Below are 57,671 nucleotides of genomic sequence, written 5' to 3'. Positions count from 1 at the left end.
AGGTCCTCGCTTACCCCGACACCCGCACCACCACAGCCGCGGTCGCAGGCGGCACCATAACTTTGAGCGCCTCGGCTCAGGCCAACGCCGTGGTCGTGTCCATGACGAATGTGCCGCCACCCCCGCAGGGGCACGTGTATCAGATGTGGTTCATCCCCGCGTCCGGGCCATCGAGATCGGCAGGCACCATGAGCGCCGACACCATGCCGCCCCCAGGCGGTGAGGTCATCCCGGCACTGAATTCGGCGGCCGCGGTTGCGGTCACGGTCGAACCCGGCGCCGGATCGACCCAGCCGACAGGCAGCCCGGTCGTCACCATCCCCTTGACCTGATTTCGCGCCGGATGACCCATCCGGGTAGGTGCGCGCGCCGAATCACTGTCGATGACCACCTCTGCTGTAGTTGACGAACTGCTCGACCGGACGATCGCCCTTGGCTATTCACGGGTGGGCATCGGGTTTCGACAGCGGTTCTGGCCAACGCCCGATTCCGATGGCGAGAACCTGGCCGGCGCCACGGTCCTGGTCACGGGTGCCAACTCCGGTATCGGACGGGCGATTGCCGCGGGCCTCGCCGCGCGCGGCGCCACCGTGCTCATGACTGTTCGCGACCGTTCCCGCGGCGAGGCCGCCCGGCGCGACCTCTCGGCAGCCGATCCCGACGCCGACCTGGTCGTCGAACGCTGCGATGTGTCCGCGTTTGCCGATATACGGGCGTTCGCCGCCGACCTGAGCGGCCGCCACAGCCGCATCGACGCGGTGATCCACAACGCGGGTGTGCTGCCCGCGCAGCGGACCGACAGTGCCGACGGGCATGAACTGTGCCTGGCCACCCACGTACTGGGACCGCTGCTGCTGACCGAACTTCTGCTACCTCTGCTGGCCGCCGCACCAGATCCGAGGGTGGTGTTGGTCTCCTCGGGAGGGATGTACACCCAGTCTCTGGATGCCGACGACATCGAGTATCAAACCGGCACCTACCACGGCGCCACCGCATACGCCCGCAGCAAGCGCATCCAGGTCGCCCTGTTGCCGCTGCTGGCCCAACGCTGGGCCGGGCGATCAGTGACGGTCGCCGCAATGCATCCGGGCTGGGCCGACACCCCAGGTCTCACGCAGGCGTTGCCCGGGTTTCGCCGCCTGTTCCGACCGATCCTGCGCACGCCGGAGCAGGCCGCCGACACCGCGGTTTGGCTCACCGCGACGACGCCGACGCCACCCTCGGGACAGTTCTGGCATGACCGCCGCATGCGGCCCATCCACTATCTGCCGACGACCCGCTACACCGAAACCACACTCGAACAGGTGTGGCGGTATTGCGCCGGGGCGATCGGACTCTCGTGAAACAGCGGCATCGGAAGGACTCGCCATGTTGACCCAGATACAGACGGCTGCGACCCGCGTGCTGGAGGTAGCCGGGTCGGCGGTAGGCATCCGGCTCGGTGTCGAGGAGCCGCCGCATACCGCGCGCCCGTTGGTGCCAGGCGTGGAAATCCGGCAGTACGGCCCTCGTATCGCGGCCCAGACACACGTACTCGCGAACGAGGAAGCGGCCCGCAGCGCGGGGTTCCGGCGCCTGGCGCGCTACATATTCGGCGCCAACCAGCAGCGGGAACCGATCGCGATGACCATGCCCGTCGAGCAGCAGGGCAGTGAGCAGCAGAGCTGGGTGATCCGGTTCTACCTTCCGGCCGGGTCCACACTGCAATCGTTGCCCGCCCCTGATGATGAGCGCGTCTCGCTGGTCGAGCTGGCCCCGGAAACCGTTGCGGTGCTGCGCTTCAGCGGTGATCGCGGACCATCGAGAACGGCCGAGAAAACCCGTCAGCTTCGAGAAACCTTGCGAGACTACGGGTTCGCGCCAGTCAGTGAGCCCAGTGCCTGGTTCTACGATCCGCCGTGGACACTGGCGTGCCTGCGACGCAACGAGATCGCGATATCCGTTGAGACGTGAGCGCGGCGGCATCCTCGTTGATGAGGGGATCAGTCGGTGGCGATGCGATGCAGGGTGCGTCGACCCATTTCACTGATCGACGGATTGCTGCGCTCGTAGTACCACACCAGACCCATCGCCTGCTGAAATGCCCACGCTTTTCCGCGTTCCCACTCCAGGTCATCGCAGTTCAGGGTGCCGCGTAGGACGCGTCGTGCCGGCTCGTCGAACAAGTGCCAGGCACACACCAGGTCGAGAGCGGGGTCGGCCGGCCCCAGTCCGCCGACGTCGATGATCCCGACGAGCCGTCGCCTGTGGTCGACCACAACGTTGCCGGGAATGAGGTCGCCGTGTGTCATCGCGTCGGGCGACTCGCGCGGCAAAGACCGCAGTTCAGCCCAGATCCGACGAAACGGTGCGACGTCGAAGAGTCGTTCACTCTCATGAAGGCACCGGTTGATCCACTCGTCGTGCGAGGTCAGGTCACCACCGCGGCCCACTCCGTCGAAGGTCTTGCCGTCGGTGCCGATGGTGCGCACACCGGCGATGAACTCGGCCAGGTCCCGCGCCAGCAGCTGTGAGCGGCCCGGCTCGTCACCGCGGACGACCGAACCGGGCACCCAGGTCTGCACCGACCACGGAAGCGGATAGCCCGCACCGGGCTGCCCGAGTGCGATCGGCTCCGGCGTGCTGAACCGAGTTCGGCCAACGAGCAGCCGAGCCGCCTCGGCTTCGGAGCACCAACGCTGCCGGACCACGGTGGCGTCTTCTGATTCCAGCGGAAATCGAGCGGAGAGCCGCTCACCGATTCGGAACAACGCATTGACGGTGCCCGAGGAAGCGATCTGTTCAATCGGGAGACCGCGCCATTGGGGAAACTGCTCGCCCACCAGAATGCGCACCATGTCCGTGGTGATCGTCAGCTGGTTGGGATGCATGTCCACACCATCAGAATCCGCATTCCAGGCGCCGACCGGCAACTCGTTTTGCGGCCATCGGACAGCAGACCGCCGAGCGCTCACCCCGTGCCGAGCGAATGCAACCGCGCCAGTTCACGATCGAGGCCTCGCGCACCCTTGTCGAGCAGGTCGGCGACTGCGAATCGCAACAGTGGTTCCACCCAGCGCAGCCACCCAGCGAAGGCGAATGCCACCTGGTATGTCACCAAGCATCCGTTCGGCCGGCCAGCGACGGTGATCGTGTCATGGGCGACGACGGAGGCGTTTTCGCCGCGCAGTTCGATGGACTCACCCGGCGTGAGAGCAGTCACCTCGTACACGAGATCGCTCGTGCGCCCCGCGAAGCGGGAAGTGTTGGCGTAGCGAGTTCCTCTGCCGCCGTCACCGGAGAGTCGTTCAGTGCGGACCGTCCCGGGATCCCACTGTTCTGTCGTGGTGAAATCGGCAAGGTAGGCAAAGGCCACCTCCGGCGGGCAGCCGGCGGTCACCTGGCGCTGCATCCTGATCACGTGTGTTCCTCAGCGATGTTCCCGAGTTGATAGCGCAGACACTGCTCGAGAGACGGCCTGCGGAAGCGGTGTCCGGCCTCGAGCAACCGGATCGGCACCACCCGCTGACTTGCCGCGGCCAGCTCACGTGCGCCCTGCTCGCCGAGCAGCAGGGCCGGCCCCAGATCGGGCACCGGCAACACCGCCGGTCGATGCAGAGCGTGCGCCAGGGTGGCGGTGTACTCGGCATTGCGAACCGGTTGCGGCGCAACCGCATTCACCGGACCCGACAGCGCAGGATCGACCAGCGCACGGTGATAGACGTCGACGAGGTCATCGACGTCGATCCACGACAACCACTGCCTGCCACTCCCCAACCGGCCACCCAGACCCGCCGCGAACAACGGACGCATCAACCGCAGCGTTCCGCCGCGCGGGGTCTGCACGATGCCGGTACGCACGTTGACCACCCGCAACCCGGCCGCCGTTGCCGGTGCCGTGGCGGCTTCCCAGTCGGCGACCACATCGGCGAGAAACCCGCCGCCCGGTGTCGCGGCTTCGTCCAGCTCGGCATCACCGCGGTCGTATCCGTAGAAGCCGATCGCCGATGCGCACACGAACGTCGAGGGACCGTTGATCGCGGCCGCCGCGCACTGCGCAAGCCGCCGGGTCGGGTCGATCCGGCTCTCCCGGACTGACCGCTTGTGAGCATCGGTGAACCGGCCGGCGATGGAGCTCCCCGCCAGGTGCACAACGGCATCGACGTCATCGAGCAGATGGGAGTCGGGCGCGTCCGGCTGCCAACGGCGTTCGAAGTCACTGCGGGGTTGGCCGCGGACCAGCCGGATCACCCGGTAACCACCGGTCGACAGAAACGCCGACAGTGCGGTCCCCACCAAGCCGCTCGAACCGGTCACCGCGACAGTGCCCGGCCGCCGGCCGTGTTCATGGGACCACCGGTGGCCGGCCAGGTCTTCGGCAAGCTGGCTGTGCCGGTACAGAAACGTCGGTCGCAGCAAGCTTCCCGGAACAGCGGTGTCGACATGGTCGATCACGCGGGTGCGCCCGGCGTCGACGGCCTCGAAGAGGTGCTCGTGCCGCCACGAGCCGATCAGACTCGCCGGAAGCGACCGCCACCCGTCCCGGGCCAGTGCGTCGACGAACCGCGCCGGCCGGTCATAGGACCCCGGTTGATGCTGCGCAATCCACCGCAGGCCGCCGGGCAAGCCGAGCACTGCCCGGCCGTCGACCAGCGACGTGGCCTCCGACACGACGTTCAACGGCTGCCACGGCGGCATCAGTCGGTGTATCGCGCCGGGGCGCTCATGCCACGCGAACACCTCTTCGCGAGGCGAGTCCACCACGCTGCTGTGCACGATTCCCACGACACCTCCCCAGAGACGGTTGCCTCAGTGGTTCGGAGCCACCCGGCCTGCGGATGGCCGCAACCTCAAAACAGCGTCACGAGTGACCTCTAACCACTCTCCGCATCACCTGCGGCACGGCGATCGGCGAAGATGGCCCGCGCGGCCTCGGCCACGGCACGTGCACGAGCGGTGCTGCGAACCGACTGCAGCCGGGCGAGGACGATGGGCAGCCCAGGGAGGTCGTCGCGGATGGCGACAGTACTCACCGCGCCGCCATCGTAGGTTCCGCGGTGCGCCGGGATCTGGTTGAGGATCGAAAACCCGTGTCCGCGTGCGACCAAACCGCGGACCGCCTCGTAGCTGGCCGAGCGGTACCGAATACGTGGTGTCACACCGGCTTTGGCGAGAAGCGACTCGAAATAGTCACGGCTGTCCGGGAGATCGAGCAAGACCATCGGCTCGTCGGTCAGCTCTGTCAGCCGGATCGATTTCCGTTTGGCCAGCCGGTGTTCGGCCGGCAGCGCCACGTACGGCGCTGCCACACCAAGAGATTCGACGTCCACGCCGGTTCCGAGTGCCAGATCGTAGGTCAGCGCAAGCTCCGCGGTGCCGTTGCGCAGCACGGTGCGGATCGCATCCGCCGACGTCTCGACGACCTCGACCTCCAGCTCGGGATGGCGGGCACCGAGGTCGGACAACAGCCGGGGCAATACGAACGGCGTCAAGGTCACGAAGCACGCCAGCCGGACCGTTCCGTGCACCTGGTCGACCCGGCCGCTGGCGTTGTCGAGCACCTCGTCGAGATGTGCCAGCAGTGCGCGGGTGTCACGCAGCATCTCTTCCCCGGCGGCGGTCAGGGCCAGGCCGCGGGCGCGGTGCCGGATGAACAACTGCGTCCCGATCTGCTGCTCAAGCTGGCTGATCGCGGCCGACACCGCCGACTGCGCGATGTGCAGTTCGTCGGCGGCCTTGGTCATCGACGAATACGTGGCGGCCTTGACGAAGTACCGCAGCTGGGTCAGCGTGACGTCGGGACGTCGGCGCATCCGGGACTCCCTACAGCGTCGTGGGGTTGTCTGACGAGTTTATTCGCGGCGCGCCCGGACCGCGGCGAGACGCCGGGCAAGGTCAGCACGACGAGCGCCGCCGCGATCAGCGCGACACCGACCCAGCCGACGGCGCCGACGGTTTCGTGCAGGATCACCACCGAAAGCACGGTCGCCGCGGCCGGTTCGACGAGAGTGACGGTGGTCGCCGAGGTGGCGCCGACACGCGCCAGCCCATAACTGAAGAGGACGTATCCCAAGAACATCGGCAACACCGCCAGATACGCGATCACAACGATGCCCGGATACGTCACGACGGCGCTGCCCGCGGTCGCCACGAACACCGGCATCAGAAGAATGCCGCCGAGGCCCAAAACCGCTGCGGCCGAAGCCCCGCGGCTTGTCCCGTCGTCCATGAGCCGACGCATGGCCCAGGAGTAGCCGGCGTACGAGCCGCCCGCCGCCAGCCCGAGCACAACGCCCAGCGTCGCCGAGTGCGCGCCGCCCGAGTCGGAATGCCGCGACAGGCTGAGCAACACGCTGCCGCCGATGCCGAACCCGCACGCGAGTGCCCACTGCCTCGTGAGAGCACGCCCGTCACAGAGCCGCTCTATCACCGCTGATGCCAACGGCGCCGACGCCAGCGACACGACACACCCCAACGCGACGCCACCGATGCGCATCGAGCTGTAGAACGCCAACGGATACACGGCGACACACGCGCCCCCGAACGTCACCAGCCGGTACCGCGTCGAAAGCGCTGCGCGGTCCCGATATAGCGCGCGCCGGCTGAAGACGATCTGCAGCAGACCGCCGACGCCCATCGCCGCCGCCCCGACTGTCACGGCGCCGACCGACGGCGCCAGGGCCGACGCCGTACCGGTGGTTCCCCACAGCAACGACGCGACGACGATGGCCACCATCCCGACGGTCCGCGGTGTCACAGGGCTGCCATCAATGCGGCGGCCAAGGCGCGGGCGTGCGCGATCCGGTCCGATCGGCCTTCCAGTCCGGCGCGTGCGATCGATCCCTCCAACAGGAACGACATGTGCTCGGCGACGCCATCTGCGGCATGTTCACCGCAGATGGCGACGAGCTCGCTGCGCAGGATCTGTTCCACTTCCTCCTTGTGGCGGCGCACTGCATCGCGGCCGGGGTCGCCGACGGGCAATTCGGCGGCGGCGTTGAGCAGGCCGCATCCCCGGAAGCCGTGCTCATAGCCCATTTCGGCGTGGTCGGCGTAGGCGTCGAACACGGCCAGCACCTTGTCTTCGGCAGTCACGGCGTGCGCGCGGCGCCGCGCGTACAGGCCGAGCCATTCTGCGTGTCGCTCTTCGAGATAGCTCGCCACCAACTCCGCCTTGGACGCAAAGTTGTTGTAGAGGCTCATTTTTGCCACGCCCGCGTCGGCCGTGACCACGTCGATACCCGTCGCCGCGATGCCGTCGGCGTAGAACCGACGCGCCGCCGCGTCCAGCAGCCGACGCCGCGCTTGCCCACCCGGGCGGCCCCGCTTCGTCATGGCGGACATGCTCTCATTTACTAGGTCGATCTGTCTAGTAAATAAGCGGCGGGCACGCGCGGTCCGTCTCGGCTCAGGTCAAGATGTCGTCCGGCGCTTCGAGTGGCGTCGTGTCCGGGCGTTCGGCGCGCACCGCCCGGGCCCGCAGGTAACCCACCGCGCCGAGGATGCCCAGCACCACCAGAGTGCCCAGCGTGAACTCCTCGAAGGTCAGCTGGCTGACGCCCCACGTCTTCTCGAAGTCGTAATCGATACCGAACAGGCTCTCCAGAGTGCCGGGGAAGACGGCCACCCACGACCCCAGCGCGACCCACAGGAAGCACAACCCGCCCAGGATGCGGAAGCCCGTGTTGCCGGTCGGCACCCGGAACGGCCGTGCCACGTCGGGAAACCGGGTGCGCAGCCGCACCGCGGCCGGAATCGAGATGACGTAGCTGAGCAGGAAGGTCGAGATCGAGATGCTCAGCACCACACCGAAGATCGACGCCGAGGACCCGGTGACCTGCATCGCGACCAGGCAAAACACGGTCGCCACGACACCAGAGAGCAGGTTGACGCGCACGGGCGTGCCCAGCTGCGGGTGGAACCGGCCGAAGAACCCGCCGAAGAACGCGCCGTCGGCCGCGGCCATGGCCTGCATGCGGTCGCTGATGATCATCCAGGCCGAACCCTGGGTCATCAGGATCATCGCGAAGATGACGCCGGTGACCGTGAGCATCGCCGGCGCGGCCGAGCCGTACACACTGAACACCTTCGCGACCGCTTCCATCAACCCACCGATGCCGGTGATGTCGTCTTTCGGCAGCACGACGAGGATGGCGAAGATCGGCAGCAGGTAGGCGGCCGCGGCGATGCCTGCCGACCGGGCGATCGAGATCGGTACGTCCCGGGCGGGGTTCTTCATCTCGCCTGCCGCACTGTTGCCCGATTCGAAACCCAGGTAGGAGAACAGCAGCAGCGGTGTCACGCCGAGCATGCCGGCCACGGTCGGGCTGAAGTCACTGACGGACAGGCCCGCGACGCCGTTCCGCGAGGCGTAGATCGCGGTGGTCACCAAGAAGATGACCAGGAAGGCGATCTTGAGGATGGCGCCGACGTTCGGAATCCACTTGCCGTGTTTGAGACTGATGATCGCGGCGAGCACGGTGAGCCAGATGAACACCAGCTTGAACACGTAGTCGGTGACCGTGCCGTGCTCGAACGGCGTGATATAGGTACTCCAGGTCTCCGAGGCGATGAACGCCATCGAGCCACCGACCCAGACGGGCTGGGTGACCCAGGTCAGCAGCGAGGCGATGGCCGCCACCGGGCGACCGAAAGCCTTGCGGCACCAGACATATACACCGCCCTCACCGGTGAACGCGCCGCCGGTCTCGGCGAACACGAGGCCGTATGGCACCAGGAAGAACACCGCGAGCACCAGGGCCCAGGTGAAGGTTTCCGCGCCGAATCCGGATACCTGTCCGAGCGTCTCGATCGACACCACCGCGGCGACGATCAAGAACACGATGTCGAGCCGGCCCAGCGTCTTCTTGAGGTGCTTGACCTCACGATCAGCCTGGGCGGTCTCCCGATCGCCCGTGGCTGCCAGTCTTGGTTCGGTTTCCACGATCATCCTTCTCTCGATGTGATGGCCCCCACACTGACCCGCGTCCGCGCAGCTGTAAAACATCCTTTTCAGTGAATTTGAATCGGAAATTCCGATGCGATCGTTGGTGGCCTCCCCGGGGCGTCACCGCCCAACGGCGACCGAGTGGCCAGTTATTCGCGTTTTTTCGCTCATTTGCGTGCATAACTGGCCACTCGCGAACCGGGCTCCCCGAACCCCGCTTACGTAACGCCGCGGTGATGTTCGGGCGGATTTCCCGCCACTGCGTTACGCCCGCGGGTCGCGGTCATTGCCAGGTCGTCACCTGGCTTGGAGGGGGCGGGCACACAGCGGACTTCATCGGAAAATCAGATGCAAAACCGCTGAAACCACTAGTTGACCTCGGTTATGCGCGGCACAACGATGGCTAGTACCGGCGTGACCCAGCTCACGGCTCAGCTCCCGTCGCCATCGCGCCGCCTACACGAACTCTAGGAGTAGCTCCATGCGAGACCCCCGGTACGACATCCTGTTCGAGCCCGTACAGATCGGCCCGGTCACCGCGCGCAACCGCTTCTACCAGGTACCTCACTGCAATGGCATGGGCTACCGCGATCCGTCGGGTGAGGCGTACATGCGGCGGATCAAGGCCGAGGGCGGTTGGGCCGTGGTGTGCACCGAGCAGGTCGAGATCCACCCGACCTCCGACATCGGCCCGTTCATCGAACTGCGCCTGTGGGACGACCAGGACCTGCCCGCCGTGGCCCGGATCGCGGAGAAGATTCACGAGGGTGGTGCTCTGGCCGGAATCGAGCTGGCCCACAACGGTCTGAACTCGCCGAACCTGATCAGCCGGGAAGCCCCGCTGGGCCCGCAGAACCTGCCCGTGGTGTCGTGGAATTACGACCCGGTGCAGGCCCGCGAGATGACCAAGTCCGACATCGCCGATATGCGGTACTGGCACCGCGAAGCCGTCCGCCGGTCCCTGCAGGCCGAATACGACATCATCTACGTCTACGCCGGCCACGCCATCGGCGGCCTGCACCACTTCCTGTCCCGGCGCTACAACAACCGCACCGACGAATACGGCGGCAGCATCGAGAACCGGGCCCGCCTGCTGCGCGAGATCCTCGAGGACACCCGCGAGATGTGCGACGGCAAAGCCGCCGTCGCCTGCCGCATCTCGGTCGACGAGCTGCTCGGCGACGAGGGCATCACGCGCGCCGAGATCGAAGATGTCATCGGCATGCTCGGCGAGCACCCCGATCTGTGGGACTTCGTGTTGGGCAGCTGGGAGGACGATTCGGTGACGTCGCGCTTCGGCCCCGAGGCCGAACAGGAGCCCTACGTTCGCGGGCTCAAGGCGTTGACCACCAAACCTGTTGTGGGCATTGGTCGTTTCACCTCACCGGACATGATGGTGCACCAGGTGAAGAGCGGCGTGCTCGACCTGATCGGCGCGGCCCGGCCGTCCATCGCCGACCCGTTCCTGCCCAGCAAGATCGAGTCGGGCAACCTCGAGGACATCCGAGAGTGCATCGGCTGCAACATCTGTGTGTCCGGTGACTTCACCATGTCTCCCATCCGCTGCACCCAGAACCCCACCATGGGTGAGGAATTCCGCCGCGGCTGGCACCCCGAGAAGATCCGGGCCAAGGCCAGCGACGCCACGGTGCTCGTGGTCGGCGCCGGGCCGGCCGGGCTGGAAGCCGCCCGCTCGCTGGGCAACCGCGGCTACACCGTGAGCCTCGCCGAGGCCACCCGAACCCTGGGTGGACGCGTGGCCCGCGAATCCAAGTTGCCGAGCCTGTCCGCCTGGATCCGGGTCGTCGACTACCGCGAAACCCAGATCGCCAAGCTCGACAACGTCGAGGTCTTCATGCAGAGCGAGATGACCGCCGACGACATCATCGACAACGACTTCAACCACGTCGTCGTAGCCACCGGCGCGGGCTGGCGCAGCGACGGGGTCGGCCGCTGGCACACCACCCCGCTCGATATCGCCCAAGGCGCAGATGTTTTGAGCCCAGACGACATCATGGCGGGCACCCGCCCGCGTGGTCGCCGCGTCGTGGTGTTCGACGATGACCACTACTACATGGGCGGCGTGATCGCGGAGCTGCTCGCCAAGGAGGGCCTCGAGGTCATCCTGATCACGCCCGCAGCGCACGTATCGCAGTGGACCACCAATACTTTGGAGGTCGCGCGGATCCGCAAGCGCGTGATCCGGGCCGGCATCGACGTGCGCACCAACACCGCGGTCACCGCCGTAACCGCCGACGGGGTGCGCACCGCGTGTGTCTACACCGGCGACGAGGGCAGCGTGAGTGCCGACTCGGTGGTCATGGTGACCGCGCGGCTCCCCCACGACGGCCTCTACCAGGAGCTGTTGAGCCGCGAAAGCGAATGGGCCGCAGCAGATCTGCGCAGCGTGCGCGCCATCGGCGACGTGTGGGCGCCCGCCACCATCGCCGCTGCCGTCTGGTCGGGACATCGCTATGCCGAAGAACTCGACGAACCGCAATCTCTCGGCCCCGTGCCGTACCTCCGCGAAACGTCCGAACTCGCCACCGAACCTGTCATGTATCTACCGATCACGCCGGTCGTCCCGGCCAACGCATAAGGAGCAAGATGCCTGCCCTGATCCCCTCCGGCCCGGAAGCCGTCGCCACCATGACGCCCAGCAGCTACGTCACCGCCGAAACCCTCCGCGAGGGCAACCCTGCCGAAACCGAGGCCGTGCATCTCGCCAGCTCCGACGAGAAGTTCACCGTCGGGTCCTGGCGCGCCGAGCCGTACGCCGAGTTCATCGAGAGCTACCCGGGCGACGAGTACACCCGGGTTCTGGAAGGCTCGATCACCCTGACCGGTGACGACGGCGTCGCCCACACCTTCGGCCCCGGCGACTCCTTCACGCTGACCAAGGGCTGGCGCGGCGAGTATCGCGTGACCGAGCCGCTGGTCAAGCAGTTCGCCATCTACGTCCCCTGAGAGGTATGCACATGACCACGCTCGACGACTGGACCCGCCTCGCCGGTGAGATCACGCCTCGCACCGAGGTTTTCATCGACGGCAAATACCGGCCCGCGGTCTCCGGCGAGACGTTCGACTCGATCAACCCCGCCACCGGAGAACTGATCGCACCGGTGGCGTCGGGCGACACCGAGGACGTCGACGCGGCCGTCGCCTCGGGACGCGCCGCGTTCGATTCGGGTGTCTGGTCGCGCGCCTCGGCCTCACACCGCAAGCGGGTGCTTCGGCAGCTCTCCGAGTTGATCGGAGAACACGCCGAAGAGCTCGCACTGCTGGATTCGATGGACATGGGCAAGCTGGTCTCCGAGGCCCACACCGTCGACGTACCCTCAGCTGCAGAGCTTTTCGCGTTCTACGGCGAGTCGCTCGACAAGCAGGGTGGTGAGATCGCGCCTACCGAGCCCGGCAACCTCGCGCTGGTCACCCGTGAGCCGCTGGGCGTCATCGGCGCCGTCACACCGTGGAACTTCCCGTTGGACCTGGCGGTGTGGAAGGTGGCTCCCGCCCTGGCAGCGGGGAACTCGGTGGTGCTCAAGCCCGCCGAGCAAGCGCCGCTCTCGTCGGTGCGGCTTGCCGAACTCGCTGTGGCAGCCGGTGTGCCCGAAGGCGTGTTCAACGTCGTTCCGGGCCTCGGCCCCACCGCCGGGGAAGCCCTCGGCCGGCACCCCGACGTCGATGTCATCGCATTCACCGGATCCACCGAAACCGGCAAGCGGTTCCTGCGCTACGCCGCGGATTCCAATGCCAAGCAGGTCTGGCTGGAGTGCGGCGGCAAGAGTCCCAATGTAGTGTTCGCCGATGCCGACCTGGACGCCGCGGTGGAGAAGGCGATCTTCGGCGCGTTCTACAACCAGGGCGCGGTGTGCTCGTCGAATTCCCGCCTGCTGCTGCACGAATCGATCGCCGACGAGTTCCTCGCCGAGCTCGTGAAGCGCACGGCCGAGGTACGGCCGGGCAATCCGCTGGATCCGGCGTCCACCCTGGGTGCCCTCGTCGACGAGCAGCACACCCAGCGCGTCGTGGGATTCATCGACAGGGCCCGCGCTGACGGCGAGATCGTCACCGGAGGGACCCGCGAAACCGTCGATGGCCGTGGTTGTTTCGTTGCTCCGACCATCGTCGCGAAGCTCGCGCCGACGGCCGAGCTGGTCACCGAGGAGGTCTTCGGCCCCGTGCTGGCAGTACAGACCTTCTCCGACGAGGCAGAGGCGATCGCGATGGCCAACAACACCATCTACGGCTTGGCCGCCTCGGTGTGGACCCGTGACCTGTCCCGCGCCCACCGCGTCGCCGCGGCGCTGCGCGCAGGCACCGTCTCAGTGAACACGGTCGACGCGCTGAGCCCCCAGACCCCCTTCGGGGGATTCAAGCAGTCCGGATTCGGTCGCGATCTGTCCCTGCACGCGCTCGACAAGTACACCGGCCTGAAAACCACCTGGATCGCGCTGTAGATAGGGAGTCCCATGAACGACAAAGCGCCGGTGTCCGCACCCGTGGAACAGCGGACCATCGAACACGTCCCGGTCGACGAACGCCACGGCCGCGCCCGTGACCTGTTCACCGTTTGGTTCGGTTCCAACATCATGTTGCTGACCATCATCACCGGCGCGCTGGCCACCACGGTGTTCGGCCTGCCGTTGTGGGCCGGCGCGTGCGCGATCATCCTGGGCAATGTCATCGGCGGTGTGGTGATGGCACTGCACGCCGCCCAGGGACCGCAGATGGGCGTGCCCCAGATGCTGCAGACCCGAGCCCAGTTCGGCTCGTACGGAAGCCTTCTCGTGGTGGTGCTGGTGGTCTTCATGTACCTGGGCTTCTTCGCGTCCAACGCGGTGCTCGGCGGCCAGGCGCTGGCCAAGGTCACCGGGCTGCCCACCAACTGGTCCATCACGATCATCGGGCTGATCAGCGTGGTGGCCACCATCGTGGGTTATCGGCTCATCCACCGAGTCACCGCGTTCCTGTCCGTGGTTGCCGGCGGGGCGCTGGTCGTGGCGTTCATCTGGATGGTCGGCGTCAACGGCGTGCCCGGTGGCACCTGGCACACCAGCGGATACAGCTGGGCCGGTTTCATGGCGACGCTGTCGGTGGCCGCACTGTGGCAGATCGCCTATGCGCCCTACGTTTCCGACTACACCCGGTACATGCCCAAGGACACCGGGCAGCGTGCCGCGTTCTGGGGAACCTACGCCGGTTGCGTGCTGGGCTCGGTGCTGCCCATGTTGCTCGGCGTGCTCGTCGGCGCTGCGTTGCCCTCCGACGAGACCCTCGAAGGACTCTCGACGCTGACGCGCGGCGTGAGCACAGGCGTGTTCGCGATCTTCGCCATCGGCATCACCGCGACGAACGCCATGAACCTCTACTGCGGCGCACTCTCGACGATCACGGTGGGGCAGAACCTGTTCCCGCGGTGGCGCCCCGGTGCAGGCAGCCGCGCCGTGACCGCGATCGTGTTGTTCGTCATCGCGATCATCCCCGCTCTGGTAAGCGCCGACGACTTCCTGGCCAACTACGCGAACTTCCTGGCGTTGCTGTTGTGCGTGCTGATCCCGTGGACCGCCGTCAATCTCGTCGACTACTACCTGCTGCGCCACGGCGTCTACGACATCGACTCGCTGTTCGAACGCGACGGCGGCCGGTACGGCAAGTTCAACTGGATCGCGATCGCGTGCTACTTCATCGGCATCGCGGTGCAGATCCCGTTCTTGTCGACGACGTTGTTCACCGGATTCACGGCCAAAGCTCTCGGTAGCGTGGATATCTCGTGGATCGTCGGGCTGGCCGTCATCTGCCCGCTCTACTACGTTTTGATGCGGCCGAAGGTGGCCGCCCTGGCCGCGCAGCCGGCGGTGGCCTGAGCATGAGCATGAGCATGGCCGATTACCTGATCGTCGGCGGCGGCACTGCCGGATGCATTGTGGCGTCGCGACTTTCGGAAGACCCTGACGTCACGGTCACAGTGCTCGAAGCGGGCCCCTCTGACAAGGACGAGCCCCGCGCCCGCGACATCCGGCGGTGGGCGCAGATGCTGGAAAGCGAATACGACCTCGACTACCGCAGTGTGGCCCAGGAGCGCGGTAACTCGGGCATCCGGCAGGCCAGGATGCAGATCCTCGGCGGCTGCTCGACGGCGAACACGATGATCACCTGGCGGCCACTGGCCGCCGATCTCGACGAATGGGCCGCGATGGGCGTCACAGGGTGGGATACCGCCTCGGTGCACGACGCGTTCGACCGGATCCTGGCGCCGGTCGAACCGGTCGCCGACAAGGACCGCAACCCGTACGTCAGCGATGTGGTGGACTCCGCCCGGCGGGCGCTCGGCCTGCCCGCCCGCCGGGCCTGGAACTCCGATCCCGAGTTCGCCACCACCGGTGTCGGAGCCGGATTCTTCGAGATCGGCTACACCCCGGCCAGTCACCTGCGCTCTTCCACCTCGGTGCACTACCTGCACGACGCCATCGCCGACCGCGCCAACCTCGTTGTCGAGCACGGCCGGCACGCCGAACGTCTGATCATCGAAGGCGGCAGGGCCGTCGGGGTCCTCACCCGTGACGCTGACGGCAACCGTCGTGAGTTCCGGGCCGACCGCGAAGTCATCGTGTGCTGCGGTGCCATCGATTCACCAAAGTTGCTGCAGCTGTCGGGAATCGGCCCCGCGGACGTACTCGCCGCTGCCGGTGTGACCACCGTGGTGGAGTCCCCGGGCGTCGGCGAGAACCTGATGGACCATGCCGAGGGCCTCATCGTCTGGGAGGCCGGCGCCGATGTCCCCGATACCTGCGCCACCGGGTGGGACGCCGGAGCCGCGGTGCGATTGTCGGAGGACAGCCCCGCGCGGCCCGAGGTGCTGATGCACTTCCCCGTCGAGGCTGTCGCCGACCATGCCGTCACGTACGGCGTCGAGATGCCCGAGCGCATCGTCTCGATCGCACCCAACGTCGCGAAACCCAGCAGCCGCGGGCGGGTGTGGATCACGTCATCCGATCCCGCAGAAAGCCCGTCGATCGACTACCGCTACTTCACCGATCCCAACGGTCACGACGAGGCAGTCCTGATCGCCGGGATCCGATTGGCCCGTCGCATCGCAGCGACCGAGCCGATGGCCAACTGGCTTGTCCGCGAGGTCTTTCCCGGCCCGGACGCCCAGTCGGACGAAGAGCTGTCCGAAGCGCTGCGCGCGACGCACCAGACGGTGTACCACGTGTCAGGCACCTGCCGCATGGGCGCCGACGACGATCCGATGGCGGTGTGTGATTCCCGGCTGCGGGTGCGCGGCGTGGACGGACTGCGTGTCGTCGACGCATCAGTGTTCCCCACCATCCCGTCGGTCAACCCGGTGGGCACCATCATGGCGGTGGCCGAGCACGCCAGCGCCATGGTGCTCGCCGACCGGCAGCCGCTCACCGTAGAGCGGGCGTGACATGTTCGCCGACCGCATCTTCACGAACGCCGCCGTGTTCCAGCCTGCCGGCGCGGAACCGGCCGACACCGTGGCGATCCAGGGCGACACCATCGTCGCCGTGGGCCGCGGCGTCGACCGTGATCTGATCGGAACCCACACGGACATCACCGACCTGGGCGGAACAAGTCTTCTGCCGGGGTTCGTCGACGCTCATGCGCATCCGGTCGCCGCCGGCATGGCGGCGCTGCGGTGTGACCTGTCCGGTCTGGCACACGACCGTCAGGCCTACCTGACCGCGATCGCCGAGTACGCCGCACGCCATCCCGGCGAATCCGTGATCGCCGGGGCCGGCTGGTACGGCGACGCCTTTCCCGACGGGTTTCCCACCCGCCACGACATCGACGCCGTGGTCTCTGATCGGCCCGTCATCCTGACCAGCCACGACTATCACGGCGCGTGGGTCAATACGCGTGCGCTGGAGTTGGCCGGGATCACCTCGGCCACAGCGGATCCCACCGGAGGACGGATCATCAGGGACCACACGGGCGAACCGACCGGGGTGCTGTTGGACCGCGGCGGTGACGCCGTCAACGCGCTGATCCCCGAAGTGACGCCGCAGTTCATGCGTCAGGCACTGCTGGAGGCGCAACGCCGCCTGCACTCCGTAGGGGTGACGGGTTGGCAGGACGCTGCCGTGGGCGCCGAGTTCTTCGGCTTGAAGGACAATTTCGCGACCTATGTCGACGCCGACGAAGCAGGCGAGCTGACAGCCCGGGTGGTCGGCGCACTGTGGTGGGAGGCCGAGCAGGGTGCCGAACAGCTCGATGGCCTGTGTGCCAGGCGCAGTCTGTCGGGCCATTCCCGTTTCACCGCAAGCATGGTCAAAGTCATGCAGGACGGCATCTGCGAGAACTGCACGGCCGCCATGCTGGCGCCGTACCGTGCCGTGGCGGGTCACGACATCCCCAGCGGTCAGTCGTTCATCGATCCTGAGGACCTGCATAAGGTGACGGCGTTGCTGGCCGGCGAACGGTTCGGCATCCACATGCACGCTGTCGGCGACCGGGCCGTGCGGGAATGCCTCGACGCCCTCGAGCACGCCATCGCCAGTCACCCGCAGTTCAACGCCCGCCATCAGATCGCTCATCTGGATGTGGTTGACCCCCAGGATATTCCGCGGTTCGGCCAACTCGGCGTCATCGCCAACATCCAGGCCCTGTGGGCCCGCCGCGACAAGGAGATCGTCGAACGCAAGCTGCCGCTACTTGGCCCCGAGCGTGAACCGTGGCACTTCCCGTTCGCGTCAATCCAACGCCACGGCGGCACCCTGGCGATGGGCAGCGACTGGCCGGTGACGGACCCGAATCCGTTGTGGGCCATCCATACCGCGGTGCACCGCACCGGCACGCATGCCGATCCACACGCGATCGGCGACGGTGTCTTCGATACCCCTCTGCAAGCGCAGGAAGGCATCTCACTGCGGTCGGCGATCGATGCCTACACCGCGGGCTCCGCTTACGCCAACAGTCAGGATCGGGCCGGCCGCATCTCGGAAGGCATGCGGGCCGATCTCGTGATCCTCGACCAGGACATCTTCACCGCCGAGGACGTCGGGACTCTGCGCGCAGTCGAGACCATCGTTGGCGGAAAGACCGTCTACCGAGGTTAATTGGGCGATGGTGGTGGTTGGGGTTGGAAGGGGGTGTACCACCACCAGTCGGCGCGTTCGCCGGTCGGCCCGCGATAGGGCGGCACCTGGGGTGGGGGTGTGGTCGGTGGCCGGGCCAGCGAACCCCGGTGCAGTGCGCGGCCGGTGGCGTCGGTGACCCTGAGCTGGTGGGCGGGGCCGGTGATGGTGATGCCGCCCTTGTGGTGCAACCGGTGGTGGTAGGGACACAGCAAGACCATGTTGTCCAGCTCGGTGGGGCCGCCGTCCTCCCAATGCCGCACGTGGTGCGCATGTAGGCCGCGGGTGGCTCCGCAGCCGGGGACGGCGCAGCACCGGTCGCGGTGCTCCAACGCGCGGCGCAGCCGGCGGTTGACGGTGCGGGCGGCACGTCCCGCGCCGATGGGTTGCCCGTGGCGTTCGAACCACATTTCGCAGGTGGCGTCACAGGTCAGGTAACGCCGTTCGTCGTCGGTGAGCACGGGGCCCAGATGCAGGGCGGCGACGGGTTTCTCGCCATCTTTGTCGAGATCGACGTGGACGACGACGGTGGTGTGCTGCCCGTGCGGGCGGCGCTCCACGTCCGCGTCCCAGCCGGCCTCCACGAGGCTCATGAACGCATCGACAGCATTCGGGAAGGGTGGTGCCTGTTCCGATACCTGGTCCCCTTCGTCGTCGTCGCGTTTCCACGCCGCGATCAGCGCCTCCTGATGCGACCGCATCCCGGCATCGAGTTTCGCTGCCTCCAGCCGGGGCAGGGTGATCTGGTAGGTCGTGTAGTCGTCGTGCTCGATTTTGGTGAACGAGCGTTTCGGCTCCGGCGCCACCGGCTCCGGCTCAGTGGGCGCGTCGGGATCGGGTTGGGGTTCGGGCTTGGGTTCGAGTTTGATCGCGGTGCGTAATTGGGCCACGGTGGCCACCGCCGCCAGCTCGGCAAAGTGCGCATCGGAGCCGTCGGCGGCGCGGTCGGCGATCACCCCGACCTGATCGAGTGACAACCGGCCCTCCCGCAGGGCTTGGGTGCAGAGGGGGAATTGCTCGGCGCGGCGTGCCACCGCCACGATCGTGTCGGCGTTGTTCGGGGTGACACCGGTTTTCCAGGCCACCAACGCCGTGATGGAGCGGGCCCCGGTGGCGCCACACAATTCGTCGCGCTCCAGTTCGGCGACGATGTCGACGATGCGTCCGTCGATGGCGTTGCGTTGCCCGCACAACTCCGACAATTCGTCGATCAACACCTCCAACCGCTGCGCGGGACTGACCGCGTCAGCGTCGAAAGATATTGCGCCCGATGGCATGACACCCATTATTGCACTCAGGTCCGACAAGTTTCCTCGGCCCGAAACCATTCGTGCGCAACCTGATCGAGTGACACGTCTCACCGTTGACCCTGCGGTGAGGGCGTTGGTTTCTCGCGATTTGCGCCGTGGACGCAGAGTCAGTGTGCTAACTAGCCTGGATCGGCGGGTGCGCTATTGAGTCCTCTTTTCAGCTGCGGACGCGAAGCCCTCGTGAATTGGCTTGGGGCCGAATGGCCAGGTTTTCTCGGTGCGTGCGTAGACCAGAAAACCAATGGCCCCCAGGATCATCCAGCCGATCGACAAACCGATCGACTGCCACGTCGACGATACGTAGATGTAAACCCAGCCGACGAGGGCGACCAGAGTCGGCACCGGGTAGAGCCACTGCCGGTAGGGACGCTTCAGGTGGGGCTGCCTGCGCCGCAGTACGACGATGGCGGCTACCTGGGCCAGGGACTGGACGATGACCAGCGTCGCGACAGCGGCGTTGATGACCACGGTGAGCGAGAACAGCGTCCCCACAAGGGTTATGGCCGTCATGGTCACAACGCCGGCGGTCGGCAGCCGCAGCTTCGGATGCACCCGCCCGAAGACCGGCAGGAATACGTGGTCGCGCGCCGCTTCGAAAGGCACCCGGGATCCGCCGAGGAGCCCGGCATACACCGATCCGACGGCCGCGATGACGATCAGTGCCGTCACCACCTGCGCCGCGGTCGCACCCCAGGAGTTCTCCAGCACAGTCGATGCCACAGACGTCGCGCTCTTCAATTCCTCGAGCGGAATCGCTCCGAGCACACCGATCTGCATCAGCAGGTACAGACCCGCGATGCCCAGGATCGAGATGATGATCGATCGCGGAATCGTCCGGCCGGGGTCGACGACCTCACCGCCGAGATATGCACTCGTGTTGTATCCGAGGTAGTCGTAGATCGCGATGATCAGCCCCGCACCGAGTCCGGCCCAGAACGCGCCGCCGGACTGAAATGCCCCCGGCGTGAACGCGAATGCCTGCGTGTGGTCGAAATGACTGAATGCCGCGACGATCGTGGCGAGCACCGCCAGGAGCATGACGACGAACAGTCCTGTGGTGAGCTTCCCGATCTCTCCGATCCGTCGGAACAGCGCAGCACCGACGAGCAGCGTGATGACCGCACCGATGACGTGGCCGAGCACGGTGAGGCCGCCGTCGGCGACAACTCCAGGAAGCAGGTAGCCGAGGTATTGGACAAGCCCGATCACCCCGGTCGACATGATCAACGGGATGAACAGCACAGCGCTCCAGACGAACAGGAACGGCATGAGCCGGCCCGTCCGGTATTGAAAGGCCTCGCGCAGATAGATGTACGTTCCGCCGGCTCCCGGCATCGCTGCGCCCAACTCGGCCCAGATCAATCCGTCTGCCACGGCGAGCACGGCGCCGATCAGCCATCCGAACATCGCTTGCGGGCCGCCCATGGTCGCCACCATCGCCGGGATGGTGACAAACGGCCCGATGCCGCACATCTGGGTCATGTTGATCGCGGTCGCCTGCAGCGGGCCGATCTTGCGTTCCAGATCGGGCGAGGGCGTGGCCGGAGCGTTCACGTGATAACCGGGATTCGAAGTCATTGTCAACCTCCGCGCTAAGTGTTAGTAAAGTTTCTTAACACATAGAATCTGTCGGGGGAAGATCCCAGATTGGGCCGTCGCCACACGAGATGGAGAATCTGCACGTGACGAGCAACAGCGGACGTGAGATAGGCACACCCGCACACATGCGGGCACTGAATCAGCGTCTGATTCTCAGCCGCCTCAGTGAGCACGGCGAGGCGAGCCGGCCGCAGTTGGCCGCCGCCACCGGACTGTCGAAGCCGACCGTGGGACAGGCATTGGCGGACCTTGAGGCGCAGGGCCTCGTGCGGCCGGCCGGGATGGGCCCGTCGAAACCCGGACGTGCGCCCGTGGTGTACGAAATCGTCTCGGATGCAGGACATGTCGTCGGTATCGATATCGGCAGACAGCAGATTCGGGTCGCTGTCGCAGATCTGGCGGGACGCATCGTGGCGCGCATCGACGAACCCAACAGGTGCCGTTCGGGCTCAGCGCTGCTGCGCACAGTGCTCACCTGCGCCGAGCGTTGTGTCGCGAAAGCCGGCCTTGCCGCCGAGGATGTCGTCGTCACCGTCGTCGGCACCCCAGGCGTACCGGACCTGGAAGACGGAACGGTGCGTCGCGCTCCGAATCTCCCGGGCTGGGAGCGACGGGGCCTGCTGCACGAGCTCATCGCCGGCCTGGATCAGAGCGGTTCGATCGTGATGGTCGAGAACGACGCCAATCTCTGCGCGGCAGGCGAGCATGCGGCAGGTGCTGCCGTCGGGGTGGACACGTTCGCCTGCCTGACCGTCGGCACCGGCCTGGGCATGGGGTTCGTGCTGGACGGGCAGATCTACCGCGGCACCCGCGGTGCGGCCGGTGAGATCTCGGATCTGGCGTTCAAGGTGAGCGGTACGCCGGGACCGGCATCGGCGGAGGCCGCCGTGGCGGGGCAGGCCGTGGTGGCGGCCGCCCACGACGCCGGTCTGACCGACGTCCGAAGTGCCAAGGCCGTCTTCGAGCTGGCTCGCTCAGGCGACCCGGTGGCCCTCGAAGTGGTTGCGCAAGAGACGATTCGGCTGGCTTTCGTGGTGTCGGCGATCATCGCGATCCTGGATCCGTCGCTGATCATCCTGGCCGGCGGCATCGGCAGCAACGCGGACCTGCTCGCGGCACCCATCCGCACGGCGCTGGCCGCCACCACTCCGGTGATCCCCGAGATCGTCGCCGGTCAGCTGGGCGAGGATGCGGTGTTGACGGGAGCGATCGCCACCGGCCTCGCCACCGCGCAGGAGTTGGTCTTCGACACGCGCACGACCAACGCGACCAATCAGTAGCCGATCTCGTCGCAGATCGGCGGGATGATGATCAACGAGCCGCGCGGGGTGCAGAACGGGTGCGGAGGCTGCGGAGGCGGAGGCGGCGGTGGGGTGAGCATCGGCGCCGGCCCGTCGGCGGAGATGAAGCTGTCCAGGGGGTTGCCTTTCAGGTCGACCATCCGCACGTTGCCCTGGCCGAACGGGACGATGTACCACGTGTGGCAGACACCCATATCCCACTGAAGGTTGTTGAACGGCAACGCCTGGCCCGGGCACCAACTGTGCGGCTCAGCGGGAAACGGGTCGGCCTGGGCGGCAACCGCATTCAGCGCCAGGCCGGCCGCCACGGCGCCCGTCATGACCGCGGTCGCCGCGAGCCGTGCAACTCGATTCATCGTCAGATCCTTTCGTCGGGCGCCGCGCCGCGGCTTTGCCTGCACATCCAGTACAGGGCGTCACCGCAGCTACCGATCCCAACAATGTTCCGGGCGTTCTTCGCCGGCCGGGCGGGATTCGCCGATGTGGGTCACAGTTCCGCGCGAATCAGCCCCGCCCGCACTCGAATCGGATCTGACCGACATATAACAGTAGTGATGATGAATTGCGGATCCGATGAACTGCCCGTTCTGCGGTGCTGAAGTCGACCGCAGCGGCACGTGCGATCGCTGCGGTCGAGTGCAGGAGTCCACGTCGCCGACAGGATGGCGGCCGGATCCCACGGCGCGCCACGAAGGCCGGTACTACGCCGCAGGTCACCCAACGAACCGCGTCCGCGACGGCCGGGCCCAATCGTCGGACCCCGATGGCGGCCGGATGCTGCCGGACTACGTCGAGTTGCCCGCCTCCCGGTCGAGCATCCGCTCGACGTGGCTGGGAACAGGGGCGGCGACCGTCATCCTCGTCATGGTCGCGGTGGTCGCCTGGGTGCTGTTGATGGCCGCCCGCCGCCCACCTCCCCCGCCGGAAACCGGGTACCTCTCGGCGCTGAAGGAAGCGGGTTTGACCAACCAGTTCAACTCCGATGCCAACGCCGTCGCGCACGGGCATCAAGTCTGCCGTCAGCTCGAAGACGGCGGACCGCAGCAAGGCGTGCCTGCCGACAAGATCGCCGTCGACTCGTTCTGCCCACAGTTCACCCAGGGCTTCCACACGCTTGACAGCGCAACGGTCTCAGGCATTTTCGTCGTGACCGACAGCGCGGGCGTAGATGCAATCGCGTCTGACGGCGCAACCTGTCAAGGCGCCAACGGGTACTCCGACGTCGGCCGAGACACGCAAGTAATCGTTAAGAACGGCAAGGGCGAGATCCTTGCCACGACCGCGCTGGGCCAGGGTAAGGGCAACAGCGCCAACTGCACCTTCTCGTTCAGTTTTCCCGTCACCGAAGGCCAAGACCGCTACGTCGTCTCGGTCGGGCACCGCGGCGAGTTCAGCTACAGCTTCGGCCAGTTGCGGACCCAAGGCGTCCAGATCCATCTGGGGCACTGACCTATTGCCGAAGAGTACGGTCCTGGACCGTACTGTCCCGGTGGATCTATGGTGGGCGCTGTGTCCCGGACCGTCGACGTCGCCGCGGAATCCTCGCCATGGTCGCCGCGCGAAGCAGAGCTGCTCGCCATCACGCTGCGGCTGCTGCAGGAGCACGGCTACGACCGACTGACCGTGGACGCCGTGGCCGCGACTGCCCGCGCGAGCAAGGCCACGGTGTACCGACGCTGGCCCTCGAAGGGCGAATTGGTACTGGCCGCCTTCATCGAGGGCATCCGCCAGGTCGCCGTCCCGCCCGAAACCGGCTCGCTGCACGGAGATCTGCTGCGCGTGGGTCAGGTGATCTGCGAACAGGCCCACCAGCACGGCACCACCATCCGCGCGGTCCTCACCGAGGTGTCGCGCGACCCCGCCCTCAGCGACGCGATGCAGCACCAGTTCCTCGATCAGCGCAAAGCCATGCTTGAGCTGATCCTGCGAGAGGCCGTCGCGCGCGGCGAGATCAGCGAATCCGCGATCAGCGACGAACTGTGGGATCTGATGCCGGGCTACCTGATCTACCGGTCGATCATCCCGAACCGGCCGCCCACCGCGGAGACGGTGCAAGCACTGGTCGACAATGTCATGATCCCGAGCCTCACCCGTCCGGTCGAGTAAGACCGCGCTCGCTCGAAATCGCCGCTGACAACCCCTTGCCCACGGCAGTCCTGTACCGTACCGTACCGTTCAGAGCGGTTGTTTCCCACCGCGCGGAAAGGACCACTCCAACCCCAGCCATCGCGTCCCGGTTATCGAAAGGCGAACGGGTGCGGACACTTTCGATTGGCAGCTCGGTCAAGCGGGGTTGGATGCTGGTGGTCGCACTCGGGGTCATCGCCATCGCTGCATTCTCCGTATACCGATTGCACGGCGCTTTCGGTGGTGCGCACACGGGAACCCCCAGCGACCTCTCGAGCGAGATCGTTCCGTTCAACCCCAAGCATGTGGTACTTGAGGTCTTCGGTCCGCCGGGAACCGTGGCGTCGATCAACTACCTGGACGTCCACGCCCAACCGCAGCTCGTCGTCGATGCCCCGCTGCCGTGGTCCTACGACACCACCACCACCGATCCCGCGGTGTTCGTCAACGTCCAGGCCCAGGGCGACAGCGATTCCATCGGCTGCCGGATCACCATCGACGACGCGGTCAAAGACGAGAGATCGGTCAACACCCTGAACGCCTACACCTACTGCCTGGACAAATCCGGATGAGCGGCCAGAGGGTGGCCAAGACGATCCGCCGGCTTTCGGTGCCGATCGTGTTGTTCTGGCTTGCCGTCGCGGCGATAACCAACGTGCTGGTGCCGCAGCTGGAAGTGGTCGGCGAGGCCCACAACGTCGCATTGAGTTCGCCCGACGCGCCGTCGCTGCAGGCATTCAAACGCATCGGCGAAGTCTTCGGCGAGTTCGATTCCGACAGCGCGGCCATGATCGTGCTGGAGGGCGACCAGCCGCTCGGTGCCGATGCGCACGCCTACTACGACACCCTGGTTCAGCGAATATCGCAGGACCACAAGCATGTCCAGCACATCCAGGACTTCTGGGGTGATCCGCTGACAGCGGCGGGCTCACAGAGCCCCGACGGCAAGGCCGCCTACGTTCAGGTGTTCCTGGCAGGCAATCAAGGCGAGGCGCTGTCCCTTGAGTCGGTCAACGCGGTTCGCGCCATCGTCGACCACACACCGGCCCCACCGGGTGTCAAGGCGTACGTCACCGGTGCGGCACCACAGGTCGCCGACCAATTCGAAGTCGGCAACGAAGGCACAACCAAGGTCACGCTGCTGACCATCCTGGTCATCGCGATCATGCTGCTGCTGGTCTACCGCTCGGTGGTCACCATGATCCTGGTGCTGATCACCGTGCTCATCGAGATGGCCGCCGCCCGCGGCATCGTGGCTTTCCTGGCGGATACCGGGATCATCGGTCTGTCAACATATTCCACCAATCTGCTGACGCTGCTGGTGATCGCCGCGGGCACCGACTACGCGATATTCCTCCTCGGCCGCTACCACGAGGGCCGCAGCGCCGGGGAGGACCGCCAGACCGCGTACTTCAGCATGTACAGCGGGACGGCCCACGTGGTCCTCGGCTCGGGCCTTACGGTCGCGGGCGCGGTCTTCTGCCTGAGCTTCACGCGCCTGCCCTACTTTCAAAGCCTCGGCATTCCGGCTGCGATCGGTGTCCTGGTAGCCCTCGTCGCGGCCCTCACGCTGGCACCGGCAGTGCTGACGCTCAGTAGCCAGGTCGGGTTGCTCGAGCCGAAACGCAGCACCCGCACGCGCGGATGGCGCCGGATCGGCACAGCCATCGTGCGTTGGCCCGGCCCCATTCTGGTGGTGACGATCGGGGTGGCCCTGATCGGTCTCGTGGCCCTGCCGGGTTACAAGACCAGCTACGACGTCGGCTCCTACATGCCCGCGAGTGCGCCGTCCAACGTCGGATACACGGCGGCCGAACGCCACTTCTCGAAAGCCCGGCTCAATCCGGAGCTGCTGATGATCGAGTCCGACCACGACCTGCGGGACCCGGCCAACATGATCCTGCTGGAGCGCGTCGCCAAGGCCGTGTTCCACACCCCCGGCGTCGCGCAGGTGCAGTCCATCACCCGCCCGCTGGGCACGCCGCTGGACCACAGCTCGATCCCGTTCCAGATCAGTGCCCAGAGCGCCGGGCAGATCCAGAATCTCAAGTATCAGCAGGACCGCGCCCAAGACCTGCTCAAGCAGGTCGGCGAGATCGACAAGACCATCGGCATCCTGCGCCAGCAGTACGCCCTGCAGCAGCAGAGCGCCGCGGCCACCCACGACCAGGTCGAAGCGTTCCACCAAACCGTCGCCGTGACACAGGATCTGCGCGACAAGATCGCCAACTTCGACGACTTCTTCAGGCCCCTGCGTAACTACTTCTATTGGGAGCCACACTGTTTCGACATCCCGATGTGCGCTGCGCTGCGGTCGCTGTTCGACGCGCTCGACGGGATCGACGCGCTCACCGACCAGCTGGGAAATGTCACGGCCAGCCTGGACAAATTGGACCAGCTGCAACCGAAACTGCTGGCGCTGATCCCGCCACAAATCGCCAGCCAGCAGACCAACCGCGACCTGACGATGACCAACTACGCCACGCAATCGGGAATCTATGACCAGACCGCGGCGGCGCTTCAGAACGCCACCGCGCTGGGCCAGGCTTTCGACGCCGCGAAGACCGACGATTCCTTCTATCTGCCGCCCGAAGCCTTCACCAACCCCGAATTCCAGCGTGGCCTGAAACTGTTCCTGTCCCCGGACGGCAAGGCCGCCCGCATGATCATCACCCATGATGTCGACCCCGCGACGCCCCAAGGTATCTCGCACATCGCCGCGATCCGGCACGCCGCCGCGGAAGCCGTGAAGGGCACGCCCCTGGCCGGGTCGCACATCTACATCGGCGGAACGGCCGCGACCTACAAAGACATTCAGGACATGGCCAAGTACGACCTGATGATCGCCGGTATCTCGGCGCTGAGCCTGATCCTGCTCATCATGATGCTCATCACGCGGAGCCTGGTCGCCGCGCTGGTCATCGTCGGCACCGTGGCGCTGTCGCTTGGCGCGTCGTTCGGGCTCTCGGTGCTGGTGTGGCAGGACATCCTCGGCATCCCGCTGTACTGGGTTGTGTTGGCACTGGCCGTGATTCTGCTGCTGGCCGTCGGATCCGACTACAACCTGCTGCTGATATCCCGATTCAGAGAAGAGGTCGCGGCAGGCCTCAACACCGGCATCATCCGGGCCATGGCCGGCACCGGCGGGGTGGTCACCGCTGCCGGCCTGGTGTTCGCCTTCACCATGGCGTCGTTCGCGTTCAGCGACCTACGGGTGCTCGGTCAGATCGGCACCACGATCGCGCTGGGCCTGCTGTTCGACACGCTGATCGTGCGCTCGTTCATGACGCCGTCCATCGCCGCACTGCTCGGGCGCTGGTTCTGGTGGCCGCAACGGGTGCGCCCGCGTCCGGCCAGTCGGATGCTGCAGCCCTACGGGTCCCGACCGGCCGTGCGTCAATTGCTGTTGTGGGAGGACGATTGACGCCGCGGCGCCCTCACGGGCAATACGCATGCGTGGCGTACGCCAGCGCGGACTGATAGACCGGGTCGAGCTCCCGGGAGGTGGTGACGGCGCTCAGTGCGGCGTCGCGGTCCGCGGCGCAAGACGGTGAGTGCAGGTCATCCCACTGTGCGGCCATCTCCCGCACCATGGTCTGGTTGAGCCGGTCGATCGTCGCACGCGTCTCGGACAGGTCCGGCGCCGCGGCCGGCACCGCAGCAGGATCGATCTTCCATTGCGCGAACCGCGAGTACTCGACGGAACTCGTCGCGTCGATCTGGTTGCGAAAGACGTTGCCGACGTAGCCCGGATCGATGTGGGCGGCCGTGGCTGCCGCCGTCACAGCATCGATCACCTGCTGCTCACGCTTCGGGTCGTCCACCGCGCCACCGGCGCGGTACTTGTACGCGGCCACGGCGTCGGCCGTCTGAAGGCGCTGCGCTGCGGCGTCGATCAGTGGGAGCAGCGGACTTTCCGGATCGGCGTGCACCGCGGGTACGCCGAGGGCTCCGCCGACGCCGACGAGGACCGCCGTGCAGGCAATCCACGCGGCGGTTCCGGGTTTACGCAATGCCGACGCCCGTGAGCACCTGCCAGATCCCCACCAGACCGAACAGGACGATCAGGATCTGTGTGCGGTGCACCAACGCCCACCCGTGCACCAATTCCAGCACCGCATGTGTCTTGGCCGGGACGATCGCATAACTGAGCAGGGCGATCTCGAAAACCACGAGCATCACCGCGACGAACACCAGGACCGCGACCAGCTGCGTGACGATCGGGGTCGCCGACGCGACGATCACCGTGCTGATCACAAGGATGAACGGGGGTGGCAGCACATAAATCAGCGACAGCGCCATCGATACCCACAGCGCTCCGCTGTCCCACTCGTCGCGCGCCCGCGTCATCAACCGGACGACCGGAGACGCCACCGCATGTAGCGCGGACCTGACGGGGCCCGGGCGGCGTGCGTCGGTGTCCCGCTCATCCGATTCCAAGACCAGGACCGTGGATTCACCGCGGCCGGACGTGGAGGCCGCGACCCGTGGCCGCACCCGGCTGCGCACCGCCATGAACACGGCGATACCCAGCGCGAGCACTCCCGTGCACAGCGCCAGGGGCTGGATCCCCGATTCCGGGTCGCGGGTGGACAGTCCCTGCGCGAACGCGGCGAAGGACGGCACGCTGTGCAGCGCTATCACCGCACCCGTCAACGTCACCACGTTCACGACCACACAGGCCACCCAGAACGCGAACAGGTTCTGTTCGGGACGGGGCCGTGAGATCACCAGCACGATGCCGCCCAGCAGCATCGGGTTCAATGCCACCAACAGTGCCCAGCCGAGAATTTGGCTCCACATCGGTCAGAGCAATCCGAGCCGCTGCAGGTCGGTGACGTACTTGACGATCACCGGCGCCGAGACGTGCGGAATGTCGTTGGCCTTGCCGATATTCGCCGCTCGCACCGCTTCGTGGAAGCGGTCCGCGGGCGCGTACGAGCCGCGGGTCGGTGCCGGCGGCTGCAGATCGTCGGTGTGCTGCCGCAGCACCGTCAGCATCTGCAGCACCGAGTTCTGCCGCTGCTGTTCCGGCAACGCACGCAGTCCGTCTTCGAACCGCTGCAACCATTCCCCGAAGTCGGCGACCCGTTCGATCGGATACCCGGCCTCAACGAGCCAGTCGACGTAGGTATCGATCCCGATGCCGTCGTCGTGGGGGTTCATCACGTGGTACGTCTCGAACTGCGCCGATGCCGACCGGGCCACCTGCCAGCCCAGCGTGATGATCGCCTCCGCGACGAAATCGACCGGCAGACCGTCGAAGTGGGCTCGCTGACGGGTGCCACCGTCGCCGAGCTCGTAGAACGACTCGGGCGCCAAACCGGTGGCCACGATGCTCAGCACCATCCGAGTCACCGTGTCGGACACATTCAGCTGACCCGCGTAGGCCGGCTCGGCCATGATCATGCCCGAGCGGAACACCGCGACGGGAAGTCCACACAGGTCGTGGGCTTCGCGCAGCAGCACCTCGCCGGCCCACTTGCTGTTGCCGTAGCCGTTGGCATAACCGGCGTCGACGGTACGGGTGGCGCTGATCTGCCGGATGTCGGCGTCTTCGGTGAACTTCGAAGGTTCGATCTGGCGTCCGACATCCGACGTGGACACGAAGGTGTACGGCTTGAGCTTGGTGGTGAGCGCGAACCTGATCAGTTCGGCGGTGCCGATGACGTTGGGCCCGAACAACTCCCAGTAGGGCAGCACGCTGTTGACGAACGCCGCGGAGTCGACGATGAGGTCGACACGTTCGGCCAGCTCGTGCCATCGCTGCTCGTCCAACCCGAGATTCGGTTCACCCTTGTCACCGGCGATGACCTGCAGGCGCTCGGCCGCCAGTTCCTTGAAGTGCTTGCGCAGGACGGGGTCGGTGTCGAAGGTCGCCTCGAGACGACGGCGCGCATCCTCGTCGGACTTGCCCCGGACCAGGCAGATCACGGTGTCGTCGACACGTCGCAACCGCTTGAGCCAATCCAGCAGCAGGTAGCGTCCGAGGAATCCGGTGGCCCCGGTCAGCAGCACCGTCTGGACGTGCCCGTCCGGGCGCGGCAGCGTCGGAGCTGTCCTCAACGTGGTGCTGTCGATGAACTTGTTCAGCGTCAGATCCCGCGCGTGGACCTCACCGGTATCGGTGCTGCCGTGCACGGACGCGAAGCTGACGCCGCCGACCCCCGGCGACGCATCCGATTCGGCGGCGTTGTCGAGCTGGTGGCTCAGCGCCCGCACCGTGGGTGCCTCGAACAGGGTTCGGACCGCGAGTTGCGCGTCGAGGGCCGTGTTGATCGCCGCGATCACCCGCATCGCGGAGATGGAATCGCCACCGAGGTCGAAGAACGAGTCTTCGACGCCGACCCGGTCCATACCCAACACGTGGGCGTAGATGCCTGCGATGGTTTCCTCGACCGGGTTCGCCGGTGCCCGGTAGGTGCCTGCGCTGCGGTATTCAGGGGCGGGCAAGGCACGGCGATCGAGCTTGCCGTTGACCGTCAAGGGCAGCGCAGGCACCACCACGATGGCCGCCGGGATCATGTACGCGGGCAGGCGCTGAGCCAACGCACCACGCAGCTCGGCCGGGTCCGCGGATCCGGTGACATAACCGACCAGGCGCTTGTCGCCCGGACGGTCCTCCCGCGCGATCACCGCCGCCTGTTCGACACCGTCCAGATCGGCGAGCGCGGCCTGGATCTCGCCGAGTTCGATGCGGTACCCGCGAATCTTGACCTGCTCGTCGGCGCGGCCCAGGTACTGCAGCTGACCGTCGGGACCCCATTGCACGAGATCGCCGGTGCGATACATCCGGTCTCCGGGCTGGCCGAACGGGCATGCCACGAACCGCGACGCCGACAATCCGGCCCGGTTCACATACCCGAGGCCCAAGCCCCGCCCCGCCAGATACAGTTCGCCGACCACCCCGGCCGGTACCGGCCGCAACCACTCGTCGAGCACGAACGTGGCACCCGTCGGCACCGGTGAACCGATCGGCACGACCGGTCCGGACGACTTCTTGAGCGGGGCGCTGATCGCCGCGTAGATGGTCGCCTCGGTCGGGCCGTACGCGTTGAGCATCACCCGCCCGGTCGCCCACCGGTCCACGACCTCGGTCGGGCAGGCTTCACCAGCCACGACCAGCGCCGTGTTCTCCAGGCCTTCCGGTGACAACATGCCGACCGCGGAAGGAGTCTGGTACAGCACGGTGACCTGTTCGGCGATCAACAGCTTGTGCAGATCATCGGGCGCGCCCGCGACGTGCTCGGGCACGATCACCAACCGCGCGCCGTGCAGCAGCGCGCCCCAGATCTCCCACACCGAGACGTCGAAGACCAGCGAATGCCATTGCGACCACACCTGTCCCGGGCCTGCGGGCATGTCGGGGTGCAACTTCTCCAGCACCTGGGTGACGTTGCTGTGCGTGATGGCAACACCTTTGGGCACGCCCGTCGTCCCCGACGTGTAGATCGTGTAGGCGATGTCGTCGGACGCAGGCGGCAGCAGCGTGGTGCTCGGGTAGATCGCGGTCGCGGGATCGTCAGGATCGTCCACCTCGACGACCAACACATCGGAATTCTCCAGGCGCGGACGCAGATCCGCGGTCGTGACCGCGGCGATCGGCTTGGCGTCGGCGAGCATGAACTCCAACCGCGACGTCGGTACCGACGGGTCGATCGGCAGGTACGCCGCGCCCGTCTTGAGCACCGCCAGGATCGCGACGATCGCTTCGTCGGACCGCGGCACCAACAGGGCCACCGATTCCCCCGGGCCGGCGCCGTAGACCGCCAACAGGTTCGCCAACCGGTTGGCGTCCTCGTCGAGTTCGGCATAGGTCAGCGAGCGACCGTCGAACGTCACCGCGATGGCCTCTGGATCGCGGGCCACCTGCTCGGAGAACCGCTCAGGAATCGACTTCGACACAGCCACCGGCTGCGACAACAGCGCGCGGTTGCCCCACGTGTCGATGACGTCGCGTTCGCCCGGTTCGACGACGTCCATCGACGACAGCCGTCTGGTGGGATCGGCCGTCATGGTCTCCAGCACCCGCTGGAACCGTTCCACGAGCGCTTCGATGGCGGCCACGTCGAACGCCTCGGCATCGAACTCGACGCGCAGGCCCAGTTCATGACCCGGCAGGGCCATCACCGACAGCGGGTAGTGGTTGTACTCGCGGTTGTTGAACTCGGTGACCGCCAGCTCGTGGACACCGGCGAACGCGCTGGTGTCGATCGGATAGCTCTCGTAGAGGAACAGCGTGTCGAACAGTTGCTCGTGGCCTGCGACGTGATGAATCTCGTTGAGCGCCAAGTGCTCATGCTCGATGGTGTCGTTGTGGTGCTGCTGCAACTGCTCGAGCAGATCGGCGACGGTGGTGGTCGCGGTGGTGTGCGCCCGCACCGGCACGGTGTTGATCAACAGGCCCACGATGGATTCGGAGCCGGGCAATTCGGCGGGACGGCCGGAGACGGCGGTGCCGAATGCCACGTCACGCTGCCCCGTCAAGGCCATGAGCAGCTGAGCCCACGCCGCCTGCAGCACCGTGTTCACGGTCGTGTGGCATGAACGAGCCAGTTCGCCAAGCGCTTTCGTGGTCTCGGCGGACAACCGGTAGGACTCGACACCCCGTGGCCCGCCATGGCCCGGCGGTGCGACCAGGGTGGGCGTGGTGAACCCGTCCAACACCTCGCGCCACGCCGCTCGCGCGGCTTCGCGATCCTGACGGCTCAGCCAGCTGACGAAGCTGCGGTACGACGGCGCAGCGGGCAACCGATGGCCGAAGTAGCCGGCGAAGATCTCCTGCAGCAGGATCGGCAGTGACCAGCCGTCGATGACGATGTGGTGGAAGGTCAGTACGAAACGATGCTGATTGCCCGAGGTCCGGATCAACGTGGCGCGGAACGTCGGCCGTTCCACCAGATCGCACACCGCGGCGCGTTCCGCGGTGCACAGCCGCTCGATCTCGTCGTCGGGGGTCAGGTCGTCACCCCGCAGATCCAGGTACCGCCAGGCGATCACCGGGTCGGCTGGGATGATCTGCACGGCCTCGTCGGCCAGTTCGCAGAAACGGGCCGCGAGGTTCGGGTGGCGGGCGACGACCGCGTGCACGGCGTCGCGCAGCCGATGCTGGTCAAGGACACCGGTCACGGTGATGTCCAGCTGCACTGCGTAGACATCGTTCTCGGTGCCCCGCGCGATGGTCGAGTGGAACAGCAGGCCTTCCTGCACCGGGGTCAACGGCAGCACGTCGGCGATGGTGTGCCGTTGTGCCAGATCGTCGATCTGCTCCTGGCTCACCCGCGCTGGGAGGAGATCGGACGGCGTGAACCCGCCTCCGCCGTTACGCACATGCGCGCAGATGCCGGCCAGCGCTTCGAACCACAGTCGACTCAGTCGGTCGGCCTGGGCCTGGTCCATCGCCGAGGGCGCCCAGGTCCAACCGGCCTGCAGCCGGGGCCCGGAGTCGGAATCCACCGTGCCCGCGTTGAGTTCGACGGTGTGCATCAACGGCATCGCCACCGCCGAGGCCGCACCGGTGAGCGTCAGCGCGTCCTGGTCGATGCGCCACAGTTCGTCGGACAGCTCGCCGGCCCCGGCACCGAGGCGTCCCAGGTAGTTGAACCCGATGGTCGGATCCAGCCCATCGATGTCCACATCGGGGTTCAGGTACCGCAGCAGGCCGTAGGTGACGCCGTCGGGCAGCGCACGCAGTTGTTCCTTGGCGGACTTGATGATCGGGCCCAGCGCGGCCTCCCCGGCGGTCACCTGGTCCCAGGACAACTCGCCGACGGCGAGCGCGACGGGGTACTTGCTGGTGAACCAGCCGACGGTGCGGGACAGGTCGACATCGGAAGCGAGGTCTTCGACCCGGCCGTGGCCCTCGACGTCGATACCGATCGGCGCGGCGCCCGTCCCGAGGTATTCCGCCCAGGCCAGGCCGAACGCGATCAGCAGGATGTCTTGCACGCCCGCGTGGAATGCCGCGGGCACCTCGGCGAGCAGTTGCTTCGTGGTGTCGGCGTCGAGCGATACCGACAGTTGGCCGGCATTGGCGTAGGTATCGATGTCCGGTTGGACAGCAGGCAACGCGGCAGGCGTCTGTGCCACCCGGCGCCACGTGTCGGCGAGTTCTACCACGGCAGTGTCCCGTGCATGGTCGGCCAGCAGCGCCGTCCACCGGGCGAACGACGTACCGCCCGAAGGCAATTCGACCTGCTGGCCGCTGTGATGCTGCGCCCACGCGATATTCAGGTCTTCCAACAGGATTCGCCACGACACACCGTCGACGGCGAGGTGATGGATCATCAGCACCAGCTGGCGGGGTTCCGCGGCCCACACCGCGCTGAGCATCGCCCCGGTCGCCGGGTTCAGCCTGGACCGCGCCTCGATCAATGCGTCGTCGGACAGCGCCTCCACGGTGCGCAGGCACGAGCGTGCGGCGACCGCACCCTGGTCCGGAACCAGCAGTGACCAGTCGCCGTCCACGATCGGCGCCTGCAGGCGCAACGTCGCGTGTCGGTCCAGCAGGGCCTGCAGCACGACGAGCACGTCGGCTTCGGTGACCCCGTCCGGGGCTTGCAGCACCAAGGTCTGGTTGAACTGGTCGACCGGGCCCTGCACCGTCTGCAGCCACCGCATGATCGGGGTCGCAACCACCGGGCCGATACCGTCGTCGACCACCGTCGACTCAGCGTCGGTGAACCTCGAGACCTGGGCCAACCTGCTCACGGTCTGCTCGACGAAGATGTCACGTGGCCGGCACGACACACCCGCTGCACGGGCGCGCGCCACCACCTGCATCGACAGGATGCTGTCGCCGCCCAGATCGAAGAACGAATCGTCGACGCCGACGCGCTGCTGTCCGAGCACCTGGGCGTAGATCTCGGCGAGAATCTCCTCGACCGGGGTCGACGGGGCCCGGTAGTCGCTGCCGTTGCTGCGGTATTCCGGGGCGGGCAGCGCGCGCTTGTCGAGTTTTCCGTTGACGGTCAACGGAATCGACTCGATGGTCACGACCGCGGCAGGCACCATGTAGGTGGGCAGGCGCTGGGCCAGTTCGGCGCGCAGCGCGGTGGGGTCGGCGGTGCCGGTGATGTACCCGACGAGCCGCTTGTCACCGGGCCGGTCCTCCCGAGCGATCACGACCGCCTGATCCACGCCGTCGAGCCGGGCCAGGGCCGCCTGGACCTCGCCGAGTTCGATGCGGTACCCGCGGATCTTGACCTGCTCATCGGAGCGGCCCAGGTACTGCAGCTGCCCGTCATCGCCCCAGCGCACCAGGTCACCGGTGCGGTACATCCGGTCGCCCGGCTTGCCGAACGGGCAGGCCATGAATCGGGATGCCGTCAGCCCGGGACGACGCGAATATCCGGTCGCCACACCGGTTCCGGCCACGTACAGCTCGCCGACCACACCTTCGGGTGCGGGCCGCAGCCACTGGTCGAGCACGAACAGCGCCGCGCCGGGAACCGGCGATCCGATCGGGGCCACTCCCGATCCCGCCTTGAGCGGTTTGCTCATCGCCGCGTAGATCGTCGCCTCGGTCGGGCCGTAGGCGTTGATCATCACCCGCCCGGGCGTCGCCCACCGGTCGACCAGCTCAGTCGGGCACGCCTCACCGGCCACCACCAGCGTCGTCGAATCGAGGTGCTCCGACGACAACATCCCGGCCGCCGAAGGGGTTTGGCAGAGCACGGTCACCTTTTCGGCGACCAGCAGCTTGTGCAGATCCTCGGGTGAGCTCGCGATCGATTCGGGTACCACCACCAGGCGGCCACCGCGCAGCAGCGCGCCCCAGATCTCCCAGACCGATACGTCGAATACCAGCGAATGCCATTGGGACCACACCTGACCCGGGCCCGAAGGCAGGTCTGCGTGCAGTCCGTCGACGAGCTGAGTGACGTTGTTATGGGTGACGGCAACCGCTTTCGGGACACCGGTGGTGCCCGACGTGTAGGTCATATACGCCAAGTCGTCGGGTTTCGGGCCGGGCAGCGCCGTGCTCGGCTTGCTGTCGACGGCGGGATCGTCGATGTCGAGCACCGGCACATCGGTGCCGTCCAGGCGGGTCCGCAGATCCGCGGTGGTCAACGCCGCCACCGGCATCGCATCCGACATCATGAACTCGATGCGGGCATCGGGATGCGCGGGGTCGATCGGCAGATACGCCGCGCCCGTCTTGAGCACCGCCAGGATCGCCACGATCGCCTGCCCCGAACGCGGGAGCAGCAGCGCAACGGTTTCACCCGGGCCCGCGCCGTGGTCGGCCAGCATGTGCGCCAACCGATTGGTGGTCTCGTTCAGCTCGCGATATGTCCACGACCGGTCACCGCAGACGAGCGCAACCGCTTGCGGTGCGCGAACGGCCTGACGGGAGAACAGGGTCGGAATCGACACCGGTGTACGCGCGGGCCCGGTGAGCACGGCCCGGTTGCCCCATTCGTCCAGTTGATCGTGCTCACCGTCGTCGAGTAGATCGAACGACAACAACGTGCGACTGGAGTCGATGCTCATGACTGCTCCCTCGTCTCTGCGGTCATGGCCACCAGTACCCGTCGTAACCGGTTTACCAACCTGCCGATGCGGGCCGCGTCGAAGACGTCAGTGTCAAATTCGACGCGAAGGCCCAGTTCATGACCCGGAACGGCTTGCACCGAAAGCGGGTAATGGTTGTATTCGCGATTGGCGAAGTCAGTGATGGCCAATTCGTGCACGCCCAGCAATGCAGCCGTGTCGATCGGGTAGTTCTCGTAGACGAAAACCGTGTCGAACAGCTGGTCATGGCCAGTCGCGCGGTGCACCTCTGCCAAGGCGAGGTGCTGATGGTCCAGGGTATCGGTGTACGCCCCCTGCAGTTGGTCGAGCAGGCTGGCAATGGTGGTCGCAGGTGTGATCGTCGCCCGCACCGGCACCGTGTTGATCAGCAGACCCACCATCGAGTCGGCGCCCGCCATGTCGGCGGGCCGACCGGAAACCGCTGTGCCGAAAGCGACGTCGTGCTGGCCGGTCAGCCACATCAGCAACTGGGCCCACGCGGCCTGCAGCACCGTGCTGACGGTGGTGTGGCACGAACGCGCCAGATCGGCGAGGGCCTTGGTGGTCTCGGCATCGACCTGGAAAGACTCGACGCCACGCCGCCCGAGTGACAGGCGGCCGGGCGGACCGATCAGCGTCGGAGTGTCGAACCCGGCGAACACCCTGCGCCACGCCTCCCTGGCGGCCGCGTTGTCCTGGTCGGACAGCCAGCTGACGAACCTCCGGTACGGCACCGGGGCGGGCAGCCGCGCACCGAAGTAACCGGCGAAGATCTCTTGCAGCAGGATCGGTTTCGACCAACCGTCTAGCACGATGTGGTGGTTGGTGAGGATGAACCGGTAGCGGTCGACTGCGGTGCGGATCAGGGCGGCCCGGAACGGCGGCTTGTTCGCCAGATCGCACACCGCCGCACGTTCCGCGGCCGACAGCCGGGCGATCTGCCCGTCGACATCAGCATTCTCGGCCAATTCGACGTACTGCCACGCCAGCTCGGGCTCGGCCGAGAGCAGCTGCACCGGCTCACCGAAATCTTCGAAGAACCGGGCCACCACGTTCGGGCGGCGCCTCAGCACGTCATGCACGGCATCGCGCAGCCGGTCGGGGTCGACCGAACCGGTCATGCTGATGTCCAGCTGAACCGAATACAGGTCCTCATGGCCCTGCGCAGCACCGGTGTGGAACAACAGTCCCTGCTGCAGCGGCGTCAGCGGCAGCACGTCGGCGATGTCGTAGCGCTGTTGCAGTTCATCGATCTGCTGCTGGTCCAACCGCGCGGGTGCGACGTCGGACGGCGTCAATCCGCCGCCACCGGAGCGGACATGTGCGCAGATCCCGGCCAATGCGTCAAACCACAGCTGGCTCAACCGGGTGACCTGCGCGTGGTCCAGTGCCGACAGCGCCCAGGTCCAGGTCGCGTGCAGGCGCGGACCGTCGTCGATGTCGTTGCCGCCGTCCAGGATTCCGGCGTTGAGCTCGACGGTGTGGCCCAGTGGGGTCGGTACCGCCGTGGCTGCGGCGGTCACCGCCACGGCATCCTGATCGATCTGCCACAGCTCGTCTGACAGGTCACCGGCGCCTGCGCCGAGGCGCCCGAGGTAGTTGAACCCGAGCGCCGGATCCGAACCACCCAGATCTACGTCCGAATTCAGGTAACGCAACAGGCCGTAGGTCATGCCGTCCGGCAGGGCACGCAGTTGCTCTTTGGCCGCCTTGATGACCGGTCCGAGCGCGGTGTCGCCGGAACACACCTGCTCCCAGCTCATCCCGCCCACGGCCAACGACACGGGGTACTTGGTGGTGAACCAGCCGACCGTGCGGGACAGATCGATGTGCGAATCAGCGCCCGGCCCGATCTCCTCGACGCGGCCGTGTCCCTCGACGTCGACACCGACCGGCGAGTCACCGGCACCGAGGAACTCGGTGGCCGCCAACCCGAACGCGATCAGCAGGATGTCTTGCACGCCTGCGTGAAACGCCGAGGGCACCTCGGTCAGCAACTGCTGGGTGGTCGCGGCATCCAGCTCCAGCGACAACTGCCCGGCGTTCGCGTAGGTGTCCAACGCGGGCTGCACGGCAGGCAACGCGGCCGGGGTGGCCGTGACCTGCCGCCAAGCGTCGGCCGTGTTCAGAACCGCATCGGCTCGGGCGTGGTCATCGAGAACCCGCGCCCACCGCGCGAACGAGGTTCCCCCGCCCGGCAGCGCCACCTCCTGACCGCTGCGGTGCTGCGCCCACGCGATGTTCAAGTCTTCCAACAGGATTCGCCACGACACCGCATCGACGGCCAGATGGTGGACCATCAATGCCAAGCGCCGGGTCTCCGGCACCCACAGTGCGGTGAGCATGGCCCCGGCAGCCGGGTCAAGCCGCGACCGCGCCGCCAGCAGGGCGTCGTCGGACAGTGCGTCCACGACGTGCAGACAGCTGCCGGCATCGACCGAGCCGACCGCGGGAACGGTCAGCGACCATTCGCCCGTCTCCGTTGTGTCGCTCGTCAGTCGCAGCATGCCGTGCCGATCCAGCAGGGCCTGCAGCACCACGACGACGTCGGCGTCGGTGACCCCGACCGGCGCCTGCAGCACCACGGTCTGGTTGAACTGGTCGGTCGGGCCGTCAAGTTCGTGCAGCCACCGCATGATCGGGGTGGCTACCACCGCGCCGGTGCCCTCGTCGACGACGGTCGTCTCACTGTCGGAGAACGTCGCGACCCGGGCCAGCCTGCTGACGGTCTGCTCGACGAAGATGTCGCGCGGCCGGCAGATGAGGCCCGCCGCGCGTGCCCGCGCGACCACCTGCATCGACGAAATGCTGTCCCCGCCAAGGTCGAAGAACGAATCGTCGACGCCGACCCGCTCGACCCCGAGCACCTGGGCGTAGATGCCGCTGAGGATCTCCTCGATGGCGTTGACCGGTGCGCGATACTGCTCGGCGTCCTGATACTCCGGTGCAGGCAGGGCCTTGGTGTCGAGTTTGCCGTTCACGGTCAGCGGCAGCGTGTCCATCACCACCACTGCGGACGGCACCATGTAGGTCGGGAGACGGTCGGACAGTGTCGCGCGCGCCGCGACCGGATCGATCGCTCCCGGCGTCGTCTCGGTGATGTAACCCACCAGGCGCTTGTCGCCGGGCCGGTCCTCGCGAGCGATGACGGCTGCCTGACCCACCCCGGCCAGGCCGGCCAGCGCAGCATGCACTTCACCGAGTTCGATGCGGTAGCCGCGGATCTTGACCTGCTTGTCGGCACGTCCCACGTACCGCAGTTGCCCGTCGGCGCCCCACTGCACGAGGTCTCCGGTGCGGTACATCCGGGCACCGGGACCGCCGAACGGGCACGCGACGAAGCGGGTCGACGACAGATCCGGACGGCCGATGTAGCCCGCCGCCAATCCGGTGCCTGCGACGTACAACTCGCCGACCACCCCGACCGGGACCTGGCGCAGCCAACCGTCCAGGACGAAGAAAGCCAAGTGCTCCAACGGAACACCGATGGGGCTGACGCTATTGGCGAGGTCGCCGTCACCGATCTCGCGGAACGAGGCGTGCACCGTCGTCTCGGTGATGCCGTACATGTTGATCAGTCGCGGCATGCCTGGGTGGCTGCGCAACCACGGTGACAGTCGTTGCGGTTCAAGGGCTTCCCCGCCGAAGACCACCGTCTGCAGTTTCAGCTGCTGTCCGAGTTCAGGCTGCAGGGTGTCGGCTGTCTGCAGCGCGTAGAACGCCGAAGGCGTCTGGCTCAGCACGCTCACCTGTTCGGTGACCAGCAGCGCATGGAAGTCCTCGGGTGAGCGGACGACCGCATCCGGCACGATCAGCAACCGGCCGCCGTAGAGCAGCGCCCCCCAGAGCTCCCACACCGAGTAGTCGAACGCCAACGAATGGCATTGCGTCCACACCTGTCCCAGCGCCAGCTCGGCGTCCAGCGACTCCAGCAGCCGGGTCACGTTGCGGTGGGTGACCGCAACGCCCTTGGGCTTACCGGTGGTCCCCGAGGTGTAGATGATGTAGGCGATGTTGTCGGACGTCGGAGCCGGCAGCGCGGTCTCCGGCTTCGCGGCGACGTCGGGGTCATCGATGTCGATCACCGACATCTCGGGCAGCCCGGGCCCCGTCAACCGGCCGAGCAGATCCGCGGTGGTGACTGCCGCGATCGGTGCGGCATCGTTGAGGGTGAACTCGATCCGGGCATCGGGATGCGCGGGGTCGATCGGCAGGTACGCCGCACCGGTCTTGAGCACCGCAAGGATGGCCACGACGGCCTCCTCGGTGCGGGGAAGCAGCAGGGCCACCCGCTCGCCCGGGCCGGCACCCCGGCTGGACAGCAAGTGCGCCAACCGGTTTGAGGCCTCGTCCAGCTCGCGGTAGGTCAATGACCGCCCGCTGCAGGTAATAGCGACGGCCTCCGGAGCACGCACCACCTGCTCGGCGAACAACGCCGGGATCGACGGCGAACCCGTCACCGGCTCGGCCAGCACTGCGCGGTTGCCCCACTGGTCGAGTTGATCGTGCTCGGTGGAATCGAGCACGTCGATGGAGGACACCCGTCGCGTGGGGTCGGCGACCATGGCCTCGAGCACGTGATGCATGCGCTTGACCAGGATGTCGACTGCCGCCTCGTCGAACACCTCAGTGTCGAACTCGACGCGCAGACCGAGTTCATGGCCCGGCATCGCCACCATGGACAGCGGATAGTGGTTGTACTCGCGACTGGTGAAATCCGTGACCGTCAGGTCCTGCACACCGAGCAGCGCACCGGTGTCGAGCGGGTAGTTCTCGTAGACGAACAGGGTGTCGAACAACCGATCGTGGCCCGCGGCGCGATGGATTTCGGCCAGCGAGAGGTGTTCGTGCTCGACGGTGTCGTTGTGCGTGCGCTGCAGTTGGTCCAGCAGCTCGGCGACGGTGGTGGTCGCGGTGATGGTCGCGCGGACGGGAACGGTGTTGATCAGCAGGCCCACAATCGATTCCGCGCCTGCGAGATCGGCAGGGCGGCCTGACACCGCGGCGCCGAATGCGACGTCGTGCTGACCGGTCAGCGATGCCAGCATCTGCGCCCACGCGGCCTGCAGCACGGTATTGACGGTGGTGCGATGTGCTCGTGCGAGTTCGCCGAGGGCCTGGGTGATCTCGGCAGACACCCGATGCGACTGGACACCGCGCGGCCCCGACTGACTCGGCGGCGCGACGAGGGTCGGGGTTTCGAAACCGTCGAACACCTCGCGCCACGTCGCCTGGGCGACATCGCGATCCTGGGTGGCAAGCCAGCTGACGAAATTACGGTACGGCGTGGGCGCGGACAGCCGCTGCCCGAAGTAGCCCGCGAAGATCTCCTGCAGCAGTACCGGGAGCGACCACCCGTCGATCACGATGTGGTGCAGTGTCATCACGAGCCGGTGGGTATCGTGGCCCGTCCGGATCAGCGCCGCCCGGAACGTAGGTTGACCGGCCAGGTCGCACACAGCGGTCCGCTCGGCCGCGCACAACTGATCGATCTGCTCGTCGGACTCGAGTTCGACGTATTGCCAGGCGATCACCGGATCAACCGGAAGAACCTGCACGGGTTCGCCGAAGTCCTCGCAGAATCGCGGCGCGAGGTTCGGATGCCGGTCGACCACCGCGTGCACGGCATCGCGCAGGCGCTGCGGGTCGAGGGCACCGGCCATCGTGATGCCGAGTTGAACGGCATATACGTCGTCGCGGGAGTCCCCCGGATCTCCCGCGTCCTCCGCTGCGGCCTGGAAGCTGGCCTGGAACAGCAGCCCCTGCTGCAGCGGGGTCAGCGGCAGCACGTCGGCGATTCGGTACTGCTGCTGCAGTTCGTCGATCTGCCGCTGAGTCAAGCGGGCAGGCGCGAGATCGGACGGGGTGAGCCCACCGCCGCCGTGTTGCACATGCGCGCAGATTCCGGCCAGGGCTTCGAACCACAACCGGCTCAGCCGGCCGACCTGCTCCTCGTCGATCGCCGTCGGCGCCCATGTCCAGTTGGCCTGCAGACGCGGGCCGGTGTCACCGTCCAACGTCCCCGCATTGAGTTCCACGGTGTGCGCCAACGGCATTGGCACCGCGGCGGCCACGTCCGTCATCGGCAGGCTCGCCGAATCGATACGCCACAGATCGCCGGCGAGATCACCGGCCCCGGCACCGAGCCGTCCGAGGTAGTTGAAACCGATCGTCGGATCCGAACCGGCAAGCTCCACATCGGGATTGAGGTAGCGAAGCAGCCCGTAGGTCAGCCCGTCGGGCAGGGTCCGGAGCTGTTCCTTACCGTCCTTGACCACCGGGCCAAGAGCCGATTCACCAGCGGCCACCTGTGCCCAGGACACCCCACCGACAGCCAATGACACCGGGTATTTGGTGGTGAACCAGCCGACCGTCCGGGACAGGTCGATGTCTCGATCGACGGTGCCGCCCAGCTCCTCGATACGGCCGTGTCCCTCGACATCGATACCGACAGGGGCCTTGCCCGCGCCGAGGAATTCGGCCCAGGCAAGCCCGAAGGCGATCAGCAAAATGTCTTGCACGCCGGCATGAAACGCCGCGGGAACCTCACCGAGCAGCATGCGCGTGGTCTCGGGATCCAGCTCTACGGACAGCCGGCCGGCCTCGGCATGGGTGTCCGTGGTCGCGGGCAGTGCGGGCGGCGTCGTCAGCACCTGCTGCCACGCGTCCGCCTGGCTCTCCACCTCCGCGGTGCGCGCGTACTCCTCGAGCAGCGCCGACCATCGGACGAAGGACGTACCGCCGGCCGGCAACTCGACTGCCTGTCCGCTGTGATGCTGGGCCCAGGCGATGTTGAGGTCTTCCAAGAGGATTCGCCACGACACCCCGTCGACCGCCAAGTGGTGGACGACCAGTGCCAACTGCCCGGTCGCGGGCACCCACAGCGCGCTGAGCATCTGCCCCGTCGCCGGGTTCAGCCGCGCCCTCGCGGCACGGATCGCATCGTCGGTCAATGCATCCGCCGAATGCACGACCACGCTTGCCTTCTCCGGCACGGTCAATGACCACTCGCCGTTGTGCTCGGTGCTCGCTTCGCCGCGCGCTGTACCTGATTCGCTCCTCACGTCCGCGGGCCCCGAATCGCTCCTCACGTCCGCGGCGACCATCCGGAGCGTGGGATGCCTGTCGACCAGTGCTTGCAGCACCACAGCCACGTCCGGTTCGGACACCCCGGTCGGCGCCTGCAACACCAACGTCTGGTTGAACTCGTCTACCGAGCCGTCAACAGTGCTGAGCCACCGCATGATCGGGGTGGCCACCACCGAACCGATGCCCTCGTCGACCACCGCTGCTTCCCCGCCGGTGACCTTGACGACCGAAGCCAGTCGGGCCACGGTCTGCTCGACGAAGATGTCACGCGGCCGGCACTGCAGGCCTGCGGCTCTGGCCCGGGCGACAACCTGCATCGACAGGATGCTGTCGCCACCCAGGTCGAAGAACGGATCGTCGACGCCGACGCGGTCCTGTCCGAGGACCTGGGCGTAGATATCGGCCAAGACCTCTTCGACCGCGGTAGTGGGTTCGCGGTAATCGCTGCCCGCACCTTGGTATTCGGGCGCGGGCAGCGCGCGGGTGTCCAACTTGTTGTTGGCCGTCAACGGCAGCGACTCCAACACCACGACTGCAACGGGCACCATGTACGGCGGCAGTCGATCTGCCAGTTGGGTCCTGACGTCCACCGGATCCGCTGTCCCGGTGATGTACCCGACCAGACGCTTGTCGCCGGGGCGGTCCTCGCGGGCGATGACAACGGCGTTCTCGACGCCGTCGACGGCGGCCAGTGCGGCTTGCACTTCGCCGAGTTCGATGCGGTAGCCCCGGATCTTGACCTGTTCGTCGGCTCGGCCCAGGTATTCCAGCTGTCCGTCATCGCCCCACCGGACCAGGTCTCCGGTCCGGTACATGCGCGTGCCGGGCTCACCGAACGGGCACGCCACGAAGCGGGATGCGGTAAGGCCGGAGCGTCCCAGGTATCCACACGTCACACCGTCACCGGCGACATACAGCTCGCCGACGACACCGGTGGGAACCGGCTGCATCCAGGTGTCCAGCACGAACAGTGCAGCGCCAGGGAGGGGCTTGCCGATGGGAACGGCCGCACCGGGCTTCAGGGCATCGCTGACCGTCACACAGATCGTGGTCTCGGTCGGGCCGTAGCCGTTGACCATCACGCGGGTGGCCGGCGACCATCGTTCCACCACCGAGGCGGGGCAGGCCTCACCGACGACCACGAGCGCCGAGGACTGTAGACCCTCGGTCGGCAGCATCGCCACGGCGGACGGAGTCTGGGTGAACGCGTCGACCTTCTCCGAGACCAGCAGGGCGTGGAAGTCTTCTGGTGCGCCGGCAACGGCTTCTGGCACGACCACGAGTCGCCCACCACGAAGCAGCGCGTTGCCGATCTCCCACACCGAGGCGTCGAACGCCAGGGAGTGGCACAGCGGCCAGACCCCGGGGTGCGGGAGCCCGGACTCCAGCGCGGCCATCAACCGGGTCACGTTGTGATGGGTGACGGCCACGCCCTTCGGGGTCCCGGTGGTGCCCGAGGTGTAGATGATGTACGCGATGTCGTCGGGTGCTGGCCCGGTCGGCGCGGTGCCGGGCTGCTCGGCTGCCGCGGGGTCGTCGATGTCGATGACGGTGACGTCGTGCGCGTGCAAACGCGACTTGGCTGGGGCGCTGGTGATCACGGCGATCGGTGCCGCGTCGGCGAGGATGAAATCGATTCGCGCCGCGGGGACAACGGGGTCGATGGGCACGTAGGCCGCCCCGGTCTTGAGCACCGCCAGGATCGCGATCACGGCCTTGGCCGACCGCTCTGACAACAGCGCGACACGTTCACCCGGTCCGGCGCCGCGCGCCTTGAGCACGTGCGCCAGCCGATTGGCGGCCTCGTCCAGCTCGCGGTAGGTCAGGGTGTGGCCCTCGAAGGTCAGGGCCGGCGCGTCAGGGGCGCGATTCACGTAGCGGTCGAACAGATCTGGTATCGACAGGTGGGGCAGATGCTCGTTGAGTGCCCCCTGATGGCCGATCTGCGCGAGCAGGTCATGCTCGCCGCTGCCGAGCAGATCCAGTGAAGACAACGGGCGCTCCGGATCGGCTGCCATCACCGTAACCACCCGTTGGATGCGCTGCGCCAGATCAGCGACTCCGAAATCCGCGAACGGCTGTCCCGCACCCGCTGTGCTGAGGAACAGTTGGTCGCTGGAACCGATGAAGAAGAGCCCGAAGTGCCCCATCGGACCGTGGTTCGTGTACGACACTGTCACCGGCGCGCCGGCGAGATCCAACGTGAGACGAGCAGGTATGAAGTTCACCGCGACCCGGTTCGACGCATGCCGTGGGCCGCGCACGCCGCCTCCCGCTTCCAGGAGGTGCACGGGGTAGCGCTGGTGTTGCAACAGTTCGCGGATTCGGGTGTCGACGTGGCGGCAGAACTCGCCGACCGTCCAATCCGGTGGGGTGTTCAGCACCAGCGGCGCGACGCCCGCGAGCATTGCAGGCAGCGTCTTCGATTCCGGGGTCACTCGCCGGCTGACCGGGAAGTCGAGGGCCACCTCGGAACTGTTGGCGGACCACGCGCGAACCAGCAGTGCGACCGCCGCGGTCGTCACCGAGTAGCGGCGGATACGCAGGCTCTTGGACAGCTGCTTGATATGGCCGACAACGGCTTGATCCACTTCCACGGATGCGGACGGCGTGTAGGCGTCATGGGCGCTGGCCGGAGTGGGAAGCCCGTAGTCGAGCCCGCCCTCGGCCGGCAGGTTGTTGCTCCAGTACGCCTCGTCGTCCAGGTACTCGCTGGACGACGAGTACGTCGTCTCGCAGTCGACCAGGTCCTTCAGCGAACCAAAGTAGGCCGCGGGAATCGGTTCTCCCGCGACCAGTGCAGAGTAGATGGTGGCAATTCGGCGGCTGACCACGGCCATGCCCAAACCGTCGACCGATATGTGGTGCCCGAGTCCGAACAAATAATATTCATTCGGCTGCGTGCGGAACAATGCGAATTTGACCAGCCGGCCCGTCAGTGGCAAGGGCGTGTGCTGAATTGACGACGCAATTTCACGGACTTTTTGCACCGGATCATCGGCATCCCGGACGTCATAAAAAGGAAGGTCGAGGTCCGAATAATCGAGTGCCTTCTGGACCACCTGGCCGTCGACTTCGAAGAACGCCGCCCTGGCGGGCTCGGCCTCGTCCATAGCTTGCCGGACCGCTCGCTGCAGAAGCTCGCGGTCGACAGAACCGTCGATTCGTCCTAAAAGGCCGAGTTGCCACTCCGTACCCGCGAGGCCGCTTTCGTGTGAGAGCCAGATATCCAACTGACCGCGCGAAAGCGGCAATGCGCCGTCGTCTTGTTCCATTATTCGACTTCCCCACCCAGGCGGTTCAGCGCTCAAGAGCCCCGCCCTGCGCCAACCTCTCGCGCAGGCTCTTCGGCCGAATATCGGTCCAGTTTTGCTCGATGTAGTCAAGGCATGCAGCGCGGTCCGCCTCGCCGAATACCACCCGCCAACCAGCCGGCACGTCGGCAAACGCCGGCCACAGGCTGTGCTGCTCCTCGTCGTTGATCAAGACGAAAAAGCTTCCCTTGTCGTCATCGAATGGATTGATGCTCACGTTTCTCCATGGCTACTTAGGCGGACATCGCAAACATATCGCAAACATACGGCCGCCTGCATCGCGGCGTCTGAGGTTTCCCCGAAGTCCCGCCGTACACGACGGTGGTTAATGCTGTCTACGCGGGTCGAGGGATTAGCTGCAACGCGCTGATCAGGGGATTTAACCAGGTCACGGGTATTCACGGGCGCGTCAAGCTATTGCGAGTTTTACAAGTTTGTGAATGCATTGTGAGCTTCGGGCGGCCGCCCCTTGGCCTTTGCAGCAAATTTGCAATGGAATGGTAGTTCTGGCAAATGAACGCCTGTGAGGCTTCAGGAGATGAATGCAAAGTAGGCGTGCGGGATGCACTCTTGTCGTCGCAGTCCGAAAAGATTGCTGAAGCTGCGGTGGTCCTACGGTTTTGCGAGTTGCTAGCTCGATGATTGTGGCATCGGACCATTGCGAGTATTGCTTGCGAACGCACAGAATCCACCGAGCGGACCGCGGCGGACTCGGCACGGCTGGAGGTCGCCACCGTGGGAACGGATCTAGCAACATTGGGTGACACAGTGATGGGATCGCGAAGAGCGCGAGCGCCACTGCGGGATGCCAACAAAGTCCCAGGAAATCGTGGTTGCGTGACGACAGCACCGCCAGCATGCGCTTCGCACACTTACGGTATCCCCGATGTGGCGCACGTCACGCTCGGCAAGCACGGAACAGTGTCCCGCGCCGTCGTCGCACAATGCGGTGCAGGCTTACGGCTGCGCTGCCGCCCGTAACGGAACGGCGTACGCGCAGGTCAAGAACAGGCGCCGACGGGTGAGATCCGTGACGCCCGCCGCGCGGCTGCAGCTACTCGTCGCCCTCTTCTGGACGGGCGTGCGACCCTTCGATCGGCGACGACCCAGCGGGCATCACCATCAGGAACACCGGGATTCGCATCGTGACGCCACCGGCGATCGGCATCCGGAGCGCGAACGAGACGACCTCCAGTTCCAGCCGCCGCCCACGCTGGGTCTCCATCTCGAACCGCCCGGGCAGACGCTTGGGTTCGGCAAGCCAATCCAGGCCACGTTCGATCGACTCGACCAGGTTCATGCGCCCGACTATACCTGCGCGAACAGCGCAGAAAGGGCGTAAGCCAACACCCGATGCCGCCGTCACAGCACTACATCTATTGATTTCCAAGGTATCTCACGCGGCGTGAATTCTCGCCGCCTCGGACAATCACACAAACCGTCCCGATATTTCACCCGTCAATATCACTCGGCACAATTTCCGACTCCGCGTAAACTGCTCCCTCGGCTCTAACTCATACTCTCCGACCGCGCTGCCGGTAGGGATTGGAGAATCCGAACAGCCTTGCGGCAGTAGGAGAGCCAGCGATAATGGCCGCATACCACTGCCGCCTCGACGCGCACCACAACCGAAAGGCTGGGACCCGCATGAAGTTTGTGCTGGCATGCTATGGCACTCGCGGCGATGTCGAACCCTCCGTCAGCGTCGGATGCGAATTGCAGCGCAGAGGTCACGACGTTCAGCTGGCCGTACCCCCTGATCTGGTCGGATTCGCCGAGGGCGCGGGCCTCTCGACTGCCGCGTATGGCCCACCGCTGCAGGCGTTTCTACGCGAAGAGTTCCTGCGCAACTTCTGGTCTGAGCTCATGAGTCATCCGGTGCGTTCGCTGAAGGAGCTCTGGCAACCGATCTCGCGATACTGGGGCGAGACCAGCGACACATTGATGGGACTGGCCAACGGAGCCGACCTGCTCTCGACCGGCCTGAACTACGAACAACCTGCCGCCAATGTCGCTGAGTTCTACGACATTCCGCTGGTCATGTTGCATCACTTCCCGATGCGGCCCAATGGGCGACTGGTCCCGATGCTGCCCGCGCCGGTGGTCCGCTCCGCCGGCGCGCTGACCGAATGGTTGCTGTGGCGCTCGACAAAGGATGTCGAGAATGCACAGCGACGAGAGTTGGGTTTGCCAAAAGCAACTCGTCCGGCACCACGCCGGATCCCTGATCGGGGGTCAGTGGAAGTACAGGCCTACGACGCCGTCAGCGTGCCGGGGCTGGCGGAGGAGTGGAGGAAATGGAACGGCCAACGGCCGTTTGTCGGAGCGCTGACCATGGGCCTGTCGACCGACAACGACGACGAGGTGGCGTCGTGGATCGCGTCGGGCACACCGCCGATCTGTTTTGCCACCGGCAGCATCCCTGTCGAATCACCCTCGGAAACACTGGAAATGATCAGTACAGCGTGCGCGGAATTGGGCGAACGCGCGTTGGTGTGCGCCGGCGGCACCGACTTCAGCCACGTCACCATCCCTGATCACGTAAAGGTGATCGGAGTCGCGAACTATGCCACGGTTTTCGCCGCATGCCGCGCAGTGGTGCATCACGGCGGTTCGGGAACCACAGCGGCGAGCCTGCGGGCAGGTGTCCCGACGCTCATTCTCTGGAGCACCGCGGATCAGCCCTACTGGGGCAATCAGCTCAGGCGATTGAAAGTCGGTACAGCACGCCGTGTTTCGAAAACCACCCGCGATTCACTGACGGAGGATCTGCGCCGAATCCTGGCGCCGGAATACCACGCCCGGGCACGTGAACTCGCCACCCGGATGACGACGCCGGCCGCCAGCATCGCCAAAACGGCGGATCTGTTCGAGAACAAGGTCCGCGCGGCAGCGCGTTGACCACGCGCCCGCGCAGCCCGTTGCTCTGGCATCGAATCCCCGTAGTTTTTCCAGGGTTTGACCGACACTTGTCATGGCAAATTGCTTAGCGGCGACATCTGGCCGCCTCGTCATTCGCACGTCGGGCGGCTGCCACGACAATGAAATGCCATTGACGAAACCGGTTTACGACACGGGCAAGGGTCTAGGCTCACGATGTCGACCACAATCGGCGAGCAGCGTGCGAGACAGGGGGCAACTTTGACCGACCACAGATGCCGGATATGCGGTGGCGAGCTACACGAGGTTTTCGACCTCGGCCGCCAACCCGTCTCGAATGCCTTCGCCAAACCCGAAGACGCCGACAAAGTGCCGTTTTTTCGACTGGCTGTCGGTGCCTGCACGTCGTGCACCATGGTCCAACAACTCGACACCGTGCCTCCGTATGAGATGTATCGCGCCGACTATCCGTACCGCGCATCCGGCTCTCTGCTGATCCGCAGGCACTTCGAAGACGTGGCCCGCCACATCATCGAAACGTGCCCCGGCGGCCGGGACGGGTTCGTCGTCGAGATCGGAAGCAATGACGGCGTCATGCTGAAGACTCTCAGCGAGGCGGGGATGCGGCACCTGGGGGTGGACCCGGCTGCCAGCGCGGGTGAAGTCGCCCGCTCCCACGGAGTCAACGTGCGCACCGATTTCTTCAACGCCGAGACGGCCGCCGACATCTACTCCGAGCACGGTCATGCCAACCTGATCTTCTCGGCGAACACGTTCAGCCATATCTCCTACCTCGACTCGATATTCGAGGGGGTCGGGACCCTGCTCGCTCCGGATGGCCTGTTCGTATTCGAAGATCGCTCGCTCGCCGACATCCTCAGGCACAACTATTTCGACCAGATCTACGACGAGCACATCTACCTGTTCTCGGTCAGTTCTGTGCAGGCCATGGCGGCCCATTTCGGTTTCGAGCTGGTCGACGCCGAACACCTGCCTCTGCACGGCGGGTCGATCCGCTATACCGTCGCGCGCCGCGGCGCCCTCGAACCGAGCCCCGCCGTCGAGAAATTCGTCGCGCAGGAGAAGGCCGACGGGCTCGCCGAGAAGGAAGAAGCCGCGTTCGTCAGGTTCTCCAGCGACGTCAACCGCATCAAGACCGACCTCGTGTCGCTGCTGCACGACATCCGTTCGGAAGGCCGACGTGTCGTCGGCTACGGCGCGACGTCCAGAAGCGCGACGGTGCTCAACTACTGCGGCATCGGGGCAGACCTGCTGCCGCTGGTGTGTGACTCCACGCCGGAGAAGCAGGGTCGGGTCACGCCGGGCTCGAAGATCCCGGTGTGCCCGCCTGATGCCTTCACCGACCCCTACCCCGACTACGCGTTGCTGTTCGCGTGGAACCATGCCGAAGAGATCATGGCCAAGGAACGGCTGTTCCAGGAGAAGGGCGGACGGTGGATCCTCTACGTGCCCGAGGTCCACACGATCTGATCAGCGCGCCGGCTTGATGATCAGCCCCTGCCCGGTGGGCAGGGTGCAGATCGGCACGCCCAGTTCCACCGAGAGCTCGTCCATGGCGTCTCGCTGCTCTTCGCGTCCCCGGTTCGCGTAATCGTCGAGCAGTACGTAGGCCCCTGGCGTCAACCGGGGCCAGAAGTGCCGCAGTGCAGCGACTTCCGGCGGCGCGCAGTTCATGTCGATGTGCAGGTAGGCGACTTTGTCTGCATCGACCTGATCGAGAGTCTCGGGGACCGCTCCGACGATGATGCGGTGGTTCTTCCATTCCGCGAAGTTGGCCCGCACGCTGTCGACTGAGTCCACATAGAGACCGTCTTTCAGGTGCGCCTGGCTTGTCTCAAGTGCGCCTGACTCACGCTCACCCGCGGTGACGAAGCGGGGGTCGAGTCCGGTGAACGTGTCGAGCAGATAGAACGTCTTGCCCAGCCGGTCCCAGTCCAGGTATTCCATCACCGCGCTGCTCAAGAACCCGTAGCTGACCCCGCATTCGACGAAGTCACCCTCGAGCTTGCTCGCGTTGGCAGCCGCCCAGAGACCGACGTGTACCCGCCAATGCCACTGGTACCAGTCCTGGTCCTCACCGAGTGCGCGTGCGCCACGCTCGTAGGCCCGCCGGAACGCCGGGTCATCCATGAACCCATGGGTGTTGAAGGTGATCAGTGCGTCATTGGAATAGACGTCGGGTAGGAGCTTTCGCGCGAGCCAATATTCAGCGCGCACCCAGCGCATCGTCAGGCGGGCCTTGGTCGACAATCCGGTTGCCACGGCGGCGACCATAACATAGGCGTGTGACCCGACGCCCTTCAATCCGACGCGCTTGTCGCAGCACAACTTTCGGCGATGCGATGGCTCGGCGCCCAGAGCCGTGAGACGGTCGGCGCTGCTCGGCGAACTCTACGTCGGGCTGCAGAACAGGTTAATGCCAACGAGTTGACGACACCTCAACGATATGCGCCGACAGCCGGCACCGGCCATCTGGGCAAACTTATTGACTGCCAGTCACGTTCACGTCGCCGGCCGGGCTCGGCTCCGGTACGCGCATCTGGGCCTTCCGCTTGAAACGAGCCTTCAACGCCATCGCGCGTTTCTCGACGACGAACCAGCTCATCGCCGCGAACGGCAGTGTCACCACCGTCGAAATCACAAAGAACAGAATCGGACTCAGGAAGATGAGGCCGAAGGTGGCGAGCAGCTGTTGAACGGGAAACGCATAGATGTAGACCCCGTAGGACAGATCCGTACGCAGGTTCATGCGCTTGTTGCGGATGAGCGCGCCGGAGACGATGACGGCATATGCCAACGGCAGCCCGGCGACCACGCGGTAATCGGGTAGCAGCCCGGCGGCGAACACGATGACCACGCACACCGCGACGATCGACCATCTGGCAGGGATCACGTCCCGCCAGTGATACATGAGGGCGCCCGCCGCGAACATGATTCCGGTACGCATGATCAGCTGCGGAATGGTCCACACGCCCGGATAGGTCAGCGGTGGGAACAACATCGCGCCTGCCGTGGCGAGCACCAGAAAGACCGGCGAGATCCACTTCTTACTGGCCAGCCCCACCACGCCGAGCAGCGCGACGATGAGGTAGCACGCGACCTCCCAGATCAGTGACCACAGGGAGGCATTCCATCCCGCGGCCGCGTCGGGAACCCCGTGTGGCGTCTCGCCGATCACTCGCTGAAGCGGAATCAGCCCGAGGTTCTTCACGATGTATTCGATAGGAGCGGACGACGTGAGCAGTTTGGATACCGAGCCGCCCTGCGCCGCCAATGCGATGGGCGCGATGACGAACGCCGTCACTGCGAGGCAGACATAGAAGCCGGGGAGAATGCGAAGAGCCCGGGCCATGAGATATTCGCGAATATTAGGGTTGGTCAGCCAACTCCGGGTGATGAGGAAGCCCGAGATCGCGAAGAAGCCGTCGACCCCCACCGAGAAGAGAACCTGCAGTACCGCCTCTGGTGGCATGCGTCCTGTCACCGGGAAGGAATGCCACAGGATGACCTCGGCAGCCAGGGCCAACCGGAATGCGTTCAACGCATTGTTCCGCGGATCGAATACCTGAGCTAGCTTCATCATCCCCGCCTGTCGTCCCCACCTGACGCTGCGCCGCAATCGTATGTTGCTTCGGCAAGGACCGTTGGCGTTTGGGCCGCACCGAACGGGTCCGAATTCTAGCCTCAGTGACCGCATTTCGCGGATTCAGCCTCGGCTCATCCGTCGGGTGTAGGTGAAATTGCCGTTTACACATCGCAATTGGCGGCACATTTCGCAAATCACGTACAGCTTTTGTCCGTGATCTTCAACTGCGAATAACGTTCGTCCGCCGTGCCCTGGCAAAAATCAGCAGCAGTCGGCCCAACCGAAAATACCAGCACCGAAACCGGTTTCGCGCACCGCCTGACGGCGACGTCAGCGGGCGCGTTCCACCCCGACGCGGTCCAGGTACTCGGCGCCATCTTCTGCTCCCGCCTCGGTCTGTGTACCTATCCAGTCGAGCAGCGAGCGCAGCCCATCGTCCAGCGTCCATTTCGGACGCCATTGCAGATCGCTCAGCGTGGGTTCGATGTCACAACTGGCGGCCCGCACGTCGCCGTCCCGGAACTTTCCTACGACGACCGGCTCAGGAGCGCCGAAGACCGCAGCGATCTTCTTCGCCAACTCGTGGATGGTGATGCCGTGCCCTGATCCGATGTCCAAGCAGCGCGACTGCACGGCGGGGTTGACCACGGACGTGAACAGCGCGTCGATGACATCGTCGATGTAGACCAGGTCGCGCACGATGCGGCCGTCTTCATAGACTTCCGACGCGCGCAGCTGCCGGGACAGCCGCGCGAAGAACGGCACAACGCCGGTATAGGGATTGGTCAACGACTGACCGGGCCCATAGGCGTTCTGCAGGCGCAGAATGCTCAGACCCGTGTCGTGCGCCGAGGTCCACGCCGTCAGCAGATTCTCCTGGGCCAGCTTCGTCGCGCCGTAGACGTTGGTCGGGCGCGTCTCGGTCACCCCTGCACGGCTCGGAAGCGGCACGCCAGGTTCACCGGTTGGTCCCTGGGGATCCCAGACGCCGGCCTGCAACTGTGCGTGGCTGCGCGGACGCGGGTAGAAGACCTCGTCGCCCGCTTGCCAGGCGCCCTCACCGTAGACCGCCCGCGACGAAGCCACGACGATCTGCTCGGGCACCAGATCCGCACGGCTCAGCGCATCGAGCAGCTGGGTGGTGCCCACCACGTTCACCAGGCCGTGGCGGGTCGCCTGTGACAGCGACTGCGCGGTGCCCGTTTCGGCCGCCAAATGGATGACCTGCGAAGGCCGGCACAGACGCAGGACGGCATCCCAATCCGGTGCGTGGGTCACGTCGCCGGTGAAGAACCGTACCGACGGGTGCAGGTCGAGCGCCTTTCCGTCGCCGTGTACTTGAGCAAGCAGGACATCCATGACCGCTACGTCGTAACCGGCTTCGACGAGACGGCGCGACAGCGCAGTACCGATGAATCCCGCTCCGCCGCTGATGAGTACGGATTTAGACAAGAGCTGACGCCTTCCGTTCGGGTACACCTTCGATCATGTCGAGATGTCCTCAGTGTCAAGTAAATTGGCGCCCGCGCCGGACGCCGGACGGCTCAGGCCGATGCGGCCCGCATCACGAAGCCTGCCTGGTCGCCGCGGCCCTGCCGATTGAGTGAGACCGAACGCCGTTCCCAACCCAACATCTGCCGCACCCCGAAGTTTCGGAAGATGGCGCCCAGTCCGTTCAACTCAGGCAAGGCAATGCCCCGGCGGTATGCCTCACTGCCGAAGAACTGCGAGGAGTTGGAGTCGTCGATGGTCTTCTCCACCCGCATGCCGACGGTTTCCGCCGCGAGTTCCATACCGCGGCGGGAAGGGATGACGGTGTGCCGAGGCGCATCGATCAGGCACCAGTGTTTCCCATAGGTGGCCCAGGCTTCCGACGACGTCGTTGGCAGCCGCGCCAGGCAGACGCCACCGGGAGCGAGCCGCTCGTTGGCCGCTTTCAGCGTCTCGACCGGATCCGGAACATGCTCCAGCGAATGGTTGAACATGATGAGATCGAACTCGCCGGGCACTTCGTTCATGAATCGCCTCAGCAGCGGAACGCCCAGCGGCGTGACACCGTCCTCCTCGATGAACGGATCCGCGCCGGTGAGTTCGGTGAAGCCTGCCCGCGCCAGCCGGTCGAGCAACGTGCCGCCGCCGCAGCCGACATCAAGGATTCGCGCATCACGCGCAAGATTCAGATCGCCGAGCATCTTGATGACGTCTCCGCTGGCGTCACGCGTGCCGATCAGGGACCGGACACCCGGCGGCAACGCCGCGACGAGGGCACCCACGAACTGCCGCCGCTCGTTCAATTCATAGCGGTCTCGCTGCGTCGTCATCCATTGGAAGAATCCGGGCTGCTCAGCCACGGTGTAGGAGTAGTACTTGCGCGGGTAGTGCCGCGCGAGTTCCTCGCCCTCGAGCACATCCACGATCTGCAGGGTTTCGCAGTCCTTGCAGATGTAGTAGTCGAACAACTCCCGAGTGCCGTAGTACATCTCACGGACAGTGATGGTCCGATGAGGACCCACCGAGCCGCACACCCGGCACTCTTTGCGAACCTCGCTCAATATTCCCCTCCTGGTTAAACTCTCGATCGCCTGCGGCGCGGCACACGGCCTGCGCTGCTCAGGCGGTACTCCTCAAACGCGCGAAGTCCTCAACGAGATCCGCTGCACGGTAATTACTTTCAGATGGCGTGCTCATTCTCGCCGCGATCTCGCGGGCTCGCACGGCGTAGTCGGGTGCGAGGATTCGACGCAGGTCGGCAACCAGAGATTCTTGCGTGGTAGCCGAAAACCGCCGGGTGGTACCGATTTTCAAGCGCTTGAGTTGCGCTCCCCACAGTGTTTGATTGGCGTCCATCGAAAGGATCAGAGTGGGGACCCCGGCACGCATGCTGGCCGCCGTCGTTCCCGAACCCCCGTGATGCACCACCGCGCGGCAAGCGGGGAAGATCGCCGCGTAGTTGACCGCGCCGACCACCTTGACGTGAGAGAACTGGGGGACGTCGCTGAAGTCGCTGTATCCCGCGCACACCAACGCCCGCTGACCCAACTGCGCGCTCGCGGCGCTGATCATCCGGATCGTGTCGGCCGGAGATTCCACCGGCATGCTGCCGAATCCGAAGCAGATCGGCGGGTTCCCCGCGGCGATCCAGTCGGTGACCTCTTCGTCGACGCTGGTCGCCAGCTCCATTGTGAGGGTCCCCACGAACGGCCGCTGACCGTTCCATTTCGCCCATTCGTCGGCGAGGCCGGGAAAGCAGACCTCGTCGTACGCCTGGACTTCGAGCGACCTGCGGTCGGCTACGCGCTGCGACATCGGGGCGGTTGCCTTCGGCAATCCCAGTTCGCGCCGTTGGGTGTCCTCGACCTTCTTGTTGAGCAACCAAGTCAGCCAGTCGAACACCGTCATCGCGGCGCGGCCCAACGGCGCAGGCAGGATGGTCACGAGCCTGCCGTTGGCGCGGATCGGCACGTGATGCAGCGTGACGAGTGGAATCCCGTAGTACTCCGCGACATTGGCCGCCGGCTCCTGGTAGGCCTGTCCGGCGATCAGCACATCGGCACCGTCGGCGAGCGACGTCAGAGTCGCATTGATCTGCTCCCAGCACTGATCACTCAACGTCCACATCTCACGCCAGAGTCGCCGCATCTCCCGGATCTTCCAGAACCCGTGGAAGAAGGACGTCCAGAAGTTGCGGTAGACGTCGAGCCAGGTGCGCGTGTCGAGGCCGAAGGCCACGGCTGGAAGCCCGGCTGCCTCAACGAATCCCACCGAATCCGGCGCGACCGCGATGTTCACTTCGTGCCCTCTGCGCACCAGTTCGCGAGCCACAACGATGGACGGTTCGATATCGCCCCGCGTTCCGTAGCTCGCCAACACAAATTTCATCGCAGTTCGAAGCCTTTCAGTT

At 66.1% G+C, this 57,671-nt stretch carries 37 protein-coding genes (1 of these 37 cut by a window edge); 16 read left to right on the top strand and 21 right to left on the bottom strand.

The genetic code is table 11. The features are described from left to right. The 3 genes in view from BTO20_RS01275 to BTO20_RS01265 are tightly spaced (at most 51 nt apart) and all read left to right on the top strand, a layout consistent with a single transcriptional unit that may run on beyond the window. Positions 1 to 332 carry the 3' portion of an anti-sigma factor gene (locus BTO20_RS01275; RefSeq protein WP_083167082.1) on the top strand. It extends 409 nt beyond the left edge of the window, so 332 of the gene's 741 nt are visible here — the last part of the coding sequence; the start codon falls outside the window, past its left edge; it ends in the stop codon at positions 330 to 332. Between the two features lie 51 nt (positions 333 to 383). Beyond that, on the top strand, positions 384 to 1,343 hold the full coding sequence (locus BTO20_RS01270; RefSeq protein ID WP_087072697.1) for an SDR family NAD(P)-dependent oxidoreductase: 960 nt from the start codon (positions 384 to 386) through the stop codon (positions 1,341 to 1,343). A gap of 25 nt (positions 1,344 to 1,368) precedes the next feature. Then, complete coding sequence (locus BTO20_RS01265) at positions 1,369 to 1,953, top strand: SOUL family heme-binding protein (RefSeq protein WP_087072695.1); 585 nt, start codon at positions 1,369 to 1,371, stop codon at positions 1,951 to 1,953. A 29-nt stretch (positions 1,954 to 1,982) separates the two neighbouring features. Here the strand turns inward: BTO20_RS01265 and BTO20_RS01260 are convergent, their stop codons facing one another. From BTO20_RS01260 to BTO20_RS01230, 7 genes are all read right to left on the bottom strand, one after another. After that, positions 1,983 to 2,870: an aminoglycoside phosphotransferase family protein gene (locus BTO20_RS01260; RefSeq protein ID WP_087081430.1), complete on the bottom strand. Its 888-nt coding sequence runs from the start codon at positions 2,868 to 2,870 to the stop codon at positions 1,983 to 1,985. Positions 2,871 to 2,950: 80 nt separating this feature from the next. Then, complete coding sequence (locus tag BTO20_RS01255; protein ID WP_332460329.1) at positions 2,951 to 3,391, bottom strand: SRPBCC family protein; 441 nt, start codon at positions 3,389 to 3,391, stop codon at positions 2,951 to 2,953. A 5-nt stretch (positions 3,392 to 3,396) separates the two neighbouring features. Beyond that, complete coding sequence (locus BTO20_RS01250; protein ID WP_087072691.1) at positions 3,397 to 4,764, bottom strand: TIGR01777 family oxidoreductase; 1,368 nt, start codon at positions 4,762 to 4,764, stop codon at positions 3,397 to 3,399. A gap of 89 nt (positions 4,765 to 4,853) precedes the next feature. Next, positions 4,854 to 5,792, bottom strand: coding sequence for a LysR family transcriptional regulator (locus BTO20_RS01245; protein WP_083167068.1), 939 nt, complete (start codon positions 5,790 to 5,792; stop codon positions 4,854 to 4,856). Then, on the bottom strand, positions 5,765 to 6,736 hold the full coding sequence (locus tag BTO20_RS01240) for a DMT family transporter (protein ID WP_232491007.1): 972 nt from the start codon (positions 6,734 to 6,736) through the stop codon (positions 5,765 to 5,767). Before BTO20_RS01240 ends, BTO20_RS01245 begins: the two co-directional genes overlap by 28 nt. Continuing rightward, a complete protein-coding gene (locus BTO20_RS01235; RefSeq protein WP_232491006.1) occupies positions 6,733 to 7,314 on the bottom strand; it encodes a TetR/AcrR family transcriptional regulator in 582 nt (193 codons plus the stop codon). The genes BTO20_RS01240 and BTO20_RS01235 overlap by 4 nt, the downstream gene beginning before the upstream one ends. A 73-nt stretch (positions 7,315 to 7,387) precedes the next feature. Next, the gene (locus BTO20_RS01230; RefSeq protein ID WP_232491005.1) at positions 7,388 to 8,923 is read right to left on the bottom strand and encodes an APC family permease; all 1,536 of its coding nucleotides are present in this window, start codon (positions 8,921 to 8,923) and stop codon (positions 7,388 to 7,390) included. A 484-nt stretch (positions 8,924 to 9,407) separates the two neighbouring features. Here BTO20_RS01230 and BTO20_RS01225 point away from each other — a divergent pair, with 484 nt between their 5' ends. Genes BTO20_RS01225 through BTO20_RS01200 form a run of 6 tightly spaced genes read left to right on the top strand, consistent with a single transcriptional unit; the run spans position 9,408 to position 18,009 of the window. Further along, positions 9,408 to 11,525 carry an oxidoreductase gene (locus BTO20_RS01225; protein WP_087072684.1) on the top strand — a complete coding sequence of 706 codons (2,118 nt, stop codon included), beginning with the start codon at positions 9,408 to 9,410 and terminating at the stop codon, positions 11,523 to 11,525. A gap of 8 nt (positions 11,526 to 11,533) precedes the next feature. Continuing rightward, positions 11,534 to 11,893, top strand: coding sequence for a cupin domain-containing protein (locus tag BTO20_RS01220; RefSeq protein ID WP_083164493.1), 360 nt, complete (start codon positions 11,534 to 11,536; stop codon positions 11,891 to 11,893). An 11-nt stretch (positions 11,894 to 11,904) separates the two neighbouring features. Next, the gene (locus tag BTO20_RS01215) at positions 11,905 to 13,386 is read left to right on the top strand and encodes an aldehyde dehydrogenase (RefSeq protein WP_408632144.1); all 1,482 of its coding nucleotides are present in this window, start codon (positions 11,905 to 11,907) and stop codon (positions 13,384 to 13,386) included. A 12-nt stretch (positions 13,387 to 13,398) separates the two neighbouring features. Continuing rightward, entirely contained in the window at positions 13,399 to 14,793 is a 1,395-nt protein-coding gene (locus BTO20_RS01210) for a purine-cytosine permease family protein (RefSeq protein WP_087072680.1), read from the top strand. A 2-nt stretch (positions 14,794 to 14,795) separates the two neighbouring features. After that, a complete protein-coding gene (locus BTO20_RS01205) occupies positions 14,796 to 16,358 on the top strand; it encodes a GMC family oxidoreductase (RefSeq protein ID WP_232491004.1) in 1,563 nt (520 codons plus the stop codon). 1 nt (position 16,359) lies between these two features. Next, positions 16,360 to 18,009, top strand: a complete 1,650-nt coding sequence (locus BTO20_RS01200) for an amidohydrolase (protein ID WP_087072678.1) — start codon at positions 16,360 to 16,362, stop codon at positions 18,007 to 18,009. Here the strand turns inward: BTO20_RS01200 and BTO20_RS01195 are convergent. Next, positions 18,006 to 19,304 (bottom strand): HNH endonuclease signature motif containing protein, encoded by a 1,299-nt coding sequence (locus BTO20_RS01195; protein ID WP_087081426.1) that lies wholly within the window; start codon positions 19,302 to 19,304, stop codon positions 18,006 to 18,008. The genes BTO20_RS01200 and BTO20_RS01195 overlap by 4 nt on opposite strands. Before the next feature lie 174 nt (positions 19,305 to 19,478). Then, positions 19,479 to 20,915: an APC family permease gene (locus BTO20_RS01190; RefSeq protein ID WP_087072676.1), complete on the bottom strand. Its 1,437-nt coding sequence runs from the start codon at positions 20,913 to 20,915 to the stop codon at positions 19,479 to 19,481. Positions 20,916 to 21,019: 104 nt separating this feature from the next. Here BTO20_RS01190 and BTO20_RS01185 point away from each other — a divergent pair, with 104 nt between their 5' ends. After that, complete coding sequence (locus tag BTO20_RS01185; protein WP_198344214.1) at positions 21,020 to 22,216, top strand: ROK family transcriptional regulator; 1,197 nt, start codon at positions 21,020 to 21,022, stop codon at positions 22,214 to 22,216. On the opposite strand, the gene BTO20_RS01180 is transcribed toward BTO20_RS01185, so the two are convergent. Continuing rightward, a complete protein-coding gene (locus tag BTO20_RS01180) occupies positions 22,210 to 22,593 on the bottom strand; it encodes a hypothetical protein (protein WP_087072674.1) in 384 nt (127 codons plus the stop codon). The two genes, BTO20_RS01185 and BTO20_RS01180, sit on opposite strands and share 7 nt — an antisense overlap. Before the next feature lie 217 nt (positions 22,594 to 22,810). On the opposite strand from BTO20_RS01180, the gene BTO20_RS01175 reads away from it, so the two are divergent. The 4 genes from BTO20_RS01175 (at position 22,811) to BTO20_RS01160 (ending at position 27,788) form a co-directional block, all read left to right on the top strand. Then, positions 22,811 to 23,686 carry a DUF732 domain-containing protein gene (locus tag BTO20_RS01175; protein WP_087072671.1) on the top strand — a complete coding sequence of 292 codons (876 nt, stop codon included), beginning with the start codon at positions 22,811 to 22,813 and terminating at the stop codon, positions 23,684 to 23,686. A 48-nt stretch (positions 23,687 to 23,734) separates the two neighbouring features. Next, positions 23,735 to 24,343 (top strand): TetR/AcrR family transcriptional regulator, encoded by a 609-nt coding sequence (locus tag BTO20_RS01170; protein ID WP_087072670.1) that lies wholly within the window; start codon positions 23,735 to 23,737, stop codon positions 24,341 to 24,343. A gap of 149 nt (positions 24,344 to 24,492) precedes the next feature. Continuing rightward, positions 24,493 to 24,936 (top strand): MmpS family transport accessory protein, encoded by a 444-nt coding sequence (locus BTO20_RS01165; protein ID WP_198344213.1) that lies wholly within the window; start codon positions 24,493 to 24,495, stop codon positions 24,934 to 24,936. Beyond that, positions 24,933 to 27,788, top strand: a complete 2,856-nt coding sequence (locus BTO20_RS01160) for an MMPL/RND family transporter (RefSeq protein WP_087072666.1) — start codon at positions 24,933 to 24,935, stop codon at positions 27,786 to 27,788. The genes BTO20_RS01165 and BTO20_RS01160 overlap by 4 nt, the downstream gene beginning before the upstream one ends. Before the next feature lie 13 nt (positions 27,789 to 27,801). Here BTO20_RS01160 and BTO20_RS01155 read toward each other — a convergent pair whose 3' ends face one another. From BTO20_RS01155 to BTO20_RS01130, 6 genes are all read right to left on the bottom strand, one after another. Further along, on the bottom strand, positions 27,802 to 28,377 hold the full coding sequence (locus tag BTO20_RS01155; protein ID WP_408632143.1) for a chorismate mutase: 576 nt from the start codon (positions 28,375 to 28,377) through the stop codon (positions 27,802 to 27,804). Next, complete coding sequence (locus BTO20_RS01150) at positions 28,370 to 29,167, bottom strand: GAP family protein (protein ID WP_087072664.1); 798 nt, start codon at positions 29,165 to 29,167, stop codon at positions 28,370 to 28,372. The genes BTO20_RS01155 and BTO20_RS01150 overlap by 8 nt, the downstream gene beginning before the upstream one ends. 3 nt (positions 29,168 to 29,170) lie before the next feature. After that, positions 29,171 to 36,859: a non-ribosomal peptide synthetase gene (locus tag BTO20_RS01145; RefSeq protein ID WP_087072662.1), complete on the bottom strand. Its 7,689-nt coding sequence runs from the start codon at positions 36,857 to 36,859 to the stop codon at positions 29,171 to 29,173. After that, the gene (locus tag BTO20_RS01140; RefSeq protein ID WP_087072660.1) at positions 36,856 to 47,244 is read right to left on the bottom strand and encodes a non-ribosomal peptide synthetase; all 10,389 of its coding nucleotides are present in this window, start codon (positions 47,242 to 47,244) and stop codon (positions 36,856 to 36,858) included. The genes BTO20_RS01145 and BTO20_RS01140 overlap by 4 nt, the downstream gene beginning before the upstream one ends. A 25-nt stretch (positions 47,245 to 47,269) precedes the next feature. Further along, positions 47,270 to 47,500 (bottom strand): MbtH family protein, encoded by a 231-nt coding sequence (locus BTO20_RS01135; protein ID WP_029370308.1) that lies wholly within the window; start codon positions 47,498 to 47,500, stop codon positions 47,270 to 47,272. Positions 47,501 to 48,337: 837 nt separating this feature from the next. After that, positions 48,338 to 48,583, bottom strand: coding sequence for a hypothetical protein (locus BTO20_RS01130; protein WP_087072658.1), 246 nt, complete (start codon positions 48,581 to 48,583; stop codon positions 48,338 to 48,340). Positions 48,584 to 48,930: 347 nt separating this feature from the next. Here BTO20_RS01130 and BTO20_RS01125 point away from each other — a divergent pair, with 347 nt between their 5' ends. Both BTO20_RS01125 and BTO20_RS01120 read left to right on the top strand, forming a co-directional pair. Continuing rightward, positions 48,931 to 50,184, top strand: coding sequence for a glycosyltransferase (locus BTO20_RS01125; protein ID WP_087072656.1), 1,254 nt, complete (start codon positions 48,931 to 48,933; stop codon positions 50,182 to 50,184). A 240-nt stretch (positions 50,185 to 50,424) separates the two neighbouring features. After that, positions 50,425 to 51,654, top strand: a complete 1,230-nt coding sequence (locus BTO20_RS01120; RefSeq protein ID WP_198344212.1) for a class I SAM-dependent methyltransferase — start codon at positions 50,425 to 50,427, stop codon at positions 51,652 to 51,654. Here BTO20_RS01120 and BTO20_RS01115 read toward each other — a convergent pair whose 3' ends face one another. The 5 genes from BTO20_RS01115 to BTO20_RS01095 all read right to left on the bottom strand — a co-directional run bounded on the left by BTO20_RS01115 (position 51,655) and on the right by BTO20_RS01095 (position 57,649). Next, a complete protein-coding gene (locus BTO20_RS01115; protein ID WP_198344211.1) occupies positions 51,655 to 52,458 on the bottom strand; it encodes a TylF/MycF/NovP-related O-methyltransferase in 804 nt (267 codons plus the stop codon). 208 nt (positions 52,459 to 52,666) lie between these two features. Continuing rightward, positions 52,667 to 53,764, bottom strand: a complete 1,098-nt coding sequence (locus BTO20_RS01110; RefSeq protein ID WP_087081418.1) for an acyltransferase family protein — start codon at positions 53,762 to 53,764, stop codon at positions 52,667 to 52,669. A gap of 336 nt (positions 53,765 to 54,100) precedes the next feature. After that, positions 54,101 to 55,222, bottom strand: a complete 1,122-nt coding sequence (locus BTO20_RS01105) for an NAD-dependent epimerase/dehydratase family protein (protein ID WP_087072652.1) — start codon at positions 55,220 to 55,222, stop codon at positions 54,101 to 54,103. Positions 55,223 to 55,314: 92 nt separating this feature from the next. Then, entirely contained in the window at positions 55,315 to 56,322 is a 1,008-nt protein-coding gene (locus BTO20_RS01100) for a class I SAM-dependent methyltransferase (RefSeq protein ID WP_408632142.1), read from the bottom strand. A gap of 58 nt (positions 56,323 to 56,380) precedes the next feature. Next, positions 56,381 to 57,649 carry a glycosyltransferase gene (locus BTO20_RS01095; protein WP_087072648.1) on the bottom strand — a complete coding sequence of 423 codons (1,269 nt, stop codon included), beginning with the start codon at positions 57,647 to 57,649 and terminating at the stop codon, positions 56,381 to 56,383. Positions 57,650 to 57,671: the final 22 nt, after the last annotated feature.

The organism is Mycobacterium dioxanotrophicus, assembly GCF_002157835.1.
GTDB classification, from domain to species: Bacteria; Actinomycetota; Actinomycetes; order Mycobacteriales; family Mycobacteriaceae; genus Mycobacterium; species Mycobacterium dioxanotrophicus.
The sequence above is the reverse complement of the archived record's forward strand: the minus strand, read 5'-3'. Positions and strand labels throughout refer to the sequence as shown.

Excerpts from the sequence above, each read along its gene's own strand:
- BTO20_RS01270 (WP_087072697.1), top strand. The coding sequence starts at position 384 with ATGACCACCTCTGCTGTAGTTGACGAACTGCTCGACCGGACGATCGCC.
- BTO20_RS01265 (WP_087072695.1), top strand. The coding sequence starts at position 1,369 with ATGTTGACCCAGATACAGACGGCTGCGACCCGCGTGCTGGAGGTAGCC.
- BTO20_RS01260 (WP_087081430.1), bottom strand. The coding sequence starts at position 2,870 with ATGCATCCCAACCAGCTGACGATCACCACGGACATGGTGCGCATTCTG.
- BTO20_RS01255 (WP_332460329.1), bottom strand. The coding sequence starts at position 3,391 with ATGCAGCGCCAGGTGACCGCCGGCTGCCCGCCGGAGGTGGCCTTTGCC.
- BTO20_RS01245 (WP_083167068.1), bottom strand. The coding sequence starts at position 5,792 with ATGCGCCGACGTCCCGACGTCACGCTGACCCAGCTGCGGTACTTCGTC.
- BTO20_RS01235 (WP_232491006.1), bottom strand. The coding sequence starts at position 7,314 with ATGACGAAGCGGGGCCGCCCGGGTGGGCAAGCGCGGCGTCGGCTGCTG.
- BTO20_RS01225 (WP_087072684.1), top strand. The coding sequence starts at position 9,408 with ATGCGAGACCCCCGGTACGACATCCTGTTCGAGCCCGTACAGATCGGC.
- BTO20_RS01220 (WP_083164493.1), top strand. The coding sequence starts at position 11,534 with ATGCCTGCCCTGATCCCCTCCGGCCCGGAAGCCGTCGCCACCATGACG.
- BTO20_RS01215 (WP_408632144.1), top strand. The coding sequence starts at position 11,905 with ATGACCACGCTCGACGACTGGACCCGCCTCGCCGGTGAGATCACGCCT.
- BTO20_RS01210 (WP_087072680.1), top strand. The coding sequence starts at position 13,399 with ATGAACGACAAAGCGCCGGTGTCCGCACCCGTGGAACAGCGGACCATC.
- BTO20_RS01205 (WP_232491004.1), top strand. The coding sequence starts at position 14,796 with ATGAGCATGAGCATGGCCGATTACCTGATCGTCGGCGGCGGCACTGCC.
- BTO20_RS01200 (WP_087072678.1), top strand. The coding sequence starts at position 16,360 with ATGTTCGCCGACCGCATCTTCACGAACGCCGCCGTGTTCCAGCCTGCC.
- BTO20_RS01195 (WP_087081426.1), bottom strand. The coding sequence starts at position 19,304 with ATGCCATCGGGCGCAATATCTTTCGACGCTGACGCGGTCAGTCCCGCG.
- BTO20_RS01190 (WP_087072676.1), bottom strand. The coding sequence starts at position 20,915 with ATGACTTCGAATCCCGGTTATCACGTGAACGCTCCGGCCACGCCCTCG.
- BTO20_RS01180 (WP_087072674.1), bottom strand. The coding sequence starts at position 22,593 with ATGAATCGAGTTGCACGGCTCGCGGCGACCGCGGTCATGACGGGCGCC.
- BTO20_RS01175 (WP_087072671.1), top strand. The coding sequence starts at position 22,811 with ATGAACTGCCCGTTCTGCGGTGCTGAAGTCGACCGCAGCGGCACGTGC.
- BTO20_RS01170 (WP_087072670.1), top strand. The coding sequence starts at position 23,735 with ATGGTGGGCGCTGTGTCCCGGACCGTCGACGTCGCCGCGGAATCCTCG.
- BTO20_RS01160 (WP_087072666.1), top strand. The coding sequence starts at position 24,933 with ATGAGCGGCCAGAGGGTGGCCAAGACGATCCGCCGGCTTTCGGTGCCG.
- BTO20_RS01150 (WP_087072664.1), bottom strand. The coding sequence starts at position 29,167 with ATGTGGAGCCAAATTCTCGGCTGGGCACTGTTGGTGGCATTGAACCCG.
- BTO20_RS01145 (WP_087072662.1), bottom strand. The coding sequence starts at position 36,859 with ATGAGCATCGACTCCAGTCGCACGTTGTTGTCGTTCGATCTACTCGAC.
- BTO20_RS01140 (WP_087072660.1), bottom strand. The coding sequence starts at position 47,244 with ATGGAACAAGACGACGGCGCATTGCCGCTTTCGCGCGGTCAGTTGGAT.
- BTO20_RS01130 (WP_087072658.1), bottom strand. The coding sequence starts at position 48,583 with ATGAACCTGGTCGAGTCGATCGAACGTGGCCTGGATTGGCTTGCCGAA.
- BTO20_RS01125 (WP_087072656.1), top strand. The coding sequence starts at position 48,931 with ATGAAGTTTGTGCTGGCATGCTATGGCACTCGCGGCGATGTCGAACCC.
- BTO20_RS01115 (WP_198344211.1), bottom strand. The coding sequence starts at position 52,458 with ATGGTCGCCGCCGTGGCAACCGGATTGTCGACCAAGGCCCGCCTGACG.
- BTO20_RS01110 (WP_087081418.1), bottom strand. The coding sequence starts at position 53,764 with ATGAAGCTAGCTCAGGTATTCGATCCGCGGAACAATGCGTTGAACGCA.
- BTO20_RS01095 (WP_087072648.1), bottom strand. The coding sequence starts at position 57,649 with ATGAAATTTGTGTTGGCGAGCTACGGAACGCGGGGCGATATCGAACCG.